Genomic DNA, 57,302 nt, shown 5'->3' on the forward strand with positions numbered 1-57,302 from the left:
TCTTTCCAAAATCCGTGTAACCCCGTTGTTTATCGCCTCCTCGCGACTCCTCTCTTCGGAATAAGAATGGCGATAACTATAGCCCAGGTTCCCAAAAAAATTAAATTTCCGGGTCTTTATGTTCCCAGTGATACTTTCCGAATGGAGCAGATAACGGCCGACTGTAGTTCCTGCGCTTACATTCGAGGCATAACCCTCTTTATTACTTTTTCGGGTAACAATGTTTATGATCCCGGCATTTCCCGCCGCATCATATTGCACGGATGGTGCTGCAATAACCTCTATCCGGTTGATCTGTTCCGCGCCCATACCCTTGAGCATATTGTTCATTTGCTGGGCTGTTAGGTACGTCATTTTGCCATCCAGCATAACATTGACTGAATTCGATCCTTTTAATAACAGATTTCCACTCTGATCTACATTAATTCCTGGCGCCCGTCGGAGCAGGTCAAAGGCACTTAAGCCACTGGCAGCTGCACTTTGTTCAATATTGTAGATCAATCTACCATTCCTCATTTCTACATTTTGTTTGACAGCGTTGACGACGACCCCCTGCAAAGCGGTTGTAGCTTTTGCGATTATTATCGGCCTTAAAACGACTGGCTTGCCACTGACTTTAAACTCGTCTGATATTCGAGGTGAAAAACCTACAAAAGTTGCCCTGATGTGATAACGGCCGGGACTTACCGACATAAATTTAAATTCCCCGGCGAGGTTGCTGGTTTTACTGACGATTAAAGAAGTGTCGGACATATTAATTAGTTGTATCGAAGCACCCAAAATCGGCTGCTGACGCTCATCGGCCACCTTGCCGATGACAGCCGTAGGGTTACTTTGGGCATGGGTATTTAAATGTAAGAACAGCAATAACGGAATAATTGCCCAGTTTTTACTGAAAGACCGGGCTAAGCGAAATATGAATAGATCTTTTAATAACATATTAGGTAGCAGAATGAATTCTCGTAATCGTTTATCTTCTTCCAGTTATTACTCTTTGCCTGACGAAAGCTTTCCGCCGATATGATAGGTCGGGGAGAAGTTAATTAAGTTTCACTTTTAGTTGACAAAACCTCTAAGAGCTTACTGGATTTTTTAGCAATACATAATCGTCACATTATCAAACGCGGAGATTTAAACGCTCATAACGGAATCTATGGGGGCGTCTCCATAAAGTTTTTCAATTGCTAAATAGGTTCAAATTAAATTTCATGATCGATCTGGTTGCTTATCGGATAGGGTGAAATGGTATTTCTAACAGGTGTCGAATAGCCGCCCTTGAAGTAATAATCTATTCTTCCCAAATTAATGCCCGCCCAGCCAACCTGATTGATCGTCGTGATTCCGCCATCTAAGTTTTTAACATCTTCCGGTTTACTCATAAATGTATGGGTATGTCCGCCAATGATCAGATCGATATTGCGGGTATTTTTCGCCAGTATCTGATCGGAAACTTTATTTTCCCTATAGGAATAACCCAGGTGAGAAAGGCATATCACCAGTTCGCAACCCAGTTCTTTTTTTAATAAAGCCGCTGTTTCGTTTGCCTTTTGCACAGGGTCGAGATACCTGGTTTCGAGGTAATTCTTCACCTCTACCAATCCGGCGAGTTCGATTCCAAGCCCAAACACGCCAACTTTAATGCCGTCTTTGCTAAAGATCTTATAGTTCTGCGTCGATTTATGCATGATAGTATCTGAAAGGTCATAATTACTAATTAGGATAGGAAAGTTTGCATTAGGCAACTGCTTGTAAAACCCTTCTATACCGTTATCAAAATCATGATTGCCCATGGTGGCAGCATCGTAAGCCATATCACTCATCAATTTCATTTCCACCTCACCTCCAAAGAGGTTAAAATAGGGTGTGCCCTGGAAAATATCACCCGCGTCCAGCAATAATAGATTCGATTCCTTTGCCCGGATATTTTTGATTAGCGCAGCCCGCCTGGCTACACCGCCCATACCCTGGTTCCGGCCGCCGTCCATTGGGAACGGCTCCACTCGACTATGAACATCATTTGTGTGCAGTATCGTTAATTTTTTAAGTTCGCCATTCGCAAACGCAGTTGCCGGTACCCCCCACAAAGCTAAAGAGGCGGCAGCGATGCCCCCTGTTCGTATAAAACCGCGGCGGTTAATTTTTTGTAATTCTTCCATCTAATTCAGCATTTATAGATTTGCCTGAAGCTGTTGTATTTTTGATGTAATTAATAAGTGCGTCCCTGACCTTCAGCCCCAGCACTTTCTTCGCCAGGGGATGGCCAAAACCTTTACTGTTATCCCCACCACTCGCGATATAGTCAGAGGTAAGGACATAGTAAGCTTTAGATGCATTGAAAGGTTGGCCGTTGATCAAAACCTCCTGCGGTCTCCCTTCCGAGATCTTCAACCGAATGCCTGCCACTGGCTGTCCGCCGCTAGCAGCAATGTAATTTATTAATGTCCCGACATCAGCTCCGCTAAGCTGTGTAACGATGAGTTCATTCTCAAATGGCATGAGTTCAAAAACATCAGAAAGGTGAATGTCTCCCTTGGGCAAATTATTGCGGAGACCACCTTTAGTGGAGGGAATACTAAAGTCTATACTTGGGTCGATCTTTTTACCCTCCGTCAATACAGCATCTGAAAAAAAGTTACCCAGCAATGTTTCCGGGAGATCGTAGCTTTTGGTCAATTCCTGCGTAGTATGACCGATCACGCCATTCATTTGTAAATCCAGCTGCTTTTTATAGGGCGCGTAGGTTTTGATGATACCGGAGTCTATCTTTAAATTACTATCGATCGGATATTCGCTCCGATTAGACCTGACCAGTGTATAATGTGACCGGCAAGCTGTCAGCGTCATTATGCCGGCGATCAACAGTAAATAACAGCGCTTTAAGATCAATTGATTTATACCCACCAAATAACTTTTCATTTTTTATGAATATCAAGTTCATCGATCAGATTGTTTCCATGGCCGAGCACGTCTATACACCAGAGCACGTAACGTATATCAACACAAATCGTCCTTTTATACTTTTTGTCAAAAGCAATGTCACCGCTCATGGCTTCCCAGTTGCCGTCAAATGCCAGTCCAATCAGCTCGCCGTTGCCATTAATTACGGGGGAACCCGAGTTGCCACCGGTAATGTCATTATTGGTGATAAAGTCAACCGGAACTGTTCCATCCACCCCATACTGTCCAAATATTTTATGTTGATAGGCGTCTAATAATGATGGGGGAAGATCAAACTCGCTGTCCTTGGCTTTGTATTTTTCGATCACACCATCCAGGGTTGTTTGGATCTTATACTCCACACCGTCTTTAGGTGCATAATCCTGCACATTACCATAACTGATTCGCATGGTAGAGTTGGCGTCAGGGTACATCAATTTGCCTTCGTTTTTTTCCAGTAATGCCTTTTCATAGAGATGATCCAGCGCTATTTTTTGTGTTTCAAAATCGCTGAGCTTGGAGCCAAAGACGTTCCTTACGTAATTCTGAGGATTAATATTGGATGCATACTGATAAGCCGGATCTTTAGCCAGGTCAGCCAACGATGGATTATTCATAAATTCCTTCAGGCGGGCGGGCTGAATAAGCCGGCTATTGGCCCATAAGTAATCGGCGTAATTACTGAATGATACTTCCGGCGTAGTTCCTTTATATTTAAGAAGAATATCTTCTAAAAATTGCGGATGCTGGCTTCGCGGAACATCTTGGTAGAAAGCCGCCAGAATTTGTGCAAATATTTTCTTATCGGCCGTTTCATTATAAGTAGCTACATACTTCGAGTTTGTTTCTTCCTGGCCTTTTCGGATTGCGGCCACTTTTTCCTGATTGTCCGCCTGGGCGCTTATGGCCGCTAATGAACGGTTTAAGAGCAGGGTGGTAATTACAAAACCGGGAGCAAGCAATCCTTCATTAATATAGGTGCGGTGGATCGCATAAGGTTCATAGGCCGTGTAGATGTCATGATATTTTTGCATCAACCCCATATATTCCGGTTTATCAGCGGCCCAGCGTGAAAATTCAGCTTCTTCGGCTTGTTTTTGGGTATCGATCCTCAAATGTTTTAATTGGTCCGTCTGCCCGATAAAATATTTCCAGTAGTTCGCGATCTGCGCATATTCTGAAGATAATTTGAGACGGGTATCCACACTCTTATTCATCTCTTCTTTCCACGCTCTCAGCCGGATATCACGTAATTTTACGATAATAGGGTTTGTTTCTTCGGTGGCCAGCCTAATGCCGTTTGAGGTCAGAAAGCGGTCAGTGCGGCCAGGATAGCCATATACCATCGCGAAATCACCGTTTTTAATGCCTTTGATCGAAATAGGTAGGAATTTTTTAGGACTGAGGGGCACATTGTCTGTTGTGTAATCTGCCGGTTTCCCATCTTTACCGGAATAGATCCTAAAGATCGAGAAGTCACCGGTATGACGGGGCCATTCCCAATTATCCGTGTCTCCGCCGAATTTTCCGATGGATTGCGGAGGGGCACCTACTAACCGTATATCCGTATATTTCTCATATATATATAAGAAATACTGATTGCCTTTGTAAAAGTCATTAACCGAGCCGTGATAGTTCGTTCCTTTTGTCGCGTTATTAATGAGCTGTTGGCTGATCTGCTGAAGTTTTGATCCCTTGTCGGCATCACTGGTATTTTTCAAAGCAGTGGTGACCTGCGGCGTAATATCTTCCATTCGGACAAGAAAATCAACAAAAAGGCCTGGTATAAGCTTTTCTTCGCTATAAGACCTTGCGTAAAATCCGTTGTCCAAAATGTCGTTCTGTGGTGTTGAATTCGCCGCAATGGCTTCATAGCCACAATGGTGATTAGTAAACAGCAAGCCGTGTCCGGAAACTACCTCAGCAGTACAGAATCCACCCCCCATAGAAACAATGGCATCTTTGATACTCGCTTTATTAATATTATAAAGATCAGCAGGCGTCAGCTTAAATCCCTGTTTTTTCATTTGGTCATAATTTTTTCCGATCAGCATCGGTATCCACATGCCTTCGTCTGCCTTTACCTGGCTGACAAAGGTCAGCAGCAGGAGGATCGCTAAGCGGAATGCTCTGCTATATTTATTGGTCATATTGCTATTTGATTGAAATGATTTCACAATTTTTTTCTGTTTAAATAAACCCGGTACTACGAGAAAGCTACTCGTCATTGAAAATTAAAATTAGCATTTAAATTATTATTAAATGCAATTTGGTTGCTTTTAATTTATTTTCTCATATTTGCCGGATAACTAAAGGGCTGGGCCGATATTTTAATTTGAGGAAAGAATGGAAAAGGGCCTGGGCGCAACGGCGCATCCGGCTGCTATTATTTATCGGACTGTGTTTGGTCATACCTATTTTGGCAACTCTTCCTTTATTTTTTGTTCAGATCGAAGCGCGAAAGGGAATTCAACTGAATGACTTTTTATTAAGTCATCTGCCGACCTTCAATCTATCGGTTTATATCTTCTTGGTTATCTGGGGAACAGGCGGACTTTTCCTGTTAAGGTCGATCAGCGATCCGAAACTGTTTATAAAATTTACCTGGAGCTACCTGATCGTTTCCATCTTTCGCGTGGGTACTATTTACCTTGTTCCCTTAGATCCGCCAAAAAACATACATGAGCTGGCCGATCCCTTGACCGGTGTGTTCTATGGACATATGATCATTAACAAAGACTTGTTTTTTAGCGGGCATACGTCTATATTATTTTTAATATTTTTATGTATGCCCGCTAAAAGGGATAAGCGCTTTGCATTTGGTGCTACCGTTCTGGTCGCGATCATGTTGTTAATACAACATGTTCATTATACGATCGACGTCCTTGCTGCGCCTTTTTTTACTTACTTCGCCTATCTATTGACAACCAAGTACCTGCAAATCAACGATCGGACGCTATAACCATGTATATTAATGCTCACCGGGCAAAAAAATCATTTCCGGGCAAAAAATTATTGGTTTAAAGCGTCCCGGTAAAACTTTTCCTCATCTGATTTTAACTTTGCATCGGTTTCTTTACTTACATAAACCATATGACCGGCTTTGTAATAATTTAAGATGATGTTTTTACGGACATCAGACTTTAATCCCATATGGTTTACCACATATTCGGCATTATAAACTGGCGTAGCCAAGTCATAATACCCACATACCACATTGACTTTCAAGTGGGGGTTTTCGGTCATCGCACTCCTCAATGTCTCTGACACATCCAGATAACTGTTGATGGCCGGTTTGTAATCCCATGGGCGAACATTAGTTACGGCTTCATAGGGAATATCATTTTTATAACCAAGATCATTTCTTACATAATTGTTAAAAGTAGAGATGAATAGCCCGTTCAGATTGGCGTCACTCGGATCATAAGAGGGGTATTCCCCGGCATCATCGATATCTTCGCCGGTAAACCTGCTGTCGTACCTGCCAACGATCTTTCCATCATTACGTAAAACCTCTTTAAAGAATCGAAAATCTGTGATCCGTTCGTTAGCTCTTCGGATATATTCTTTTGAAATACCAGTAAAGTAATTTAGGGTATCAACGACTTTATTGGTAAGCTCTGGTGATGCCGTATCGCCTTCGCCGAGAAAATAGGCATAGGTACCCATCGTAAATAATTCTGCTCTTTTTACCAGTTCTTCTGTGGACAGACTTTGCAAAGGCGCAGAAAGTTTATGATGATATTGTGCCGTTGCAGCATAGGTTGGTAAGAAAAACTGGTAAGGCATCTCATTGCCATGGTTAAAATCTATTAACTGGAAATTCAAAACGGAAGATATCAGTGTAATGCCATTCAGGTACATTCCGTATTGGCTTTGCAAATAGCCGGAAAGGCCGGCGGCCCTTGTTGTCCCGTAACTCTCACCAGCGATAAATTTGGGACTGCTCCACCGGCTGTTTTTAGTGACATACAACCTGATAAAGTCACCTACTGATGCCAGATCTTCTGTGTACCCATGAAACTGGTTAACATCCACGCCTTTCGCTGAACGGCTATAGCCTGTTGATACCGGATCGATGAAAACAAGGTCGGTAAATCCTAGCCAAGTATAAGGGTTGTCCGAATAATGGTACGGGGGAGCTGATGCGTTGCCCTTATCATCTCCAAATTGTACCCTAACTGGTCCGAAAGAACCCATATGCAGCCAGATCGAAGCTGATCCCGGGCCACCGTTAAATACGAAAGTGACCGGACGTTTGCCTTTCTCCTGGTTATCTGCTTCATAAGCTACATAGAAAATTTTAGCCAATAATTTATCGTCCTTGTCTTTCATGGGCATATAACCGGCGGTTGCCGTGTAGTGTATGATTCTTCCGTCAACGGACAGGTCATGGCGGGTTACCGAAGGATGCCCCAAAACGGTATCCCTGGGATCTGCCGTAATACTGTCTTTGACCGTTAACGAGATTCGTTGTCCTTGTGTATTTCGTCTTTGTACCTGCGCAAAGGAAGTTATTGCTACCGCTGCCAGCGGTACAACAAAGAGTAAAATTTTCTTCATCATTTTTTTTCTCAAATATAATTATTTAAAGCAACAAAGTTGCTTTAAATAATTATGATAAAATAACTGCCGAGGATTTAGTCGCCCTTCGCTGGCAAAGGATTGGCTTTGGCAAAATAAAAGATTAAAGCGCTTAAGCCCTATTTGTGCTTTAACGCATTTAAATTAGATCTTAGGATATAATTAGGAAGCTATGCAATTATTTATTGCCAATATCCCTCACCAGATAGACGAGGTGGAACTTAGCCAACTATTACACCAGTTTGGTAGCGTGGTTTCTTTAAATAGGCTGATGGGCAAGGAAAACGGATCAGTAAGGGTTATGGATTTGTTGAGATGAATGACGATGCCCAGGGAAAGGCAGACATCGAGGCGGTGCTATGTTTATGGGCGAAAGATCGCGCTTTCCGAATCAAAAGGTAAGCCGGTAGAGGAAAGACGGCAGTGCTATGGCCAGCAAGGTGTTAAAAGTAAATATACACGGTCAGATAGATATGAAAATAGCAAACAAATTGACGGGAACAGGCAGTAATATCCATTTTTCCGCTGATTCGAGCTACGGCAAATGTAAGGCCTATTTAATACCGGAACTACTGCTTGAACAATTGCAGGTTATTATTGAGAACCGCTATTTTTATTCGTTTGCAGCAAATCTAAAATGCCTTCGCAAACGTGTCATTAGGTAATCATTCATCAATTCAAAATAAATATCCTGAGCCATGGTTTCCACACTCGGAAGAATGCAGGCATGTTCTGTCACCGCATCTAGTAACACCTGGCATTCCAGATTTTCTTTCATGTGTATGAGTCCCTCCAGCATACCATCGGGTGGGCTGCTTAGGCGCAAAGCCAAAAAACTTTGATAAGGCGAGATATCCACTTCCATCTCCCGCATAAAAATTTCACCAACCTGATCGGTAACGCTACTTTCTTCCTGGCCGCCATTAATCATAAAGATACTTATGAATTCGATAAAACCTGCGAAATGTTCGGGCTTACCTCGCCATTTTAATTTCCAAAACGTGGGGTCGCCGAATTGTACGCGAATATCGGCGGGCATGCCCAAGCGTTCCCCAACATGGGCGATCGCTTCCATCCAACAAGAGCGCTGAGTCGCGTCAGTGTAATCGGCACAAACTGCCATTAATACCGGAAGCGATAAGACGGTTCCGATCTGACCCAATGTTTCACAAAATATTTGTGCTATCTCGCGTTGCGGGCTGATCGTTTCTCGTAACAAAGCCAGTACCGCCTTTTCAGCCTCCTGAGCGTTGCTGCCTTGTAACGCCATGACCGCCGTGTATTTGAAATAATCGTCTTGCATTACCTCCAGGATCGGTGAAAGGTCAGTCGTTTCCGGGAGAAAAATTTGTGCTAATATTTTTAAAATTATAACCCCGTTCTCACGGTTATGAGATAGTTGTTTAAGCAGCAGATTGATTACTAAGGGTTCGGGTTCTCTCGGCATGATCTGCATTAGTACAATGCCTGGTTGATAGAGCTCAAAACTGCTGCGATCTTTACGCAGTAGTTCACAAAGGCCAGGAATATAGCGAGCATAAGCTGATAGGTCTTCATCCATTTCAAAGCCGACAGGCTCTACGATGTTCCCACCTTTTAACATGGCTTTAATAACATCATGCATCGTGTAAATCATATCTTTCTCCTTTAGGTAAGTTATTAATAGATAAATGTATAATAGTTACTAATTAGGTAAAAGTGATTTGATGATCCGGCAAAAATACGATTACTTGTCAAAACATGCTTAGAAATTTATTTTACCAACTTTTATGACTGGTGATCAGCAACTTTGACCAATCACTAATAAAACGCTTAAATTAGCAACATCTGCCGCTATGATCCGGGAACTTTACCCAAAAACGAAGCCCATATTTCGGTTGAGATTAAAAAATTAGGTAGGGAATTATTATAGTTAACCCGGCAAAAGGTCACCTGTGGGAATCAAAACAAATAGCAGGAAAAAGGCTGCTCTCATGATTTTAAAATTAATTAGGATTTTAATTATTGTCAAATTTTTGTTAGCTGATCTCAATGATATGATTGTTCAATCGGGCCCTTCTTATCAGATCCTGTAAGACATCGGGCAAATCGCCATAGGGAATGGCTTTTAAATTAATGATGTTATTAGTTTGATCCGTGGTTGCGAGCGTGAGATGCATAAGGCCAAATAGCCGCAGCCAGAAAGGACGACTGATCACGTAATCCTTGATCCGGAACAGCTCAGTATTATCCGTTCGTTTACTCCAAATCCCGGTAGTCACCTGCAAGGTGTCCATGGTCACTATATAACGGACCGACCAAATATAGAAATAACGGTAACAAGCCACCAATGTTAACGCAAGTGCGGCTGCCATTAGGACGGACCCACCATAGCTAACGGCGAACAGCACTAAAAGGGCCAGCGATATCAGCGGCATGACTTTCAGGAGGGCATAGATCGGCGAAGGCCGGTATTCAAAAATAGTTTTCATAAAATGATTGATTAAGTTTTAAAAAAGCGGCCGGTCAATTCTTCCAGGAAGGAAAGACAGGTAGACGGCTTATAAGTCCTGATCCCGAAGCGGTATCCTGCCGAACGTTCAAAGGCACTCAGGCTGAAACTATTCTCATCAAAGTAGAATTGCTGATTACGAAATATTACTTCCAAATGTGCATTCTCCAGCAGCGTAACAGCTACAGGTACCCGACGGATACCTGTGGCTGCTTTAAGGTCGGCGATACGTCCGAGCAGGTCATTTCCAAAAATGAACGCGTATGAACGGCAGGATAAATTTTCCCGGATATAATTAATCTGCCCTGTATCCAGTCCGGAGCCTGTAGCTACAAACAAAAGATAGTCAAAATTTAGGAAGGTGTGCGTGTGAAGGGATAGAAACGCTATAGCGTCCATTGCCGAATGCCCGATAATTACCTGCCTTATATTTATCGCATCCACGTCCCCAGCGAGCCAAAGTCCGTCGCTTTGCGGTACCTTGTGAAAGCCCAAACCGTAATTTTCAGCAGCGTCCCCATAAGAAAACAAGAGATCGCCGTTAGCATCAGTTCGAAAATAGGGCTCAAAATAAGCCTGCACTTTTACCGGCACACCCAACTTGGTCAGGTAGGCATGTATCATCGGGACATTCCCGAACGGGAATAACCGCGGGAATATTCGTCTTTGGTCGTATAATCCGGGACAGCCTGCTTAGTACTCTTTTCAATACGGAGGTCTTCCAACGCCTGTTTATAACCTGGGCTCATCCTGGTGCGTTCCTTTTCATCCGGTTTTTTGCCAAATAAAGTATGCAGGCCTTTGTAAAGCAGGTAGGAAACACCGCCATCAATGATCAGGGAAGCGACCAGTGCCAGCCTGTTCGAGCGCACCCCTTGGCCATCGGTCGCTGAAAACTGGAATACGGTACCATCGGAAATCTCGACCTGTTTACCCTTTCGGTATTTTTCCTTTTGTTCCGGCGACAGGTATTCGTTATTGACCATGTCAGGCACAAGTATCTTTTCCGTGTCGGTAATAACGAACTCCCGGGTATCCGGGTCAAATTCCACCAAAATATCTTTTGGTTTACCTTCATTGTCCTTGATCATCTTCCAGATGTTCACCGCCCGTCCCTTTTGCAGTTCTTCAGCTTCTGTGTCGGTCAAGAACTCCGGATACTCAACTTCGCGGTAGATCGGGTGTACCAACAGGTCCAGCTTTCCTTCTGCATTTTGCTTTAGAGATAGTTTAGCATCAAGCTGCTCGATCTGGAAACCATCCATCGACAGGTCTTTTAAACGGAGCATTTCCGTGCGCCTACCGGAAACCAGTGCCTGTACGGCACTGGTGGTGAGTAATAATTTGCCGGCCTTGGCCAGGCCGATCCTTTCGAGTTCTTCGATAGGAAGATCTTCTTCATTAAATATTTGCTGAATCATAATGGGTTTGAATTTGAATTAACGTTTTCTTCCGCGACTGACGGTTTCCCCCTGTTCAGCCGTTTCCATGGCCATGCCCTGCTCAACCTTTTCTTCGGTCACCTGCCCGGTATCATGGTTCTGGCCGATAGACTGGGCCAACGGGTTGTTGCGGGCATTGACCAGTGAGGTATACAAACCATCCTTCGGACCAAGCTTAAATTTATTGCCGGTATTCAATTCAACCATTTGCGCGGTCTTGCCTTTCAGAATGGCCAGCACCCGGTACTCGGCATTTTTATAAGGGATCACATCACCTTTGTTCAGCGCGTTCTCATTCGTTTTGGCGGCAGCCGTATCCTGCTTGATCTCGCGCTTATTCTCGATATCCAGCACATAATCAAAGATCTTTTGAGCATCAGCCGAGGCCTTATGCAACTCAAACGGTTCGTCCTGCAAGATCTTAATCCAGGAATCGACATAGGCCGCATGCTGCCCGAAGTTATGGCCGATATTGATCTCGCTGCCGATCATAAGCGAGGCTATCTCCGCACGCAGTTCCTCGCGGGCATAGTCCTCAGAGCCGAACTTGCCTTCCATCGGGCGCTTCAGGCGGCTTTCAGCGCCGGTCCAGTGACCGATCTCATGCAAAAGCGTCGCGTAATATTTGGCGGCAGAATCGAACTGTTCCTTTTTAGGCAGCTGGATGAGATCCTTGGTCAGGTTATAGTAAGCCTCATTACCACCGTGTTTGATGGTGGCCTTGCTGGCCGCAACGATCTGCTCGGCTTTTTCAATGGGCGACCATTGCTGCTGAGCCTGTTTGGCATCGTAGGCTTCTTTCCATTCAGGAATACCTTTGATCTGTTGGCCGTTAAATACCCAGGCATTGGTAATGATGGGTTTTTCGAGCCTGACGCTATGCATTTTGGGTTTACCGTTCTCGCCGAGCACTTTTTCGCCCTTCCCATCGAGTACGGGCTGCAGTTCGGTGGTTTTGACGAAATTGATCAGCGTCGCTTTAGCGCCCTTTTCCACGGTCCATTTGTTATACGAAGCTTGTTTCAGGGTCATCCAGCGGGGGTCCTCGCGTTCCTGCATAGCTAGCCAAAGGGCGTTCATGCCGCGGTAATTGTTACCGGTGGTCGGGTTAAGCGGCGTCATAAAACCCGCGGAATGATCATCGGTCCAGGGTTTCTGAAAGGGTGAGGTGCCGGCTTTTAATGCGTCGACCAGCTTTTCAGCCACTTGCTCGTGTAATGCTTTAAATTTACTCATGGTCGTATTCTCCTTTTTCTACGGTTAAAAAATCGGGTTCAAGCAGGTCGGTGCCCTGCAGGTCATACAGGTCCGCTTCTTCTGCGGTCAGGAAGATCTCCTGCAAGCCGATGAGCTCGCGGAGTTTCCTGGTCAGTGAAATTTCTACTGTGCTATTCATGATGAAATGCGTTAATGGATTATAATGGCGGGCCTTTCTCCGTAAATAAAGCGCGGAGAAAAGCCAGCGGGTTGATAAAATGGTGGTTGTATTTGACAGCGAAGTGCAGGTGCTCGCCAGTCACCTGCCCGGTTTGACCGGTCAGCCCGAGTGCCCCAGCAGCCTCGATGGTATCGCTTGGAAGTACCCAAAATTGGGACAAGTGGCCATAAATGGTTTCAAGGTTCCCATCATGCTTAAGGATAACATGGAGTCCTAGCCCCGGATCATAACCGGCAAAGGTGACCGTTCCCGGCAGCACGGCATAAACCGTATCCTGCTTTGCGGCCAGGTCAATGCCGGCATGGAATTTCCAGTTTCCCCTCAACGGGTGAACACGGTAGCCAAAGGCGGAGTTAAGGTGCAGGCGGTTGAGCGGCAGGCTGATGTCAGCATACCCGGCGGGCTGTCCCCTGGCGAATAGTGGTGCATAGACAACTGCAAGCCATAATAAAAAGCGGCGCATGATCAGCGGCCGATCTTATGAACCGGAGCTTGTTCAATGTCTAATTCCTGCGGTGCGGTGCGCTTTAATCCAAGCTTTTCGTCTAAAGTGGTCATGGCATGTTTAAGCACGGTCTAATTGCCGAGTGCCAGCTCCATTCCTGTTTTGATCTGCTTGGAGGTACTGTGCTGCTGGAGCAGGTTGATCTGGAAAAGTGTTTTGAAATTATTCTTTTCCAGTTCTTTGAAATTTGAGATCAGTTCACGGTAAAGCTTATCCGGTTCTTTGAGCACTAGCAGCGCATTGGTCGCATAAAGTGCTTGTTCGCCTTTGCCAAAACTGACAAAGACATCATCACGCACCAAATCGGCGGAAGTGATCATCCCGATCTGGCCCTGCCGACTGGCTGGGTCGGACGGTAGTTGCGGGTGCACCAACACAAGGGTGCCAGTTAAATCATCCATATGCTAAAAATTTAAAGGTTAATTATAATTGATGGTCTACCTCATGGAAGCCTTTTGCACGGTCGCGGCAGATGGTTCCGGTGTTTCCATGGTTACCGGCGTGGCGGGCGCGAAATTTTTGATGATCGATTCCACCTCCCGGTTGATCCGCAGGAAGTTCTCCCGAAGGATCTGGTCTTTGTTGCCGCCGAAGTCGTAAAAATTGGGCAGGTCCCGGTAGCCTGCTTCCTCGCGCTCGATCTCTTTCCGATCAAGGTTGATCTTACAATTAACCGCGGAGGTTTCGAACTTACCGGTATAGGTATCCTGTACATCCTGGGCGATCAGGCCAACCATTTCGCCTGTATTCAGAGAGGCGATCTTTCCCGCCGGGATCAATGATTCGAGTTTTTCGTTTAGCGAGGTGGAGGTTTTGTTCCGGTCAATGGACAGGCTTTCTCCGATCTGCTTGTTCCGGCCGAAAAGCTTTTCCAGCCAGTCCAAAGTTTCTTTGTTGCGCACCGAACCTGAGAGTACGTTACCGGTTACTGCGGTGATCGTACTGGCCGTATCTTTCCCATATTGTTGTTGAAACTGCGGCAGTTCCTGCAAACCGAGTAAAATACTGACCTTGTTTGACCTCGCTACCGCGATCAAGTTCTCAACCTTGTGAACGTATAAAGTCGGTACCTCATCAATGATTAAAGCCGAAGGCAGGTTACCCTTGTTATTGATCAGTTTGGTAAGGCGGTTAAGTACTACGGAGTAACAGGCCGAATTGATATTCTGCGTATTCGGATCATTAGCGAGGACCACGATCCCCGGCGTTTCCATATCCGAGATCTTCAGGTTAAAATCATCGCCCGAAAATACCCAATAAGATTCTTTGGTCGCCAGGCGGGAAATAAAGATTTTTAACGTTCCGACCTGGCCCTCTAATTGATCAAAAGCCTTGGCCAGGAAAGCACTTTTAAAGGGCGACAGCAGGGAAACCAGTTCCTGCTCCGTAAAGAGCGTACGAAAAATATCTTCGTAGGATTGGTTCAAAAAAGACAAAACATGCGGCAGGCTGGAATATTTACCGCCTTCATACTTGCTAAAGAAATAAACACAGGCCGCTAAGAAGTTGATCGCCGATTGTGTAAAGAACTGGTCGCTGCCGCCTGATTTATCACCTTTTTTTAACGCTTCTACCAATCCTTCTGCGCTTTCCGACGCTTCTGCCAGGGTGGCCATATAATCACTGCGCCAGGGATTGATACGACGGCTTTTTTCCACTTGCGTAAGGTTGATCACATGAAAGCGGTGGTTCTTGCATTTGCCGTTTTGCTTGGCCAGCAAGTAATGGTAATAAGCGATCTTGCCTAAGTCCGGGTGCTTATAGTCATATACACAGGCGCAAAATTCCTTGGCGATCAGTTGCCGGATAAATGGGTTAACGACCCCAAAGCTCTTACCGGAACCTGGCGTACCGATCAGGATCGTCGCGCGCATAGGATTACAGATATTGATCCAGCCGTTCCAAACTTTTCCTTTGTAATAGAACTGCATCGGGATGTTGACCGAATAAGGCGTATCGATGCGCTTTACGGGCTGCATAAAGCTTTCCCCTTCGACGTTCCAGATATCCTTTCCCAGACCGGAGCGGATGATCTTGGAAATATTATCCATCGCGATACTGATCAGCAGCGCGCCACTGAAAGAGCAAAAGATATAAGCGAGATCATACCAACTGGTATAGGCAAAGACCAATGCCGAGGGGCGGTTATAAAACCACAAGCAGCCAAAAAATAAAAGGAAACCAAGGGCCAGGGGATAAACGATATGGTTCTTTGGGTCAAGATCCTGTTTTTTTTTAGCCAGCGTACCCACGCTGACCAGGCAGATGAGCAGCAAGGTAGCCAGCTTACTATAAACCAGGTTCTGATAAATGGGGATCAGGCTGATCTTGACGAGCGCGTGACGGACAAGTGACCACATCGGCGCGCGGATGTAAACAAAAATGGCCGCTTCTAAGGCGACCATGATATAGATCGTACATTGCAGGAAACCATGCAGTTTCTGCTGCTCACGGGTTTCTTCCATAATTTAATTTTTGAGGTGAGAAAATAGTGATGAACCGGGTTCAGCTAAGCGGAAAAATTTATCGGGGGCGATACCGTTCTATTGTGGAGATGGTATCGTGAATGGCACCGCCATGACTAAAAAGCGCGACCTTTTCCAGACCGAATTGACGGCCCGCGCCCATAAAGATGGAGTGGTAACCGAAGGTGATCACTTTACCACCTGGGTAAAGACAACGGGGCAGTTCATCTTTTAATTGCCTGAAAGGACTGCACACCAAGCCTTTATAAAGCTCCATGCTCTTTCTATAAGCATAAGGCGGATCAAGCAAGATAGTGTGAAATGGCTCTCCCTGCCAGCCCCGTAACAGTTCCAGTGCGTCCAAGTGGTAGTCGGCAGGCATCTCCGGGTCGAGATCATTGCGGGTTTCATCTAAAGCCAAAGCCGTCGGGCCCGCGAAGAGGTTCAATACGCGGCCCTCGCCATGCCGTTCCACCCAATGCCTGACGGGCGTAACAGAGAAAGTATAGCGGTGCAATGGGCACTTGAAATGTTCAAAAATTACCATAAGAAAAAGCAATTAAAAAAGAAATTTAGCGCCGGAATCCCGGCTTACGGTCTGCAAATTCGATGAGTTCAGCTATTTCGGTATGAGCCAGCACCGGCATTACTTCCGTGTTTTCAACGGGTTCTCCTGGAATAGCTATCACCGTTGCCTGTTGGGCTTCACGGATGCGACCGGCGATCTTTTGTTCCAGCAGTGTCAATTCAGCTTTCAATTCGGCCAGCTCCGCCTCCTTTTCAAAGGATTGCTGCGAACGTTCCAGTACTTTGGGCAGTTCCTGATTGATCTCCCGCAATTCGCGCTCGTATTTTTCACGCAGGTTGCCTACCCGGTCTATGGCGCTGATAAAATAGCGGGCCGCCAGTTTGGGATTATCCGTATTCGGGTGCCCGTTATTATAGCGGTATTTGATACCCGAGGCGGGACTTTCCGCATAAAGGTTGTTCTGGTAACGGTAAAGCAGCATACCGTCCTGTTCATAACCTTCCCGTTGCTGGCGAATGTAGAGGTCGAAACCATATAGTGTGCCGACCCGCTTTTCTTCGGCTTCACCCTTACCCGGTTCCCAATCACGGTATAGACCGGTCAGGTGCCGGCCTATTTCCTCCGCATCAGCTGAGGCCAGCGCTTCAAGCTGGATCGGGTTATATTTGGTACCGTCCTCATTCAGGCGCAGCACGTTTTTATAAGCCGCTTCATCCAGGATCAGTTTATCAAGGGTGGCAGTGGTCTTCAGCTTGTCGCTTTCCAGTACTTCCAACCGCTGCCGCGCCCGGCCGGCATCTTTGTTATGCGCGGCCCGGGAGCCTTCCAGGGCAGTGACCTTTTTCTCCAGCCTGGTCTTTTCCAGCAGCGAGGTGTCGCCCGACAAAACCGCGATGTATTCCGAAAAATTCATCCCGTTCTGCTCGTCCAGCGCGCCCTCATCCAATGTCCGCAGACTGTACTGGTTGTTTTTCATCTGGCTGATAAACGTTTGCTTGTTCTTCAACAAATTGAATTTGTAATTGTCGAGGGAACGTTCCATCGCATAGATATAGCGTTGCACCGTGTTGTCAAAGAACTGCTTGGCCAGCCAGTTACCGGGCCTGGCGCCACGACCCCCGCGTTGGCTAAGGTCCGAAGGACGCCAGGGGATGTCGAGATCATGGATCGCTACCACGCGTTCCTGTACATTATTACCGGTGCCCAGCTTTTCAGTGCTGCCTAACATAATTCTGATCGTGCCGCTGTTCATCAGCTCGAACATTTGCTTACGTTTCCCGTCAGGCCAGTCATGAATGAAGGAGATCTCATTTGCAGGTAGGCCAAAATCACGGATGAGTTTCTCCTTCAGGGCATCATAAACATTGAACTCATCGGGTTTGGGTGTCCCGATATCACAAAAGATCAGCTGCGTACCCCGGTGTTCCTGGCTATCATGATAGATCTCTACGACTTTACGGGCACATACATTCAGCTTGCTGTCTGGATGGTCGCCGTATTTGTCCTCATCAATCAGCCGCAAGTCAACCGCCATTTTTTTGGCGTAATTGGTAGCGATCAGCATCCGGGCACTGTCTTCATCAGCAGTCAACGGCGGGCGGCCCAGTAAGGTAGCATCTCCTGTGCGGGCGAATTCCATCAGCTTGCCGATGTATTCGATGTGGTCCGGTGTGGGCTGGATCAATACGAGTTGTTCGTTCAATTCGGGCCTGTCCAAATTCACATCTCTCGCGGTCTTATAGTCGGCGATCTCGTTGTAAAAGCGCACCAGTTCCGGCACTTTAATAAAATGTCGAAAGCGCTCTTTGGGGATGATCTCGTTCGTCACGGAGAACTCAAAGTCAGTGGTCTTCTTGGCGAATACCGCCGCCCAACCGTCAAAGTTCTCGATGCGCTGCCGACGCAGTTCATTCGGCCGCAGGTATTTAAAGATCAGGTACATTTCCGTCAGGCTGTTAGAGATCGGCGTACCGGATAAAAAGGTCGCGCAAAGGTCGCTTTGGGATCTTTGCTGTAGCGTACGGATCGCGAACAGCATGTTCAGTGCCCGCTGGCTGCCGGTAGGATTTCCCAGGCCACCTACACGGCTATGCCGGGTGGTAAACAGCAGGTTCTTGAAAATATGGGATTCGTCTACGAAAAGATGATCGAGTCCTATGCTTTCAAAATGAAGACCGTCATCTTTTTTATTTTCGATGATGTACATCAGTTCTTTGAGCCTGCTTTCCAGGTTCTCCTGCCTGATCTGTAAGCCTTTGAGCATTTTGCGGGTGATCTCCACGCCGGATGCCTCCAGTGTCGCCAGGTCGCGGACGACATTGTCCAGCTCTTCCTGTAAGATTTCCCGCTGGATTTGTGGTGATTGCGGGATCTTAAAGAATTGGTCATGGCTGACAATAATGCAATCCCAGTTGTTATTTTTCATCCGGTGAAACAACTGCTTGCGGCGGGCTGGCTCGAAATCTGCTTTGTCCGGCGCGAGTACCCGGGCATTCGGATAGGCTTTGCGGTAGGTTTCTGCGATCTGCATTACGTTGGCCTTCATGGCCAGGATGACCGGTTTATGAACAATTCCGAGGCGCTTCATCTCATGTGAGGCAACGACCATGATCAGGGTTTTGCCGTTACCGACCTCATGATCGACCAACGCGCCCTTGTCCTGGATAATGCGCCAGGCGGCATCTTTCTGCGAATCGTACAAGTCGTCGATCTTCAGCGCCTTCCGGTCAAGGCCGGGGAAGGTCAGGTGGCTGCCATCATATTCACGTAGCGCAAAACAGTTGAACGTGTCATTATACAATTTTTGCAGCTCCTTCTTTTCCGCGTCCGGCAAGTCTTTCAGCCAGCCAAGGAAACGTTCGCGGATCGTTTCGATCTTCTGGTGCGCCAGTTGGGTGGCCTCATTGTCCGGCACCCGTACCGTATCGGGTTTTTTACCTTCCTCATAGGAAAAGGTCGGCGAGGTATTTTCCATCGCGCGTTCCAGCAAGCTATGCCCGTTCATCCTGCGGCCGGATTTGGGCATGACCGAAAACTCGCCGTCAGTGATTGTATTCCCGTGGGCATAGCTGACCTTGAAAGTGTCCATGGAAGGAAAATATTCCACCTTAGTATTGACCTCGAAAAGTTTGCTCGCAAATCGCTGGTAGTAATCAATAGGGATCCAGCGCTCCCCAAGGTTAAAATCGAGTTCCTCGAAAAGGATCGGCTCCGGCTGCACCCGGCGGATAGCTGCAAGGCTGCGCGCCACCTGTAGGTTCTCCGGTTCGTCGCGTGCGATGGTCTCGGCCGCCTCCAGTTTGGCGACGACATTACCGGAAAGGTAGCGGTCGCTGGTTTCCCATTCTTTTTTTTCCGGGTTAAGCAGGATGTTTTTTTCCAGCCCCCGGATCACTTCATTCTTCGACAGGCCGGTGGCCATAGCGATATAACCAAGATCCACATAACCCTTATCGTTCAGGCAGCGCGCCAGCGCCTCAGCCGGGTCATCGGTTTTAAAGGCTTCCTGTTTGGGAAACAATGGGCCGTTAAAAATATCCGACCGCAGCCAGGCTTCGTTTTCACGGCGCTCCAGTGAGGAAAGGATAATAAAACCAAAGGCCGGATCGTTCAGTATCCGCGAACGGTTCAGTGTTTTGTTCAGCTCCCCATAAGCGGTCAAAAAATGCTGGTAATGAAAATTAAGCTTTTCGCGTAACTCCTTTTGTTCCTTTAGCGTTTCCGACTCCAATACGAACAGTTCAAAATAGGTGTCCCTCAACGGGATATAATCCCGGTAAAAAGCGCGGTCCCGTTGTTCGTCAAAAGGATAAAATGCCGCCTCGCCGTCCCTTGGCGTACCGATCAGGCCTGCTTTTTCCTGGTGCATGACTAAGGTATCCTTAGCATAGAAGGGCATCAGCCGCGTAAACGCTTTCGGCCGGTCCGGCATCAACCCGAAGCTGGCTTCCAAACTCCGGTCACCTTCATAGCGGTAATTATGTCCGAATGATTTTAAACGATGCGTCAGGGCCTTCAGGTCATTGGCCAGTACATTGCCGCTGAGCCATTTGTTTTGAAAACGGACTTGGGCGACATTACTGAATAGTTTATACAGGTAGCGGCTGCCGGATTTTGCGCGGGCCGTGAGTAATACGATCGATTCATGATCAGGACGCTCCGTAGTACGAATCGTGCTGATCAACCTTACCGTTGCAGTATCCACTACTGCCGGATCGGTTTCGGACAGGTAGGCATGGGCACGGTCGTTATTCGCTGCCGGGGCGGTTTCAAACAGGCCAAGCTGACCGGCGGCTGTGGACTTCTTCGCTTCAGGAACCGATAGGAATGTAAACAAGGAAGCACTGCCGCCTGCGGTAACTACGGCAGCTGATTGCTGTCCCTTTGCGAACTGCCAGTCGGCCTGTAAATTAGTAAAGCGGCCAGTGTCCATACGCGCATCAATGCCCTCCGCGATCTGCTCAGCGAAAGCATTGAAAAGATCCTTAAGGTCGCCATTGTGCCAGGTCACACGGGCCGGCTTGCCGTACTGGTTGGTGCCTTCGCCGACCTCATCGGCCAGGATCAGTTCGTCATGGCGTGCGGCATAGGCATTGAGGTAGTAGCTGCCATGTTCGTTCTGAAAATCCACGGTCCCGATGAGCAATTCTTCCGCTTCGGTCAGGCTTTCCTTATGGTCGTTTTTCTGAACGACCAGCAGGTGGCTCGGCGCCTCCACGCCGCCACTGTCTTTTATCAGGTTATCCGGCAGCAGCGAAAGGCTGATAAAATCCGCTGAAGTAAACACCAGTTTGCGGGCCAGTTCATTGGCCGGGCTGTTGAGAAAGGCATCTGTTGTGAGATAGGCCATCAATCCGCCATGTCCCAGTTTTTCCAGCCCCTTGGCAAAAAAATAGTTATGGATACGACTGGCAATCCCGTCGCTGGAATAAGCCGGGTCAAACACCGAAAAATTACCAAAGGGAATATTGCTGATCACCAGGTCATATTGCCCTTTTTCGGTTGCCGGGGTTTGTTCCAATCCGCAGATGTGTACCTTCGTTGGGACCGGAAAACTACTGGCCAGCGCTGTTAATATTTTCCCGGTCAAAAGGTCTTTTTCGACCGCGGTTATGCTTTCCAGGTCGGGAAAGAACTGCAGCGCTTCGGTAATAAAGATACCTGCCCCGGAGCTCGGTTCGTAAACCCTCTTTGGCCGAATGTCCTGGTCGGCAAGACCTGTATATACTGCTTCGGGCACGAGTGCCGGGGTATAAAACGCGGTCAGTACGCTGTGTCGCAGGGAATCCAATGCCTTTTTATACTCCCGTTCAGTAAGCTTTTCTTTCAGCAAGCTATGCAGCTCCATTACTTTCGGATATAACCGCAGGTCCGCTTCGGAAGCATTGCGTTTCCGCCATTCCGACTGATCGCCTTCCGGGAAAAGGATGGCCTTGATGCCGCCAAAGCCAGCGTAGTTTTTCAGGGCATCGATCTCCGCCTGTTCCAGTTTGCGCTTGCCGTCCCAGTCAAGGGCGATGCGGATCGCCTCTATATTACCGGCCAGTTTTTGTGCTGTATTAAACGCCATTTTGCGGGCCTCCTTTCAGGTATTCGTCGATGCTGCCCGTTACTTCGTAGCGCAGCAGGCGATTTTCCGGGTCTGCCGGGAAACCGTATTTTCCCAAATCTTCAGCGCAGGCAGCAGCAAGATTGATGAGTTCATATCGCAGAATGCCGGCCTCACTGAATAAAAGGTAGACTGCCGGAAATTCTTCTTCCAAAACAGCGGCTATATAATCGTAGCGTGTTTCTGGGTAATCGCCGTCAAGCAACTCGTCCTGGGTACCGGCATAAAAAAAGCTATCGAAATACACCTCCAGTCTTCTTTCATCCTGTAATCGCATATAGAGCTCCGGGTCCAGCTGCAAAAGCCGGTGATGGCGTTTTTTGATATCGGTCTCCATAGGATTTTAATTAAATGTTGATGAATGGCCCGGCTTAGCGGGAAGGGATCAGGTCAGCGTCCAGGATATCCTTATAAGGGATTTTCAAACTGATGATGCGGCCGGAAAACTGTTTTTCGCTGAGTTCAATGTTGAGTAGCTTGTTACCCGGAAAAGTGAATTTCTTAAAGACGAAAATATTCCGGTAATGCTTTTTAAAAACCGCCGATTCAAACAGGACGAATTCCGGTTTGATCTCAATGGTCTGCACGGTTGTCGCCTTGGTGACCTTTTTGTCTTCGATCTTAAAGCGCAGCTCATCGATATCGTATTTGAGCTTGCTTTTATTTTTGTAACTCAGGTCGAGGAAAATGTAATCGCCGAGCGTGTAGATGTGGTTAAGCTGGCAGCGGATATCGTAGGCCTTACTATGTTCCAGGTTCTTTTCCGGTTTTCCGGCGACCAGGTCCAGCGCATAAGCTTTGAGTTCCGGCTGGGAAAGCCCGACACCGGTGTAATCGATGGCCCGCGTTTCAGCAGGCATGATCTCAATATCGGAATGTACCGGCCCGGCAGGTTCAGCAAACACAATGCGGTACTGTGCAATAAACTTTTCGCCGACAATGGTGATGACGGCATCCTTAGGAATGGCGACGGAATCGGCCCGGCGGCGGATACGCAGGATGTTTTTAATAGGCAGATCGCCGGTTACGCTTTTCGTGGAAATATCCACGTACTGGATCGGTTCCGGCGAAATGAAATGTACAGAAAGATCGTCCGGCAGGTAAACGATGGGAAGAGCGGATTTTTCAAACCCGTTCAATGGTGCCGTTTTTTGGGCAAAGGAATGCAGGGCGGCCATGAAAATGACCGCAAACAATAATGATATTTTATGCATGATCAGTGGTTTTGTGAGGCGTTTTGTTGCGCCTGCGGGTCAATTAAATAGATGTAGGAATTGTATTTGATCTTCGCCTTGTTCTTGCGGATGGCGCTGGCAATCGCCGATGAAGTGGACTGGAACATTTTATCGAGTGTGCTCATCAGGAACTGGCTGCCGTTCTGCGCGCCACCGTCGATGGTCACGCCCTGCATCGCGTTTCCGCTCAGGTCCTTGGTAAAATCCCGGAATGCGGAGGCGGGTACATATAGCCCTGGGAGCCCGTCCTGGTCATATACCTCCAGCCTAACGGGGAGGATGTGGTCGCCCGTCAACACGGATTGTACCAAAAGTGTAACGCGCTGACCCTGGAACCCCGAAATGAGGGCATAGAGATATGTCCCTTTTTTGATCAGCACATGTCCCGCATATATATCATCGAGCAACCGCAGGCGGATCCGGGAACCGGCATAACCGGTCACATTCTCATCAATGATCGCTGTGATAAAATAGTCGTGCTTTTGCGGCATGATAGTATTGAAATCATCAGTGGATTCCTGTGCCTTATGCACATCCAGTAAAGGCTGGCTCTTCCGCAAACTCTCCGCTTTGCCAAGCGCCACTTTTTTTTGCTGCTCGGCTTTATACTGCGGGTCATTGGATTTGCTTACGCTGTCCATATAGGCCATCTGCGTTTTAAAAAGTTCCATCGGGTCTTTTTCACTGGTGGCCGGTACCAACGAGGGCGGCCTCGCCGTTTGCTGGCGGCGCTGGGCGGCCAGGTTGGACAAAGCGGATGCTAATGCCTGGTCATCATTGTTCGCCGGTCGCTTGCGGTGGTAACCGGAGCTGCCGGTATAATTGGTGGCAGGAGTTGGTGCGCGTCCCGGCGGAATGCTGCGAAACTTTTGTTTCATTTGCTGGTCGATGGAATCAAGCATGTGTTTTTCGCGTTCGCTGTACTGACTTTTTAAAGCCTTCACGTTTGCCGAATCCGTGCCGATGGCATTAACGGCCGTATAGCCGTCAGACTCTTTATAGGTATTTCGAAAGGCATCGAGTTTGTCCGATAAGGCTTTCTTTTTGACATCGGCAGATACATCGCCGATATTATCCTGGATGCCTGCTTCCTGTTTGACGTTGGTTTTCTTTTTCGCCGCGCTGCTGTGCCAGACATAAAAAAAGAGGCAGAGAAATGGCAGGATGATCAGCGGAAAAATATACTTGGGCTGTTTAAAATTGATTTTCATGGTTGTTGGGTTACGTGTTGTTGTAATTGCCCGAGCCGGTCGAGCGCTTTTTCCAGTTGGGCGCTATCGGCGGGTGTCAGTTTCGGTTTGGCAAGCAGGCTTTCCACCTCTTTTTTCAGACCGAGCGTTTGCTGTAAAGCCGAGGTGGTGGAAAGGATCTGGTCGAAGCCTTCGCTAACGGGCGATGTCACCGGAAGAGCCGCGTTGGCATTTTGAACGGGAAACGGCTTTGCTGCTTTTTCATGTCCGCGAAACACCGTAAACGACAGGACAGCCGATAGCAGCATGAGCAGGCACATCACGATCAGCGATCCCCTGGGGTTTCTTTGGACAATTTTGCCCGTCGTGGTTTCAGCTTTTTCAAAGTAGCTGCCAAACTCGTTTTTGATCTCGCGGTAGAGCGTATTGCCCGGGTCGCGGTTAGAATGTATTCTTCGGAACATTTTCGAGGTCTTTATTTTCTAAGGTTTTCCAATTGGTGATCAGTACACCGTGCGGGTTATTATCACTTCGCGGGATATCTTTCAGGTTACCCTCGGTAATCAGGGAACGGGTGATGGTGGAACTGCGCCGGTCAATCTTTAGCCTGCCATAGAACCGGAAATATTTGTGCGGCATATCCAGCACAATCGAATCGGTTTGCAGTGTCAGTACGGAACTGGAGGACAGTATCGAATTGAAATAACCCTTTTCCTTCAGATTATTCATTTGCTGGGCACCGGATTCATCGATCAGGTACATGGCTTTTTTCATTTGGTACTCGATGTATTTATCATCGGGCGTCAGCGAGAAAAAGATAGCATGAAACAGGTCCACGTGCGCCCGGTATTCTGCCGGGCGGTTGATCTCCACATCGGTTTGTTTGGCCAGGATAGGCACGGTATTATCCAGGATATATATACTTCGCCGGGCGCTGAGCACCTGCCGGTAGGCATAACTGCAGGCGATCCCGGAGATGATAACGGCTGCGATCAGGCTGCCGATGGCGACCGTGGTGGCCAGTCTTATTTTGGATTCAATATTTTTGATGATCATAATTTCAGGAATAAAAAAGGCCGCCTGAGCATATTACAGGCGGCCTGATAACAGAAAAAAAAACAGAAAGGAAAAAAAGCCGCCTGCAGAGCAGGGCAGGCGACCGGGACAACAGAAAAAAAAGAAACAGAAAAAAGAAAATGAATAATTTAAAAGAAGCTGCCGGTAGCGGCTTTTCGGGCCAGGCCGCCCATCGTGGCGGCACCGCGGCCAAAGCTGGAAGAAGCAGAGGTAATACCGGAGGTCGATACGATCCAGGTCGAAATGCTCGGCACCGTGAACATGCAAATGGCGCTGACAATAAAAGTGATGATCACCGTTCCGAAGGACAGTACGCCATTACCGGCAAAAACGGTCATTTTCTCGATGCTTGCACCGACACCATTCTCGCCAACCAGTTCCTTATATTTACTGATCTCGGAAGTCAGTGCGTATTTTTGAATCAGCGCGCTGAGGTACATCACCAGATAGCCAATGCCGGAATATAGATTGACCGAAATAAAACGGGCTATCCAGGTCGTAAAACTGTCACGAAAGGCAGGCAGGATACTTACGGCTACCGCAAAAGGCCCTAAAATGACCAGGATAGCGGAGTAAATGATCTGGATCATAAATATTATATATACCGCTATTCTAAGAATCCAGATGCCGACAAGTTCTAATAGTTGGGTGAGCAGCAGTTGCAGCCCCACGGTCAGCCGGTTCTTAAGTTCCAGCAAAGGCGAAACCACGGTTGAGATCCCTTCTTTTACGGTACTGGACACCGAATCCCAAGCACGGCCATACCAGGTGTCCGATTCTTTGGCCGCCACCTCCGTCTGCGCCTGGAAGGTATACAGGGAATTGGCGACCTGCAGCATATAATTGGCTCGCGTGAAGCGCAGGTCGTTTACATTATTCTGTTCGGTCTTGTACATATCTTCTGTTTTAGCGGCGATCAGGTCAGCCGGGAAGGCGACGACATACACAAATGCCCGCCACCAGAGAATAACCATGACCAAACCGAAGGGACGCAGCAGCGGCATGATCTCCATCTTTTTATCACCCGCCATCATTTCGTACGACTTAATAGCAAAAAAGATGATCATAAAGATGGCCGAGAGCGCTTTGGCGTCGGTGATAAACATACTGAAGCTATCCCAGAGACCGTTTTTTAGTCCTTTTAAAAGGGTCATCATGCCTTCTTCGTAGACATCGTTTCCCTGGAGGAATTGTAAGGATTTTTTATAATCCGGGCTGGGGTTCACCTGCGCGAAGCCCAGCGATACACCGAGCCCTAAAAGCAGGCACAGCGTGAGCACTAATTTTCTTTTCATAATATTGGGTTTAATATTTTCTGTTGGCGAGCACTTGCCTGGCAATTTCTATGTCGGTTTGCGGTGTCCAGTTATCGATTGCTATCTGACCACCAACCGCTTTGGCTTGCCCGACCGTCATTTTTTGATTCACGAGCGCGGTCGCGGTACGAATCGCCCAGGTAGCGGCCAATACCCGGTATTCCAACAGCATCCGGTGATAGGCCATAATTCGCGCCCCGCGATCCATATTGGTGCTGCGGGCGGCATCGAGCCTTTCTTTCAGCATATCCAGTTCGCGGGCATACCAATTATAGATACCCTCGCTGATCACGGCTTGACGGACAGCGCCTGGCAAGGCTCCAAGTATAGTGGCTTCCGAATGGTTCTCCACCGGTCTGAGCTCTTTAGAATAATATAGGTTCCAAAGGGGATCAGTCGTCGACAGCAATCCCTCCTGGTTTGCAATCTCCGAAAGCGCAGCGTTACGCAGGGTATCCGCATGCAGTTTGTAACTGTTATCGGTGCTGTTCATCGTGGCCACCAATGCCAGCCGTTGCGTTTGCGGCCCTGATGGACCTAATGGCCTTAAGTCAGTTTTTTTATAGCTGGGCATCAGTCCCCAAGTCAGCCAGTAATAAGGACTGAGTCCGAGGAAACCGCTGCCGGGCTTGAATTTGTCCTGGTCCCATTGCTTAAAGACCATGCGTTCCTCCTGGTAACGGATCGCCTCATCGTTAATAGGCATTTGTGCAAACCCATGTGCCCAGGCGCATAGGTGCAGCAGTATTAGTATTAATTGTTTTTTCATTGTTAATTTGTCAAAATTAAATTTTATGAAAGTATTAGTTACAGGATCGGGGGGCCAGTTAGGTTCCATCACTGTTAAACAACTTAGAAGTTGCGGACACGAGGTTGTCGGCCTAGATATTATATTATCAGAAACAACGGATCAGTTCGCGGACATCAGAGATAAGAACCGGATGATGGAAGTTATAAAAGGCTTTGATGCGATCATACATACCGCCGCTGTCCATGGTAAACATTATGACCTGAACTATTCCAGAGAATCCTTCATTGACATTAATATCTATGGTACACTTAATTTATTAAATGCAGCCGTGCATCACGGGGTTGGGAAGTTCCTTTACGTCAGTACAACATCGATTTATGGATCCTCCATGATTGATCCTGATCAGGCGGTATGGGTTGACGAACAATTAGCTGACTGCCCACGCGACATATATGATATCACCAAGCAAACCGCAGAACAATTGTGTAAAGACTTCTTTAATAAAGAGAAGCTGCAATGTTCAGTATATCGTGTTGGCCGCTTTTTGCCGGAAACCGTTAACCTGACTTTCAATCATCGGCTTTACCGGGGTTTAGATGAAAGAGACGGCGCAAAGGCTTTAGAATTGGCTTTAAACCAAACATTCGATCAATTTGAAATCTTCAATATCTCAAGTGGATCGCCATTTCTAAAAGAGGAATTGGTGATTTTAAGAAAATCCCCAAAAATGGTTATTTTAAAGCATTTCCCTGAAGCGGAAGAATTTTATAAAATGTTTTTTTGGAAGTTTCCCGAATGCATTGATCGCGTATATTGTTCGGAAAAAGCTAAACATTTGCTTGGATATTTCCCCAAGTATACCTTCAAGTATTTGCTAAATGAAATTTTACATGGTCAGGTCCCAAGCAAATCATAAAAGATTAATTTATCTCAGTTATATCTTTTCACTTTAAATATTTGGCATTGCGGATAATATCATCCACGAAGATTTTGTCATTATTGATAAAGACGGCAAAAGGGTTAAGCGATGCAATGATTCCGCGCTCCTTTGCCCAGAATACCGCCCGCCAGGCGCCGTAGGCCAGGCCGTCAATGATCTGCAACTCCTGCCGGACATGCGCCAGTAATTGGTCGCGAGTATTATAATCCGCCAGTACATTATCACCTTCTTTCAGCACAAAACTCGATACATCCGTGACCAGGCGGGTTGCGCGGCCCTTGATCTCATTAGCGTAGCTTTCTGTAAAAAATAGTAGATAGGGCTCTGCTTTAGCCATTTGGAGTGTCTGATTTGTATAGCTGACGATATCGGCAACAATGACCGCCATATCTTTAACCGTCAGCCCGTTTTTCAGTGCAGAGTTCACATTGGCTAGCCCGTTATAAATGAGGGTCTGGGCCAGCACAACCGAGCCTACGTTGGTATTGACGGTTTGCAGGTTGTTATCGATCTTCTTCAGGTACTGGCTGTGGGTGACCTCCGCTGAACTTTGCACCGATCCGTTTTCCACGACCGATGCGAAATGCTTCGGGTCAAAAACAATACGTTGCGTAAACCCGGTAGTAAACTGGCTGATCAGACAGACTATAATAAATAACTTTTTCATTGCTTTAGGTATTTGGCGTTGGCAATAATGTCGCTGATCAGAGATTTATCCTGGTCTATATAATCCTGGAATGGGTTCAGTGACCGGATCAATACGTTTAAGTTGGCGTATTGAATCGAACTGACCAGGTTGCCGGAAAGATCCTCGATACTGCTCAGCTCGGTGATGATAAAATCAAACAGGATCTTCCGGTCTGACATTTTCATCTGGTTCACGTCGCCAATGGACGCGCTCAAGCCGACGAGGTAATTCACCAGGCTATGCGACTTGTCTACAAACTCGATCTCTGTTTGGTAAGCTAAGGCAATGATGGCCGGGTTATTTTGGGCCAATTGGTAAAGCTGTGCCTGGTTACTTATGATGCGGTTGACCATCGGCGTCGCCTCAATTCCAATATTAGCTATATCAATGGCAGTGCCCAGCATATTGTATCGTTGCTGTAAATTGCGATAAGTATCCTTCAATTTAGCCAGCATGGTTTTATTGGTAGCTTCGTTCGCAGTCACTACCGTCTGGTTGTACCGCGCATCAGTCTGCAGTTTATTTTCCGACTTGGAATAGTCTGTCAATTGCCAAATGCCAGGTATGTTAAGCGCACTTTTTTGTGCGTGAGCGCCCGTTACACACATCAGCATGATTAGCGGGCTTAAGATGATTGCGTTTTTCATATGTTAATTATTTTTTAAAGCCATTCAAGCGCTCATCCCTGGCGGGATGATGGTTATTTTTGATGTATTTTGCTTCAGTTAAAACACTGTTAGCGATCTGTACATCCATGTTTTGCCACTCACCCCATGGGTTAAGCGAAGCCCAGATCCCGCGCATTTTTGCCCAGTACATGGCCCGCTGCATTCCGTAAGCGATCCCGCGCAGAATGCGCATTTCATTCGCGATATGGTTTAGTAACTTGCCCCGTTCGCCGGAATCCATTAAGTTGTCTTTTCCTCCTTTGAGTACAAAAGCGCTTACTTCCGTGGCTAGCATCGTGGCACGGGTTTCAAAGTCACGGGCACCCTGTTCCGCAAAGAGCAGGAGTACAGGATCTGACTTCGCCGTCGTGACAGCCTTGCCCAAATCGGTGACAATATCGAAACCGATATCGGCGATCTCTTTGATCGTGGTCAAGTTATTGATGACGCTGGCGACCTGGCTGAGCCCGGTATAGATTTTCTGCTGCATATCGTTGACAATGACCAATTGACTGGTGACCGCCAGTTGCCCGCGCTGTATGGCGGTCAGGTTATTGTTGGTTGTATTGAGCTGCCCATTGATGGTAGCGCTGTGGACAAGCATTGCTGCCGAGGTGACCGGATCTACATACAGTACCTGTGACCGCGCCACGATGACCGGTAGCAATAGGAATAAGAAAATATACTTTTTCATATCAAGAAAAATTAAATGATTGGTTTGCCGACCGTGTTGACAGCCGTTACAAATTCGGTGAGTGATTTGCCGCTTTGGCGGTAATCGGCAACAAAAGCATCGAGCCCTTCCGTGTATTTTCCATAATGCCTGGTATAGATCTCTACTGCTGATTTTTCGGGTTTTTCCGTGGTATAGACGAGATATTGCTCAATCGATACCTCGACCCCATAAACTTCACCAGTCTGCCCGCGACGGATATAAACTTCCTTGAACATGCCGCGGTTCTCCTTGTTATCGAGCTGGTTGGTGGTAAAGATCTTGCGTTGTTCCGTTTCGGTGATCGAAAGCAATTTGGCAACCTCCTTGAAGTTTTCCAACGCCTTGCTTTGGTCGAGCAGGATCACGGTATCCGAATTATTGATGATGCTGTCTTTGACGATCGGATTGCTCAGGATATCGCCCAATTCCTGGGTAACTTCGATGATCTCTCCCCAGAACTTTCGGACCGTTTTATTGAGGTATAAAAGAAATTCCGCCATGATCGGTGAGGCAAGGGCCTTCCACGCTTCTTCCAGGATCAAAGTCTTCCGGCGGTCTTTGCGGTGGCGCATTTTCTGAATGAATACGTCCATGATGATCAACGTACAGATTGGAAAGAGAACCTTATTATCTTTCACATTATCAATTTCATAGATAATGAAAGGCTCAAAAAAAAGCGACTCATCGGCCGCTTCGTTCAAGATAGTATCATATTCGCCGCCCCGGTAAAATTTCTTAAGTACATACCGGAACTCGTCCAGGTCAAAGGGAATATGATCTTCGCTTTTAATGACCGGAACCTTATAAAGCGCGAAATCATAAAAACTGTTGAAATTGAGCTCAGTAACTTCACTAGACCGGCTTTGCCCATCAGTGATCTCCGGATTGAAATAAGCATTATAATAGGAACTCACGATGTTGGAGATCACATCCCTTTCCACCGTGCTGATCGTTCCGTCGGCGCCTTTCCAAAGTAAACCGGTGAGCGTAACCAGGAAGTCTTTCTTTTCGATATTATATTCGTCGGCCTTGATCTGAAACGGGTTCATCGTGATCGGCTTTTCTTCGGTATACGTAATGTATTTGCCGTTCTTAAATTGGTTAAGCCCAGTGTAGGAGTGCCCGACATCAACGATAACGACATCCATGTTATAAAGCAGGTATTGTTCGACTAGGCTGTTGATAAAAAAGGACTTACCAGTACCGGAACCGCCTAATACAAATCGGTTCCGGTTGGAAATTCTACCCGTACGCATCATCAGGTCCGAGAGGTCGATCCCTATTGGTATTCCTTGCCTATCGGTGAAATGAACGAGGAACTTACTTGGATCATCCTTCGGCAAACTCTCTTTAAAGAACAGGCAAAGCGCAGCATCACAGGTTGTTAGGAACCAGTCGTAATTTTGGATCTCCACGCCGTTACCCGGCAGTGCCGTGCGGAAAAGCTCCAGCTGGTTGTAAGCGTTCTTGCTGACAATAATACCCAGGCTAAATAAGGCGTTCTCAATAAAATTGGCCGCCCTTTGCAGGTGCTCCTGTTTACAGGTAACCATGATATTGAAGTGGGCCTGTACTAATAATTGATTGTCGCGGGCCACGTCGCGCAACAGGTGATCGATATCTTCCACGCAGAGCTGGTTGGCCGGGTCGGGAATACCAGAATGTCTTTTCTTTTTGACTTCCAACTTATTCAGCGTCATTTGCTGCGATGGGATCTCGATCACTTGGTTGTAAATGATCGTCTCATAGCCGGGTACCTGGTGCAGAAAATTCAGCACATCCACCGGGAAACCTTTCATGGTGTCCTTGTCGTTTAGTTCTACATGCGTGCTTACTTCTGAAGGCAGATCGACATTATCCGCGTTGACCAGGGTGATACAGCGGGTGGACCGGTTACCCATTTGCAGTTCCGTATCCGTCGGCCTAATATTATTCAGTACCAGGCTGCTGCGGCTGAAGTCCATCGCAAGCACGCTGATCATCAGTTTATTCACCTGGTGCTTTTTAAGCAGGGAAGGACGGCATCTGGAAATCTCCAGGATCGATACGACTTTGGTAACGGCTTGCCGGAACTCCTGCAATACTTTGGGGTCATAAACATAGAAATGGCCTTTTTTCGGTTGTTTCGTAACGGTCAGGTAAGTGCTGATCTGTGTATATTCCCGGCCCTCGAAATGGGCATTGTATTTATCCTGCAAATAATCGTCGGCTTTCCGGTACGGATATTTCGCTTTACTGAAAATATCCTGTTTTTGTAACAGGTAGCCATCGCCTAGGATCTTAACCAGGCTGGTGAAAATGCTGTGAAACTCGTCGTAGGCTACCGGCGATGCGGCATAGCGGACAATGGGGTTAGTGATCTCGATCACTACCGAAAACTCACCTTTCGCGCCATAGAGCAGGTCGTACTCATGGTAGGTGTCGGTACCTAAATAAGGTAACTTAAATTCGTTTTTTTGCGGCATATAATTGGAGATTTTTAAGGTTTGCGCGGTGGACATAAATACCCGTCGAGCGGGATTTATTGTGCAGGCCGCCTTTTTGCCGGCTGGCGGTATAGAACAGGCCCCCGACGATGATGCCGACCAGCACGATGGCGCCAACCCACATATTGACCAGCGCCATGGTGATGGAACCTGCAACCAGCCCGAGCAACAGGGAGCCAACGCCCCAATAAATAAATTTGCCCTTGAAGCCTTTGAAAACAAGGGGCCGTTCCAGCCCCTTGTAAACAGCGAATCGCTTGGCCATGGGCTTATAGTCCAAAGAATGCCTTGATGATAAGGGAGGAAAGGACCAGGAAAAGGCAGGATCCGCCCCAACCCATCAATTCCTTGTTAATATCCTGGTCTCCGCTATTCCACTTGGAATACACGCGGATACCGCCGACGATGCCCACAATACCGCCGATCACGAGGGCGATATTGGTGACTGGGTCAACATAGGTTTTCAGGGTGCTGGTCGCGGTATTCAAACCATTAACGCCGCTTTGGGCGAAAGCCGGCACCTGCGTAATGGCCCATAGGATGGCCATCGTGAACATTTTTTTTGTTCTTTTCATTTGTTTGTTCGTTAAAAAATAAATGGAAATCGAGTTAAAAAAGAAAGCCGCCACGGCCGGAAGCGGCTTAATCTTATGATTGGAATTGGTTTAAATGCCGAAAATGGCACGGACAAAAGCGCCCATTAAAACCATAAAAAGCGCGGCATAGAACCAGGCCGCCACATCAGTGGTGATCTGCTGTTTACCCATCTGCCAGTTATGGTAGATCCTGACAGCGCCGATCAGGCCAAAAATAGCCGCCAATACTAAGGAAGCATCGATGGACGAAAAGAAGGAACCGGTCAGGTCCTGCCTGGCTTGTTGCATCTCATCCAATCCGGGCTGGGCCAATGAATTTAGTGTCATCAGGCATAACAACAGTAGCATTACCGTTTTTTGCGGGACCTTTTTCATAGCTTAGAAAGTGGTTATGGCCTTGGAATAGACGATGGCCTCAGCGCGGGCGAGATTGAATATCTCTTTTACGCGAACGCCGCCTGAGGCGATGATGTCGGGCGTTGCTGCCTTTGAGAGTTTTTGCGCCAGGTGGTTTTTAGCCGTAGTGATATCACTTTTGGGGATAGCTTCCAGTTCCATCACTTGCGTAGTTTCTGCTTCGGAGAAGGTGAGCAACTGTGCAGTTTCATCTGCGTCGCCCGTTTTGACCGGACCTTTCAGGTCCAGCAGGATTACCACCAGGTAATACATCGTGTAAAACCCGGCGATCCAGAGTAAAAATTGTAGCCAGTTCATTAGTCAAGTTTTTGGATAAATTGTTTGATAATTGTTTTGAGTTCGGGATGCAGCGTGAACAGTTCGCGTACTGCGTAGGCAACCAGCTTGGTCACATCGATCCCAGTAGCCATTTTAAAATGATTCATGGTTTGCAATGTCTTGGCACCAAAGCGGACATGCACCATGCTTTTGTGGTCGGAATTGTCATAAGTGCGCAGCAGTTCCAGGATAGGCGGTATTTTTGGCGGTGGGGCCGATTTTTCCGATACCTCGGAATCTTCAATTTTCTTTGCCTTTTGATCCTTTTCTGCTGCACCGTCCATTGGTTTGATCTTGCTGCGCAACTGGTCAGCCAGTGATTTGATTTCACTCATAAGCTATTGGGTTTAATATATTGCTCAAAAATTTTGGAGAATACGGGCACGATGACCGGGTATACCGACAATTGGGTCTGTTGGGTATTCGTCCGCTGGACATCGATACGGTCCGGTATTTTGTCGCTGATCTCACCAAAGTGGGCCAGTTGTTCATTCACCTCTAACTGCGTTTCATATTTTACATTGGCCTTGATCCGGTTAGGGATATAAATGATCGCCACATCCGGATTGATCTTGCGCAGCACAACGGAAAACAGGATGGTGGATTCATAGCTGAACTCATCATAAGCGAAAGGGCATAGCACGAGATCGGCGGCCTCGAATAATGGGATGAGACCATCGTCATCCAGTTTGCCGGGAAGATCGACCAAGATAATGTGGTTTTTGTTTTGACCCAGCACTTCAGCCATATCCGGGAAATGTTCCAGTCCCGCAGCAATGACCTGATAAGGCTCGTCGTTTTCCAGCACTTTGGCTTTTTCGTATTTCTGCGCCAGCGATTGCTGGTAGTCCATATCCATTACCGTAAGCTCGCATTTTTTCGCAAGCGCCAGATAATTGGCCAGCAGGAGCGTGAGCGTGCTTTTTCCGGCACCCCCTTTTTGGTTTCCTATAATAATGACCATGAAAATTTGATTTAAATGTGTTATCGGGTAGTCGTTCTTGCTTTCTTCTTCCGGCGGCGGTTCCTGCCATTGATGGCCTCATCATCAACATCCGGCGCGATGTACATAGGCGGTACATCAATATGATCCGTTGTTAGGATGTATTGCTGCACCTGCATGTATTCCGGTGAAGCTGTATCGGTAAGGAGATCATTTACAGGTATAGCAATTGCTACAGCAGGATCGGTTAGCAGTACAACACCGTCTTTTTGTTCCAGCGAAAGTCCCTGGTGACGCAACCCTTGCGCGACATCCGGGTAATTGCGAATGGAGGCTTTGAGTAACACCGCGTAATAAGCTTTCTCATCCGGCGTCGCCTTCCGAAACTTTGCTTCAGCGCTAGCTAATTCTCCGACACTGTACGCTTCACGGCCGGGTTTCGCAAGCAGAACCTTTAAGGGCATGATATCGCTGCCTTTCCAAACAGCCTTGCCGGCATGATCGATAATGGAATAACCATAGGGATCTTTATCCGACTGCGCATGAAATAAGAAGGTGAGGCCAAATTCAGCTGCCATGAAACGCGCAAAATCGGACGTAAAAGCACCGGTTGGCTTATCCCGGCCACCCGGTAACGGTTCGCTCATCCGGGAAAGGGTCGTTCGATAAACCGCGCTGTATTTCTCAAAAAAAGCTTTCAATCGCTTTTGGCGCTGCTGATTTTTTGCAAAAGTTTCTGCCTTTGCGATTACCTTATCTAAGGAAATTTGAAATAGCTGATGACCGAATTTGATAATTTGAAGATGCTGACCAGCTTCTTTGATCTTATAACCCTGACTTTCGAGTATCATCAGGAACTGTGCCTTTGTAGAAAACGAATAGCCCATCGCCTTTATGATTTGAACTTCGGCACTATATTTTTCATCGATGCCCATAACCTTGTTCAGGTTCTGAATGGCCCGGACATTTTCAAAGACGTTGCTGATCTTTTTTCCTTTCTTGTCCACGCGGGTGGTAACGATATGAACATGGTGATTATCGGTATCTTTATGAAAAACGACTAGGTAAGGCTGGTCACCGTAACCCATTTCTCTGAGCCAGGCTTTCGCGATCTCCGTCAGGGCCGTCTTATCATAACTCTTTCCTTTAGCGGAAATGGCGGCATGGAACTGGGGCTTTTGAACTCTGGAGTTTTGGGCGGAAAGCATTTTAAGGTAATTACGGTAATCTTCCGGCCTGAGGCTATTCAGTCCCTGTAAGGAACCGAAGTTTTTGACCAGCATGAGTTCTCCTTTATCCCGGTCGATCTTGTCGGTATTATAAATGACCCCGCTGAATGTGGCTGAAGAAGACAGGATCTTGACGATCATTATTCGTGCTGTTCAGCCACCGGTGTCTCTTCGGCTTTCGACTTATCAAAGACGGCTTGTAGAGAATCACTCAATTTCAAGGTTTCTGCTTTGATCTTGTCCAGGTACTTGACGTATTTCTTTTGCAGTTTTCTTTGACCTTGATTAAAGCCCTTTCGCCAGGCCTCGTAAGATCGGACATCCGCATAGGGAACAAAGGGGTCAAAAGGCGATTCGGCGCCGCAATAAAGTTTTTTGATGCAGCCGGAGATATATCGGTAAAAAAAATAAACAAAAAGGACCGCAATGATCTGCGGCCAAGTGATGATGATTTCCATGATAAATGGGATTTAATGGTTAATAAAAAAAGCTGATTAACGGCTGTGGCCGCGTTGCGGTTGCTGTTCCTCTGTTGGTTTGTTTTTATTTTGTGAGGCGATAAACAATAGATTTGCTGAAACGAACACAGGTAAGCCGGACTCCGTAAGTGGCTTGATAATCGCTTTCAAGTCTTTTTGTATGGGGAAGTCCTGCACGAATATAACAGGGTCAACTCCTTGTTCCCGGGCTACGGCAAATGGATCAAGTTTGATCTCGTCGGGGAGTTCTGCAACTACTACGTTTTCAGGTAGTTTGGTAAGTTTGTAATCCACCTCATGAACATTATGACAGACCGTGTCGTAAAAAAACAGATACTGATCCAACTCTGACGTTTCTATGTCACGAAGGTTAATAGCGTTCCACGGTGCAGCAGTTTCCAGTAGCTCCTTTAGCCGCCAGTCAATAGTAAAATCTGTTCCGGCAATATCGATGTGCGGCAGGTGACCATGCGCACGCTTTTCAAATAGTGCTCCCCCTTCATCCAATGATGTTTGATTTTCCATAGTTAAATATTAAAATTTAATGATCAAATCGTTTGGTACCCGGTACGATGCATTGCCACCTTATAGCCTGGTAGAATGGTAGTAACATGGCCTTATCGTTTTATAAATAGGTTGCCACAATCCTACAGAGTCACGTCATAATAAAGCTCTATAACCCTGTTTCTGGGTGGCGATATTTCTCAATTGCTACGCAGCACTATCGCTATATATTCCTATTGTTATTTCGATCTGTAGCCTTAGGGCCACGTGACAACATAGCCTGGCGGCGGTGTAGCTATATAGTTACAAGTTTATGCCTGGCTCATCATCCTCATAAGTTTTCGAAGCACCGCTTCCAAAGCGATCTGGTTGCCGAGGTAAGTTTCCATCAGCAGGCTAAAGCTTTCGATCACGATTGGCGAAAGAATACCTTTCTTTCTGAGGATATTCGCATACCGGGCGAGTTGATTGATATTATTGCCCGCATGACCCATTTCAGTGCCTATCGCATCGAGACTTCCGATCATTTGCCTGGCATTGATGATTTTCTGCGGGGCATTATGGAGGACACGGGAGCGGATCAGGTCGGCCCGGCTTAGACCCAGCTCTTTTTCAAGATCGAGTAGGTTCTGATATTCCTCATTTGTAAAACGAGCATTGACCATGATAGCCCTTTTTCCTTCAGTCATCGACGGACGCCCCTTAGATTTCTGCTTTTTCATAGAAAGGGAATGAGTTGCGAATTTCCGATACTTCCTTAAAGCCGGCCGAAGGCGCTTTAAGGCAAGTGTTTTTTGGAAGACTAAAAAATGAGCGTAGGGAATTTTTGTCTTACAAAAAAACATCTTGCAAGGGGAAAACCCAAAGTATAACTATGTAGCTGAAAGCCAACGATGATTAATTTATCGTCATTTAAAAATTATTATGCTAAGGTGTTGGAAACGCCGTCGCTTTTAAATTGCCATTGTACAGCGACAATATGGTCATTGTAATCGTTATAGCCTAAATAAGCCTCTGACCTGTCAATCGCCTGCGGTATCGCTGCCGCGAACGCAATAGAGGCAGTATGCCCGGCAAGATCACGGTCAAAGAACAAATCCACTTCGTGAAAGCTACGCGCTATTTTTTTACCCAACTCAAGCAAAGAAAGGGCGTTCAAAATAAGCACTGTGGGATTTTCATTCTCGTGGTCAATAAGCCAGCTTAGATAGTTGAAATAGCCTTCAAATATAACCAGTCTTTGATCATTTCCCGGCACTAAGGTAATCGCTTTATGTCCAAGACAACCTTTAAAGTTCCGGTTACGTACTTCCCAGGCACCCTGCTCATTTTTCCAGCCGGCTGCAAAGAAAAATTTCTTCAGTCTCTTTTCATCCTCTATATAATAATAGATTTCCTGTAGCCGTCCGTGCGCCATTTCCCAAACCCCTCTCTGTTGTAAGTAAGCAGTCAACAATGCATTATTACCTAAATCCTTGAGTTCCTCGATATGATAGTGTGGTAATTTAATGGCGTGACGACGCCGCTTAAGCTCGTTAGCGGGTTTTGGTTCACACAATGTGCCCTGACAGGTCTCGCTGATTTTCGCCAGCACCTCCGAAAAAGATAATGTTTTCCAGTAGAGTAGGCAAAAATCGATAACATTGCCGCCTTTACCCAGGCCGTGGTCGTACCAAACATTGAGATCTTCATTTACGGTAAAAGAAGATTTCGTATCGGAATCGCAGACCATACTAGAAAAATACAATTCTTTCCCCGAACGTTTCGCGGGACGAAAACCTAAACGTCCCAGCAGGTCAGCTAGGGAAACCGTGTCTTTGACCTCCCCGGCGGTTAATAATTCAGCCATAATCTTAATTGTTTAATTGTTAATTGCAAGGCAGCGGGACTGCTTGCTTATTTAAAGGATATATTTGGCCTTGATCGCATGGACAATGGTTTCTGCTTCAATGCGGTCTAGCCGCCAACTGGCGGAATGATCCCCATCTTTACGCGGTGTGAGCATACCCTCCCTGATCCAGGCCTCTATATTTTTGCGGCCATATAGGCGGTACGCCTCAGCCTTGGACAGGTAAGGTTTTAACTGACCTGTTCTGACCAGGGCGATCTGGGCACCGAGGGCAGCGGCAAGTGCCCAAAGTTGCTTTAGCTGATATGGTGAAATTTCCAATAACATAATTCTTCAGTTCTTGCCAATAAAAAAGGGGAGCAAATTGCTCCCCTTGGTTGTAAAGCCGGAATACGGCTGTTACTATAATAATTCGGGACTACTCACCTCGTATTCTACAATACGGACACGCGTCTGCCCGGGCGCTTTCGGATAGATATAATCTCACCTTCGCCCGATTTCCTGTTTGCTGACAGGATAATGCTTCATCCCCCGATGTCAAATAACGTCTGTGTAAGCACCAGCTTACTTCCTATTTGCCACCGGCAAATAGGTGATGCGGTTGCTCGAAGCGGCAATCGCTGCCAGCTTTGAGCGGTCAAACCATTTGGAGGAATCGGATTTTTTGGAGCCAAGAGGACTGATCAGCTTTTCAGCGATCCAGCGGTCTACAATGCTTCTGCCGTAAAGGCGGTAAGCTTCAGCTTTGGTGATCTGCGGTTGAATGGGTTCCTGAGCACAGGCGACATTAGTGACGCCGGTTTCTGCGGATTCTCTTAACAACACCAGTAAATCAGTTAGCTTCAGCATGGTTTCCTCCGATGATTTGCGTTCATCATGGAGGCAAAGGAAAAAAAATAAGCGGCGGAGAAACAGGGAAAGGGGGTGAAAGAAACCTTTCACCCCCTGATTTGGAATTAAATTAAATAGCTGATAATTAGCGCACTAACAAACAGTTCGGCAATTGAAAAACAAAATTAAAATCTTAAAAAAAGTCATATCTGGTGCCCGCAAAATTTTGTTCAAACGCGAAATCAGGGTTAGTAGAAACTACTGCGGAGAATAAAAAGGACATCATGGTGACTTTGTCCCGAACAATTAGTGAGGATGCAACAGAATATTAGTTAGCGGCTGGTACAGGGCACAAATAACGTTTGTAGCGGAAAAATTCGATCAGATCGGTCTTTACACTTTGATCAAGGCTGGCATAATAGGCATTAGCCAGCCCCCTAAAATCTCTTGCCGCATGGTAGAAACCGTTCCTTTCCTCACAACATACCAGGTTTTCGTCTATCATAAGCTGTATAATTCCGACTACCAGCGCAAACGACAACTGCTGGAATTCCGGATGATTATCAAAGTATGCATTTCTCGCCATACAAACAGGGAGTACTATTGAACGTAAAAATTAATGAATGTTGGCTTATTCACCAACAAAATAATATACTTTAAAGACAAAAAAATGATAGCGGTAAGAGGGTAGTAATAAATCAGGCACGAAATATTCAATTTTCAGGCCATTTGTCGAAACCCTAACTGTAAAAGTGGATCAATACGTTATAAATTTTTGAAACTTTTCCAGGAAACCCTACTACCCATTTACTACTGTTTTAGAGCCATTAGTTGTATTTACTTTGTATAGAAATCAGCAACTAACCAAATGAAGAATTCAACAACCTATGAAAAAATCATTTTTACGACCCTTATCATTTCATTATTAATGTTATTATTTATTTATACCTCGGTCAGTAAATTCCTCGACTATGATAAATTCGTATTCCAAATGCGCCTGGCACCCGTTCCCCTAATGAAAATCCTTGCCCCAGCTTTAGGCTGGCTCGTGCCAGGTATTGAAATGCTGATCGCCATCGGCCTTGCAGCCGGCTTCTTCTATCCAAACCTCAGAATCATGGCACTCTATAGTTCGGTCATCCTGCTGATCATTTTTGAAATCTATATCGGCACTATGCTACTATCCGGCTCACACCTCCCATGCACCTGCGGGGGAATCATATCCAAAATGGGATGGCAACAACATCTCTTATTCAATGCATTTTTTATAATCACCGGAATAATCTCTATCAGATTCCTGCCCAAAAAAAAACTATCCATAAACGACTTATATACACAAACCCCATATAAAGATCTTTCACGCGCGTAAAAGCAGGTTGTGCCGTTGCCTGTACTATAAATCAATGGCGAATTTGAAAACATACAAAATATTTAAAAAAATGAAAAATTCAATCAAAGTAAGCCTACTGGCTTTATTATTCACTGTGGGCATCGGCGGGGCTATTGTTCAAAAAATTCAGGCAGCACCGAAAGCAGCAGACCAACTATACAATTGGGTACATTATGACACCGATGGTGTAACCGTTATTCCCGGTACAGAGAATGGGAAATCGGTTTCTCAGGCGCAAGCAGATTTTAGCTGTAGCGGTTCAGGTAATCGTTGTGCCGAAGGTACTGCTACTGGTAAACCTAATGTTGTTATACGTTACCAATAGAAAAATAAAATAAGAGAGGTTAATTCCTCTCTTATTTTACGATATAATTTAGTTAGTCATATCATATAAGACTAATTTATTTAGGGGCCGTATTTCTTCTTTTAAATCAAATCCGTTCTTTTCAAGATAAGCAATAATGTCGGTTAGTTTAACCCCTTTATCAAAGGGAATAAGAAAATCTAAGGGATAGCTAATCCTTGTTTCATTTAAAATTGGCATAGTATCCCATTTAACAAATACTTCGTTCAGAAATTCATCAACGGTCATTTTATGGACGGCAATATCATGAAGTTCAATGTCAAATGATTTAGTTTTCTTTTTAGATATCGGAAATTCCCCCAAACCTTTCTTTCTTGTCATCACCAAACAGGGCTGATCCCGTTTTTCAATTTTGGCAACCACGTTAAAATTTCGTTCTAAATCAGCCACCATAAATTTTGAAAACAGCGTATCTGGTATTGGCTTCGGCAGTATCAGTTCATAGCAAAAAAGGTTTTTTAAAGACCATAGATTCACATTTGCCTTTTTAATCGTCTCATATTTTTCGGGAATAAAACGGACAGAATCTCTTGTGTGAAATTCTATTCGAGAATAATTTGGAAATTGTGACACATAATTCAATTGGGGAAATGCCGCTAACCAAAATAGATCTACTATACCTAAATTCCAAGCGAATGCCCTTTTCATTAAAAAATTCGGATTGACATTTCTGTCATTTAAGGACCCGCTATTGATTTCAGGATTATAGCGGGCAAATATAGCTCTGTAACTAAAATTGGTATCTGCTAAATGATAGGGTTCGTAAAAATCAAATTTCATATTGTCGTGCTTGGTAAGCAAATTGGGCTTATCATTTCCTAAAAAAGCATGTATGTTTTTATCATTTATTTCTTCTGAGCCTGTTATTGCCTGAATGATGCCATGCTTGTCAATCCAAACATTATGTGGTAATGATTTATGAGGGAAAAGCCTTGTGAACAAGGTATCACTGGTTATGATGGTAAATAAAGAAATATCGATTTCCTTATGCTTTAGGAAAAATGAGCCAATTGCCTTTTTATCTTCATAAGCAACTGATAAAACGCTCAATTTGCCATTATACTTTCTACTAAGTGTATCCAGTTCCTGTAGCTCTCTAATACAGGGTACACACCAGGTGGCTCCAAAGTCTATGATTAATAAGCCTTTTTGATATAAACTTGTAATGTTTATCGACCCACTTGTCGTTTTAAGTAAGCCGGTTAAAATCCCTGGCGGTATCGTCTCACCTATTTTTAATTCGTGAGGCTGGTTACCTGTATTTTGAGCTATTAAGTTGGTTGACGTTAAGCAAATTACTATAAACAACCAAAAATATTTATAGATCGCATATTTAATACCCATTGTTTTGTTTAAGATTAGCATCGTAAGTAATTTCATTTTGAGGAATCGGTAACAAAAGAGATTTTGATGACCAGGTGGATTTATAGGCACTTATGATGGCGTTTAATCGCCCTGTTCGTTTTATATCAAGATAACGATGCCCCCATTCGCTAAAGAATTCCGCACGCCATTCCTGGGCAATTGCGTTATAGGCCGCGCTTTGACTTATATTTGTCGATAGCGGAATCAGGTGCGCTCTCGTCCTGATCTGGTTTAGATCACTTACCGCACCTGAAACATTGCCCTGATTTGCCCTTGATTCTGCACGAATCAGATATTGCTCAGCAAGACGTAGTGCCATCAGGTATTCCGGGGTACTCGTATTTGTGGTTCGGTTACGGTATTTATATGGGTAATAAAATGTTGTCCCGCTAACAACAGTAGATTTTGTCCAATTAGCTTTTCGAAGATCGCCTGGTTCAAAGGCATTGATTAATGAAGTAGTAATCGGATATAGCGGCCTGCCGGAACTCGGTATCAAAGTTGGCCCATCTGTGATAAATCCAAATTGCGTGTAAAATTGGAAGATTGCCTCATTGCTATTAGCTTGGAAAACACCAGATGGGGCCGTAACTAAACTGTATAAGCCGGAATTGATGACCAATGTGGCGTTGGCCTCTGCATTTATCCAGTCTCTTTGATATAAATTCACCCTCGCCAGCATGGCCGTTGCTGCCAGTTTATTAACCCTTACCTTGCCATTACCAGTATAATTTAATGATAAAACCGCCTGTGCATCCTTAAGATCAGATATAATTTGACGGTAAACCGAAGCGGAATCCGATTGTGCAATACTTGCGTTCTGATCCACATTTGTATTCAAAACGAGCGGTACAGCGCCAAATGAATTAATAAGATAGAAATAAGAATAAGCCCTCAAAAATTTAGCTTCGGCAGTATAGGAAGAAACAACCGTACCTGGAAGACTCTTAGATGCCTGCAATTGTGTGATCATATCATTACAGGAATAAATAGCAAAATAGTTGTTCTTCCAAATGTTCAAAACATTGGCATCGGTTGTAGCCAGATTACTAAGTAAAAAACCATTAGAGGTTGATGTTGGGTAATTTAGTTCATCTGTATAGAGCCCCAGGTATTTATTATAATTGGGGTCGATGGTTTTATCATACAGCGCGTAAATACTTATTAAAGAAGCAGTTGTGCTGGTGGTATCGGAAAATATTTTATCCGTCGTTAATTGATTCTGTGGCGTAGCAACATCAATTAGTTTTTTGCAGCCGGATAATCCCGCTGTCAATAGGATAGTTACCAAAAACAAAATGATATAATTTTTCATGATGATATATTTAAAGGGTTAACCGGATGCCCGTAGTGAAAGTCTTTGCTGGGGGAAGGTTGGGTGTTGCACCAGATTCCGGGTCTAACAGAGCTGAATCCTTATGCCAGATGGTAAATAGGTTTTGACCTTGAAAATAAATACTCAAACTGCTCATCTTGATTTTTTCAAGCAATTTCGCTGGTAAAGTATAGGAAAGGGCAACGTTCTTAATTCTGAAATACGATGCATCAAAATAATTGGCTGATGAAGTAGTGTAATTATAATCCGGATTATTCGATGATAAAGGAACATTAGTCTGGTCACCTGGCTTCCACCTGTTTAAGATGACCGTATAATTGTTGAGTAATAGGCCGGGAGAATAAAGTAGACCACCCAACGCTTTTTGTTTTGCAAATTGTCCGAAGATGTCCAGTTGCCATCTTTTAAGTGTAAAACTATTACCAATGCCGCCGTACAAATCCGGGGTTCGTTTTCCTATTGTGTTGTAATAATAGGGATCAGAAGATGTACTGCCAGTTGGCGGGGCATAATTGGCTAATCCAGTGGCCGGATCAATTCCGGTAAACCTGATTCCATAAATTCTTGTAATATCATAACCGATCAATAGCGTTTGCGCATAACTTGAAGTTGCCAGATTGTCAAAACTCAACAAGGTATTCTTAGGCATGGTCAGGTTAAAGGTCGTTTTCCAAGTAAAGCTATTGTTTTGTATATTTTTGGACGTTATATCAAATTCCCAACCTTTATTTTGAACATCGGCAGGAAGGTTAGCCTGGTAAGTGGCAAAGCCGGTTAAATAAGGAATTTTGTAATTAACTAACTGATCATCGCTGCGGTTACGATAATAATCGATACTAAATAATAACCTATCTTTAAGGATACCTAAGTCCAAGCCAAATTCGAGCTTACGCGTAGTTTCCCAATGAAATTGGGCGTTGGCAATACGGTTCGGCTTAAGCCCGGAAAGATCTTGATAAGTATAGCCAGAGTTGCCGTAGGTTGACAGATATTGGTAATCGGCAATCTGATCATTACCGGTAAGCCCGTAACTGGCTCTTAACTTTCCAAAGCTTATGAATGGTAGATCATTTTTGACAAACTCTTCTCCGCTAAAAATCCAGGCGGCTCCGACAGACCCAAAATTTCCAAATTGATTAACTGGGCCAAAACGGGATGAACCATCTCTACGGACAGTGGCGTTTAATAAATACTTTTCGTCATAGTTATAAGTTGCCCGGCCAAAAACTGATTCATATTTGTATTGCGTGAAGCTGTTTAGTAAATTAAAAGTACCTGCAGAACTAAAATTATTCATCAAACTTTCAGAACTGAAATCACTGGCTATGATCTGGCTGCCTTTGGACAGTGTATTTTGGTAAGTTCCACCGACCAGCGCGTTTAAAGTGGATTTATTGTAATGGTAATCGTAGGTAATCTGTGGCTCTATGATATAAGAATGCGTACTATTATCACCAAAATTTGTATAGTTCGTGGTACCGGGATACAGGGAAACTGTAGGAAATAACTGTGTTTGTTTAAGCGTGATTTGATTATACCCTGCACTGGTCTTTATCGTTAATCCAGGTAAGATCTTATAGCTTAGCAATACGTTGTTTACTATATTATTTGTATTCGCTAAAGAGGTCGCCTTTGTTTCCGCTACTGGGTTGACTGAGAACCAATTGTAATTACCTGTTGCATCATACAAGGGATAATTTGGTGGGAGAAGTAAGTCTGTTGCGACATTTGATGGATTAGATAATTGGTTATTATCTATTAATAGGGAACTATTGAACTGAAGAAAAAACTTTTTATCTAAAGAGGTATGATTAAAATTAAAATGTATTCCACCGCGCTGATAAAGGTTATCACCCGTTAAGTAGGTAGTTTCAGAATGGAAATTCCCTCCGATATTAAAACTGTTACCTTCGCTGCCTCCGGAAATAGATGCCTGAACATCGGTAATGTGTCCAGTACCCCCAATCAGGTATTTAGCCCAATCGGTGGATTTTTTAGTATCCCAAACAGTTAGATCAGGTGCATAATTCGGATCGTTTGGATCATTTGAAGGTGTTAATTCATCGTTTTTAAATGCTTCATTCCTGATCTGTAAGTATTGTGCCAAGTTTAGAAGCCGGGGAAGACTGGCCGCTTTATCTATTCCTTGGCTTACATTTAAATCAATTTTTGTTTTACCTGCTTTGCCTTTTTTTGTTGTAATTAAAACAACACCATTGGAACCCCTTGAACCATAAATCGAGCTCGCATCAGCATCTTTCAGGATACTGATACTTTCGATATCATCGGGGTTCAAACTGTTAAAGGGACTTACGGTTCCATTTACAGAACCTAAACCAAGTACGCCACCCGCCGATGTAAAACTTCCGCCAATAGCGGAACCGAATGGCACGCCATCAATTATATATAAAGGGGCAGTTCCGGCGGTTATTGATCCTTTTCCTCTAATTTGGATATTGACATTACCGCCGGGAAGCCCGTTTGTTGTTTGTACAAATACGCCTGGCATTCGACCAGATAAAGCAGACAAAATATTGGTGATGGGCTGCTTCTCAATTTCAGCGGTGAGTATTGTGGAAACACTGCCTGTATTCAACCGTTTAGTCGTTTGTCCATAGCCGATCACTTGAACCTCGTTTAACGAACTTGCATCTGTTCTCAATTGGATAATAAGAGTCTCGTTTAAGTTTGAAGGGAATGGAGTAATTGCTGTTCGATAACCGACAAAGGAAATCAAAAATGATCCGCTCAGGGCATTCGTACTAATGTTAAATTTACCTTCATTATCTGAAATAGCGGTTGTGTTTTGATTGGCTATTTTAATGGTTGCACCGGGCAGTGGCAAACCTTGCTCATCTATTATTTTGCCATGCAGTTCTTGCTTTGCACTTTGGGACTTTTCCTGTGCGAACGCTTTAAAAAAAAGGCAAAGCGTGGCCAGGACTATATAGAGTATAGTTTTTTTCATGTATTCAGAGAGTTAATAAATAATTGGAAGTCGGAACCAGATAAAATACGGCAACCTGAATGAGGAAGAATTAACTAAAAACTGACCAAACGGTTGCCGTGTCCGGAAAATTACTCAGGGGCACAAATAATAAGTTGGTAAGTGAAATTTGGATAATAGTTCATCTTTTCAAAATTTTTCATTTGAAAGCAATGAACCGATATGCGTGGAGTTTAACAGTAATGGCGGACCCCACTCAAGTACGCTTTGAAGCCTGTAGGAGGCCGAAGTGCATACAAGAGTGTGCCCACCATTATCGCCAAAGATAATGAATGGGCACTTGTCTCCTGCATCTCGCACTTCTAAAATTCCTACATTTTCAAAGCAAGATTCAAAATTCAAATGCCGTATTCGCAAGATTTGCTTGCAAACCCGTCCAATCACATAATTTGTTGATTGGTAATTCAAATTTAGTGAACTAAAACATCAATAACAAATAATTTAACACTATTTTAGTGTTAATGCACATCGATATAGTGTTATAATTTATTATATCAATGAAACCGTTGGACTTTTGGCCAAACAAAAAGATACAATGGCTAAAAAACCACGTGTAAATTCTGAAAAACTAAGAAGTACGCTTATTTCAATTCAGTCAAGATTTGAGACAGGAAAGATAAAAAAGATGTCCGAAATTGGTGATATGTATCCCACGGGTCTGATTTCTGCATTAGGAATTGGCACAAATGGTTATGTTACCAAATTTAATGCACCTGAGAACTTTACCGTCAACGATCTTTTGAAATTGGCAGATATCACCGAAACAGATATTGAATTGATTTGGGCTATCGTAAAAAAGCAAGCTTTGAGTAATTACGAAAAAAGGGATATCAGTCATTTGATCGGCGCTAAAAGTGAAAATGATAAATGATAACTTTCATTTTAAAAAAGGGTGACGGCACAAGCAAGTATTTAGATTTTCGAATCTCTATATATTATTCAAGACACAAAAGATTATTCGTTAATCTTTAATCTATGATAAGCATAAGCATTGTTCTTATCAATTAAAGCCGCTATATCGTAGTAATGGTTAGCTAATTCTTTATAGTAGTCATGTTTCTTTCTCCTTTCCGCCATTTGCTTTTCATTGAACCGCCATGTTTCTATCGGCGCATTTCTTGTCACTAATTCGCTGCAAAGCTGGGCTTGTAGCACCTTTAAATAGAAATTTTTCATATTTAGACTATCCGCCCGATCGGCCATACTTTTAGCTAATAACAGTTTGTTCGTCGCTTGGCTGCTGCCAGGGTCGGGGTTCATCACAAAACTGTTGAACTGCAGATAAATCAGCGCCCGGAAAAACAGACTTGTTGTATCGTTAGGATGGATTTTTAGATTTTTATCAAGACTATCGGCAGAACCCGCAAAATCTTTTTCAACGGGTGCCAGGGTACCGCTTTTAAGAGAAATTTTTCCGTTGTAAACCATTACCCTGGGTTGTGCCCTTAGCAAAGAAATGGCAAGAAACATCAATGCAATTACACAGGCGATAAACTTATTTAATTTTTTCATAGTCGGTTTTGGTACGGTCTGAAACAAAGATTGCTTAAAAGATAGTAGTTACCAAAGGATACCCTCGTTATGTTAATTCAAAATGTGTACCCTCTGTTAACTAAACGGTGGTGAATCGATTATTTGTATATCCACGGCATTTTTATTAGCTGCTCAATTGCGTTGGCACCTTCTTGTAGATTTTATCGCACAATATTACCCATGCCTTTGAAATCCAATAAAAGCTTAGGTTCTATTTCCAGTGCTTTTGCCAATTCTCTAAGGGTAAGTATGGTGATATTGACCTTTCCACTTTCAATTTTTTGAATATCCCCATAGTCAATATTGCAGTTGAGTGCCATTTTTCTGTATGTCAGCTTCTTAGTAAGTCTTAATGATTTAAGATGATTTCCGAACAAAATTAACACTTCTTTATCTAAATCGCTGATCATCTTATGCTTCTAATGAACAGGAAAGATGAAATATTAATAGTTTAATAATGTTGGTGAATTATCCAACATTTTCTCTTAAAAAATTAGGAAATATGATATTTTGAGTTAAATTTGATTATTATTTATAAGTGCAGCAAACCCGCGGCATTTATATTGTGATAAGGTTTAGGTTGAAGTCTGCCACAGCGATTGTCGGCAGACTTTATTTTTTCACAGCCTGAAGTAATTATCTTTTTACTACGGAACACACTCTTGTTCATTATTTTAAATCATCCAGGGCAACATAATTTTTCCGATATTTGGGAATATTGAATTTTAACTGACGAAGGTTAATTAATCGCCACGCCCCAGCTGTTAGCCGTCTATAATTATTTTACCTGCCATTGAGGCCGTACACCTAAGCGACTCAATAAAACATTGTTGCTACACATGAATTACATTTTTCTTGATAGGGCCATTTTGCGCAATCCTTCTCTGAGCTTTAAGCAGTTTGATCTGTCGAACTTACCAAAGATTGCAGCAAACAATCATTTTCGCCTTGCTTTGTATTTGGCAAGTCCGCAATTTCATGATGTCCTTGACACTAAAAACTATGAGTCTTTATCTTCAAAAGAGCTCCTCACCTTAAAAAAGTATTTTAACCGAATGTGCTTCCGGCCCACACCGTTCGGCGCTTTTTCTTCGTTTACCCTGGTTCCCTGGGGCACTAATGATTTAATCCGCTTACAAGAGAAAAACAACCATAAGTTACATTTAAACTTTGACCAGCAGATCAACATTCAAATCTCAAATGATCTTACAGCGATTGAGGCAGAATCAATCGGTTATGTTATAAATCCAACCCTGTATAAAATTTCGAGAGAACTAAGGTTTGTTAAAACTAGCTATAACGAAACCGATGCTAAAGTTTCCTATAACCTGGAATCGTATCAGCATAATTTCATCATTGAAGGGCTGATAAAATTCTTAGGAAATGGATACAAGGCGGCAAAGTTGATCATTGATTTTATGAGCAATATATCAGGTAGTGACCAACCTACCGCAGAAGATTATTTTCATTTCCTGGTCAACGCACAGGTTCTTGTCCCTGATATAGGCCTAAATATTATTGGTGATGACTACCTGGACAGGTTACGTTCCTGTATTGAATTAAAACCTTTGTTTGATCGCAAGAGCTTTTTTAATATTAAAGACCAACTATCAGCTTTGCAGCATCCAACTGTTAAACGTCTTAAAAAGATTAGTGAACAAATAAAATATGATGCGGTCAACGCGGGCAAACAAAGTTTTAGAAATACTTTTTACACTGGTTTAGAAAGAGGTGTTGCAGATGGTTCCCTAAATCTGCGACATCAGCAATCCATACGTGAAGCGCTTGATGTCTTAGTGAAGTTAGTACCGGAAACTCAACCATCCTCGTTAGAGCAATTTATCAGTGAGTTTAAGCGCACTTATGACAAAGGCAAAGTCCCGCTTTTAAAGGCCCTTGACCCGGAAACTGGTATCGGTTACGGACAAACAACCCACACGGACTATGAAAGTGATCTTTTAAAAAAAGTAAAATTTAAAGAACAGAAGCCTAATCAAGATAGGATCACCTGGTCAAGAAACCAGCAATTTCTATTGCAACGATGGCTAAGTATGGCAAGCGGCTCGAATGTAATTGAACTCACAAAAGTGGATATGGCCGAAATGGCAGATGATCGAACCCTGTCAACTCCTCCGTCACTTTCAGTTATTTTTAGGGTTGCACAAGACCAAATTTTTATAGAATCAGCTGGAGGAGCTACCGCCACAGCTCTTGCGGGAAGATTTGGTTTTTGGAGCGAAGATATACGCGACGCTACCCGGCAAATAGCTGTAGCGGAACAAATAGCGAACCCTCATGTGGTGTTCGCAGATATCGGACATCTATCAGATGGTCATACGGATAATATTAATAGGAGACCGTCCATTTATTATTATGAGATTGTCACAAACGCTGTTTCCGGTCTGCCTTTCGAAAGACAAATTCCCGTGGCGGACTTATTATTATCTATTGTCAACGACCAGGTGGTGGTATTAGAGTCGGCCCGCCTTAAGAAAATTATAGTACCGAGGTTACCTTCCGCTTATAACTATAATCTTAATGACCTTGCCGTTTTCAAATTTTTGGGAGATATGCAATTTCAGGGGATACGTAGTAATTTTACATTGGATTTAGAAGTATTGTTCCCCGGAATGGAAAGTTATCCCAGGGTAATTTACGGCAACACGATATTAAGTGCAGCTAAATGGAATTTGGGCAAAAATGAACGTCAAAGGCTGAGTGCAGTGCCATTCGATTTGGCGCTAAAAGAGTTCAAGGGTTTAAGAGAGCGTTTGAAACTGCCGGATGTAATTGGATTAAGCAATGGTGACCAGCAACTGGTCTTCAATCTCAATAAGTCCGAAGAAGTCAGATTTCTACTCGACAATTTAAAAAACACAAAGCATATTACCCTTCATGAAGTCTTCCTTCCCGAAAAGGGACCGGTATACTCAGCTCCCCAACGACCCCTGATCAATCAATTTATCGCCTTATTATATCAAGATAAACAAATTTATCAAGCCATAAATAAAACGGATAAAAAAAAAAGGACGGCAACAAAAAAGGATTATATCATCGGAAGTAAATGGCTTTATCTGAAACTTTATTGCCATCCAGGAATGGCAAATGATTTGTTGTGCCGGGTAATCATGCCCATATTGAATCACTTTGGGGCGGATGTGTTGAAATCCTGGTTTTTCGTCCGTTATCGTGATTCAGCCTACCATGTCCGGCTACGCATACAAATAGAGGGGGATATTTTGAAAGAAATATTGGTCAGATTGAAAGCCAAGCTCGAAGGGAAAGTGAAATACAATCTGATAAGAGAATATCAGGCAGATACTTATCGCCGGGAGGTAGAAAGATATGGTGCGGATATTATAAAATTCATGGAAGACTTTTTTTATGCAGACAGCGCCCTGGTAATACATTATATCAAACGGTCTACTCTTAAATCCTTTCCATATCCATATCATAGCCTTGCGTTCAAGTCGGTTTTCTATCTTACGAATGCCTTTTTCCCAGATATTAACGAGCGTTTTTCTTTTTTGGAAACGATGACTGATATTTTTTACAAGGAATTTGCTGGCGATAAAACTTTAAAAATAGATCTCGATCAAAAATATCGGGAACTGAAACAGAAAATTAATCAACTTTTAAACGACCCGCGTTTTTATAGAAGGACCAATTTGGAAAGCTATCAGCAAAATTTTGATACCCAAGCGCAGGCGATAGTAATATATGCTAATAAATTTTCCTTAGAAAGAAAAAGACAACTACTAGCAGATATGATCCACATGCATTTAAACCGGATATTTATTGACCGTCAAAGAAATCAGGAATTGATCGTTTATTATTGTGTTTACAAGTATAGTTTATCGCTGAAGGCTATCGTCGCTAAATGAGTTAATATTTTCTTCGGGATCTGAGTAACAATTCATTCATTTTCGCTAAGAAGGCCTCTTTATAATAACGACCTAAATTTAATTGCGTATCATCTTCCATGGTCACCCGTGAATGTTCAACAGATTTGATTTTCGAGTTATTGATAATAAAAGACTGATGGATGCGTGAAAATTGTTCCGGAGGCAAAGATTGTTCAATTTCATTGATCGTAAGGTAAGGCATGATATCATTCCCGTGTTGAAAATGGATCTTAACATAGTTTTGAGCTCCTTCAACATACAGGATGTCTTTAATCACGACTTTAACGCTTTTCCCCCTGGTGTCTGACTTAACAAAAAAGTATTCGCTTATTTTATCTTTTTCCGGCTTTATAATAGCTTCACGTTTGCGTATTTTTTGAATGCATTTTCTGAACCGTGCATAGCTGATCGGTTTTAAAAGAAAATCGAAGGCTTCTTTTTCAAAAGCTTCAACGGCAAATTCCTGAAATGAAGTCGTAAAAACAATGGTCGTATGAAGATTTGCCAGGCCTGCAAAATCCATCCCGGATAATTCAGGCATCTCTATATCGAGGAAAGTAACGTCAGGAGGACTATCAGAAGTAACTTCATCAAGAGCCTTTACCGGGTCGGTAGAATATCCATGCAGTTCCAAACCTTCTGTACTCGTAATATATTCCACCAGTATTTCGACCGAATGGTACTGGTCGTCAACAACATAACATTTTAAACTCATAGCTGTATCATCAAATCCACCTCAAAAATTGCTTCATCCTGATTGATCTGAAGCGAGTATTTATCTTTATACGTATGATCTAAACGTTTAATTATATTTTTTATTCCGACCGAACGAGCACGTTTTCTGGTCGGCGCTTTGCTTTTCAAATTCCAGCTAGTATAATGCAGAACATGGTCCTCATCAACCTCTATATGTATCCTTGCGGGTTGCTTATTATTTTTGAGATAGCCATGTTTGAAAATATTTTCGGTCAGGGTCAGCAGAACGAGTGGTATAATAGTATTATTTTCCAAAATCCCATCTACATGAAAATCCATACTGAGTTCGTAATCAAACTGCACCTGGTTAAGTGCTATCAGATGCTCCAGTTGTGCGATCTCATCTGTAAGATTGGCTTTGCCATCAGGGCCCACGCTTTCAAATGAATATCGCATAATATCAACAAGTAAAAGGATGCATTGCGAAGCCTCCTTAGAATATTTATAATAGGTATCATGGATAAACGTGAGAATATTGTATAAAAAATGAGGATTGATTTGTTGTTGAAGATAAGCGCTTTCCGCTTCGGCCAGGTTTTTTTCAAGTCTTGCGTTTTCAATCAACGTATTCAATTGAATCTGCTGTGCCTCAAACGCTTGATCGCGAAACTTGATCATTCTCAAGATGGCCCAGTACATACTGCTAAACGCTATAAAATATACCCCCCGATAGGCATTTAGTATAACAAATTTCTGCACATAAGTAAGCTGGAAAAAAAAAGAAAAATGAACGCCTGCCAAAAAATAATCCAATATATATTTCACTATTAAATAGATCGCAAGCTCAAAAATCACGAGCCCCGGAAGTAAAATATAGGTTTTCGCTGAATCTAAAGCATATTTTAAAACAACATGTGCATGGATATAAAACAGGAGAATATTGAGTGTGTAATAACAAACATAATCTACTTTGGGAAATGAACTGCCGCCAGTTAGTTTTATAAAACTGACCTCGTAACAAATAAAGGCAAGCCATCCTAAAATATGGCTTCTGATAGTTTTTAAATTGATTTTGTTTAAATAATCCATTTTGATTGTAATAGAAATGTCATGCTCGGTTATATGTCGGGACTAACTTGTTGTCCGTGTAACAATGTTGCATCCGTCTTATTGTACTGATAATTTCGGTAAAAAGTTACCATTATGAAACACGTACAAGTAAAAAATTTTAAGAGGAAGACAAATACTATACATAGCTATAGAGGTTTGTCAAATGGTTATGACACCCAGCCCACTGTTGGCGAAACGGATCCAACCAATACCGTTATTACAATTTTAACGACCGTAAGTGGTCAAACACATTTGGCGAAACAGACTCAATAAATTAGGCCGGGTCATTATTGTAATACAACTTAATTGCGTTTAGCCATGCTAAAAGACGAGTTGAAAGTATTGCGTAAAATTGCTGAGTCAATTTTTAACATGCCGCAGAAAGATTTTTTGCGGCATGTTGACGCTAATGAGAATTTAAAAAATGATATTCATGACGAATGTCAACGCATAAAAGATGCCTGGACCAGTCTGCTGTTTAGTCAGAATAAGGACCATGTACTAAAGCGGTATGTCTGGTTCGAACAAGAAACTTTGTTAAAACTGAGCGATTACATATTTTATAATATTCAATCAGCTGATTTAATAGGCAGACTGAAAAAAAAAGATTTATTACCGGAGATATTATCAATTTTATTAAGTGATTTATTAGAATTGAAAGATTTTCTAATTCAATATTTTCATACCTATATAAATCCTAATGGAAAATTACCCGAAGCTGCTATTCCTCTTATAAAAAAACAATTAGGCGACGCGGCGGAGGAATTAAGTGCCCTATTTACAGACGCTGAGATTGATTCGGGATTGAAGGCTTGTTTATTAGATTATCTACACAATATTTTATATGACAGTTCAAATTCGCCCTTAAATTATAGAGTTTCCGAATACCAAATGCTATTTACAGAAACCTTAAAGGAAGTAATGGATTTTAGAGATAAGCGTGATCTGACCTACGCTGTCGTTGAAGCATTGTTTTATTTGAATTTTAATCATTTCGGCTTCAGCCAGTGGTACCAGGAAAAGATAGTTAGCAAAAGCAGCGCGTCAAAGCCGTTAGAAATTGGAAAGCTCGTCAAGGACGAGCTGCTAATCCTTAAAAGCTTGCCCGTGATCATCACAACGGGCTTCGATCCTTTGATTGCGCCGATAAATATCCAGCTGGAGGGTTGGCTGATTGAATATACTAAAAACGACCTTCATGACCACATCGTTGGGACTAATGGTAAATTTTTAAAAATGGAACTCAAGGTAACCGTTGCTCAACTGGTTTTTTTAATCAGATTACTATACGAAGAAGGCGTTTTTGCCATGAAAAGTATCGCCGGTGTATTACGTTTTTTCTCCAATCATTTTATGACGAAAAAGCAGGCGCATATTTCTTATGGCAGCATGAATAAGCTTTATTATAGCAGCGATCAGTTTACAGCCTATTATATAAGGGAGCTTTTATTGAATATGGTGTCAAAAATCAATAAGTTGTATTTTCCAACTTAGCAATTCGGGTTGTAAAGATGAAAATAGTTTTTAAAAATAGACCCTATGAAAACCCGTGATATAATTTTGATATGGCTTTTAAAGGTATTGGAAGCTTACAAGCCACAAAAAGCGGCTTTCTATGACTTTGAAGAAAGAATTATCGAGCGTAAATACTGCTCAAAGGATATTATTTTGTGCAAACAAGGAGATGTCACCAGAAAGGTATATTTTTTATCCAGTGGGACTGCGCTTACTTATACTTTTACAGATCAGGGTGAAAAACAATTATTAAACATTTTTCAGTCAAATGAAATTGTCGTAGGGGAAAGTTTTACGCTTCAAGGGCCGAGTGAATATTTCCTGATGGCTTGTGCAAATGCCTATTTGCTTAGTGTTACACACAGCGAGATAAAAGATATCTACCGAAAATTTCCTGAGGTAGAAGAACTCTCAATGATGGTCATTAGTGCAAAAAAAAGCAAGGAAATAAAAAGGATTCAAATGTTAAACGAATTTGGTATCAAGTTGGTGAGGGATTTTTACAAGATATATACGGAGCTTTTGGAGCCAGGCAAAGTTTTGAGAGATGCTGACAGCGCTTCCTATTTATTAATATCGGAAGGAACACTAAGAAGTCTGCGAAATAGGCTTCTCCATGATGGATCACTCAAAATCCACCATTAACCACCAATATACAACATATGGGCCAGATATTAAGGCAAATTGCATTTCCGCGAACATTTATTAGGAATCTGCATTTGCCGATTTTATTATTTGTAATAATAACCTTTCACGAAGCTAATTAAACACAAATGAAAAAGTATTGGAGTCAGTATGAATTTAATTTCCGAACAATTGCAAGTTTTTGTGTGCGATTCAATATCTCCCC

The 57,302-nt window shown here is 44.1% G+C and carries 58 protein-coding genes (2 of these 58 cut by a window edge); 10 read left to right on the top strand and 48 right to left on the bottom strand.

Going from position 1 to position 57,302, the window contains the following annotated elements:
- The 4 genes from ABIB50_RS09900 to ABIB50_RS09915 form a co-directional block, all read right to left on the bottom strand.
- Window positions 1-939: the 5' portion of an outer membrane beta-barrel protein gene (locus tag ABIB50_RS09900; RefSeq protein ID WP_429379438.1), read on the bottom strand. 1,509 nt of this gene lie to the left of the window's left edge; the window shows 939 of its 2,448 coding nt (coding positions 1-939); its start codon is at window positions 937-939; the stop codon falls past the left edge of the window.
- A 260-nt stretch (window positions 940-1,199) separates the two neighbouring features.
- On the bottom strand, window positions 1,200-2,156 hold the full coding sequence (locus ABIB50_RS09905) for a bifunctional metallophosphatase/5'-nucleotidase (protein WP_429379440.1): 957 nt from the start codon (window positions 2,154-2,156) through the stop codon (window positions 1,200-1,202).
- A complete protein-coding gene (locus ABIB50_RS09910; RefSeq protein ID WP_429379442.1) occupies window positions 2,134-2,916 on the bottom strand; it encodes a 5'-nucleotidase C-terminal domain-containing protein in 783 nt (260 codons plus the stop codon). Before ABIB50_RS09910 ends, ABIB50_RS09905 begins: the two co-directional genes overlap by 23 nt.
- On the bottom strand, window positions 2,913-5,087 hold the full coding sequence (locus ABIB50_RS09915; RefSeq protein ID WP_429379444.1) for a S46 family peptidase: 2,175 nt from the start codon (window positions 5,085-5,087) through the stop codon (window positions 2,913-2,915). The genes ABIB50_RS09910 and ABIB50_RS09915 overlap by 4 nt, the downstream gene beginning before the upstream one ends.
- A gap of 185 nt (window positions 5,088-5,272) precedes the next feature.
- Here ABIB50_RS09915 and ABIB50_RS09920 point away from each other — a divergent pair, with 185 nt between their 5' ends.
- Window positions 5,273-5,899: a phosphatase PAP2-related protein gene (locus ABIB50_RS09920; RefSeq protein WP_429379446.1), complete on the top strand. Its 627-nt coding sequence runs from the start codon at window positions 5,273-5,275 to the stop codon at window positions 5,897-5,899.
- A gap of 50 nt (window positions 5,900-5,949) precedes the next feature.
- Here the strand turns inward: ABIB50_RS09920 and ABIB50_RS09925 are convergent, their stop codons facing one another.
- On the bottom strand, window positions 5,950-7,503 hold the full coding sequence (locus ABIB50_RS09925; protein ID WP_429379448.1) for a S10 family peptidase: 1,554 nt from the start codon (window positions 7,501-7,503) through the stop codon (window positions 5,950-5,952).
- A 190-nt stretch (window positions 7,504-7,693) separates the two neighbouring features.
- Here ABIB50_RS09925 and ABIB50_RS09930 point away from each other — a divergent pair, with 190 nt between their 5' ends.
- Entirely contained in the window at window positions 7,694-7,840 is a 147-nt protein-coding gene (locus ABIB50_RS09930; RefSeq protein ID WP_429379450.1) for a hypothetical protein, read from the top strand.
- Window positions 7,841-8,134: 294 nt separating this feature from the next.
- Here ABIB50_RS09930 and ABIB50_RS09935 read toward each other — a convergent pair whose 3' ends face one another.
- The 18 genes from ABIB50_RS09935 to ABIB50_RS10020 form a co-directional block, all read right to left on the bottom strand.
- Window positions 8,135-9,157 (bottom strand): HEAT repeat domain-containing protein, encoded by a 1,023-nt coding sequence (locus tag ABIB50_RS09935; RefSeq protein ID WP_429379452.1) that lies wholly within the window; start codon window positions 9,155-9,157, stop codon window positions 8,135-8,137.
- A 382-nt stretch (window positions 9,158-9,539) separates the two neighbouring features.
- On the bottom strand, window positions 9,540-9,992 hold the full coding sequence (locus ABIB50_RS09940) for a PH domain-containing protein (RefSeq protein ID WP_429379454.1): 453 nt from the start codon (window positions 9,990-9,992) through the stop codon (window positions 9,540-9,542).
- An 11-nt stretch (window positions 9,993-10,003) separates the two neighbouring features.
- Window positions 10,004-10,636 (bottom strand): hypothetical protein, encoded by a 633-nt coding sequence (locus ABIB50_RS09945; protein ID WP_429379456.1) that lies wholly within the window; start codon window positions 10,634-10,636, stop codon window positions 10,004-10,006.
- Window positions 10,633-11,433, bottom strand: coding sequence for a DUF4099 domain-containing protein (locus tag ABIB50_RS09950; protein ID WP_429379457.1), 801 nt, complete (start codon window positions 11,431-11,433; stop codon window positions 10,633-10,635). Before ABIB50_RS09950 ends, ABIB50_RS09945 begins: the two co-directional genes overlap by 4 nt.
- An 18-nt stretch (window positions 11,434-11,451) precedes the next feature.
- Window positions 11,452-12,690, bottom strand: a complete 1,239-nt coding sequence (locus tag ABIB50_RS09955) for an ArdC family protein (RefSeq protein WP_429379459.1) — start codon at window positions 12,688-12,690, stop codon at window positions 11,452-11,454.
- A complete protein-coding gene (locus tag ABIB50_RS09960) occupies window positions 12,683-12,850 on the bottom strand; it encodes a hypothetical protein (protein ID WP_429379461.1) in 168 nt (55 codons plus the stop codon). The genes ABIB50_RS09955 and ABIB50_RS09960 overlap by 8 nt, the downstream gene beginning before the upstream one ends.
- A gap of 19 nt (window positions 12,851-12,869) precedes the next feature.
- A complete protein-coding gene (locus ABIB50_RS09965; RefSeq protein ID WP_429379463.1) occupies window positions 12,870-13,355 on the bottom strand; it encodes a M23 family metallopeptidase in 486 nt (161 codons plus the stop codon).
- A 113-nt stretch (window positions 13,356-13,468) separates the two neighbouring features.
- Entirely contained in the window at window positions 13,469-13,798 is a 330-nt protein-coding gene (locus tag ABIB50_RS09970) for a hypothetical protein (protein WP_429379464.1), read from the bottom strand.
- A 36-nt stretch (window positions 13,799-13,834) separates the two neighbouring features.
- Complete coding sequence (locus ABIB50_RS09975; protein WP_429379466.1) at window positions 13,835-15,862, bottom strand: type IV secretory system conjugative DNA transfer family protein; 2,028 nt, start codon at window positions 15,860-15,862, stop codon at window positions 13,835-13,837.
- Between the two features lie 58 nt (window positions 15,863-15,920).
- The gene (locus ABIB50_RS09980) at window positions 15,921-16,409 is read right to left on the bottom strand and encodes a hypothetical protein (protein WP_429379468.1); all 489 of its coding nucleotides are present in this window, start codon (window positions 16,407-16,409) and stop codon (window positions 15,921-15,923) included.
- A 25-nt stretch (window positions 16,410-16,434) separates the two neighbouring features.
- On the bottom strand, window positions 16,435-21,960 hold the full coding sequence (locus ABIB50_RS09985) for a helicase-related protein (RefSeq protein ID WP_429379469.1): 5,526 nt from the start codon (window positions 21,958-21,960) through the stop codon (window positions 16,435-16,437).
- Entirely contained in the window at window positions 21,950-22,336 is a 387-nt protein-coding gene (locus ABIB50_RS09990; RefSeq protein WP_429379471.1) for a hypothetical protein, read from the bottom strand. Before ABIB50_RS09990 ends, ABIB50_RS09985 begins: the two co-directional genes overlap by 11 nt.
- Window positions 22,337-22,370: 34 nt before the next feature.
- Window positions 22,371-23,213: a conjugative transposon protein TraN gene (gene traN, locus ABIB50_RS09995; RefSeq protein ID WP_429379473.1), complete on the bottom strand. Its 843-nt coding sequence runs from the start codon at window positions 23,211-23,213 to the stop codon at window positions 22,371-22,373.
- 2 nt (window positions 23,214-23,215) lie between these two features.
- Window positions 23,216-24,445 (bottom strand): conjugative transposon protein TraM, encoded by a 1,230-nt coding sequence (gene traM / locus ABIB50_RS10000; RefSeq protein WP_429379475.1) that lies wholly within the window; start codon window positions 24,443-24,445, stop codon window positions 23,216-23,218.
- Window positions 24,442-24,888 (bottom strand): hypothetical protein, encoded by a 447-nt coding sequence (locus ABIB50_RS10005; protein ID WP_429379476.1) that lies wholly within the window; start codon window positions 24,886-24,888, stop codon window positions 24,442-24,444. The genes traM and ABIB50_RS10005 overlap by 4 nt, the downstream gene beginning before the upstream one ends.
- On the bottom strand, window positions 24,866-25,480 hold the full coding sequence (gene traK / locus ABIB50_RS10010; protein WP_429379478.1) for a conjugative transposon protein TraK: 615 nt from the start codon (window positions 25,478-25,480) through the stop codon (window positions 24,866-24,868). Before traK ends, ABIB50_RS10005 begins: the two co-directional genes overlap by 23 nt.
- Window positions 25,481-25,629: 149 nt before the next feature.
- Entirely contained in the window at window positions 25,630-26,796 is a 1,167-nt protein-coding gene (locus ABIB50_RS10015) for a plasmid transfer protein (protein WP_429379480.1), read from the bottom strand.
- A gap of 10 nt (window positions 26,797-26,806) precedes the next feature.
- A complete protein-coding gene (locus tag ABIB50_RS10020) occupies window positions 26,807-27,586 on the bottom strand; it encodes a hypothetical protein (RefSeq protein ID WP_429379481.1) in 780 nt (259 codons plus the stop codon).
- 25 nt (window positions 27,587-27,611) lie between these two features.
- Here ABIB50_RS10020 and ABIB50_RS10025 point away from each other — a divergent pair, with 25 nt between their 5' ends.
- Window positions 27,612-28,484 (top strand): NAD-dependent epimerase/dehydratase family protein, encoded by an 873-nt coding sequence (locus ABIB50_RS10025; protein ID WP_429379483.1) that lies wholly within the window; start codon window positions 27,612-27,614, stop codon window positions 28,482-28,484.
- Window positions 28,485-28,512: 28 nt separating this feature from the next.
- On the opposite strand, the gene ABIB50_RS10030 is transcribed toward ABIB50_RS10025, so the two are convergent.
- From ABIB50_RS10030 to ABIB50_RS10115, 18 genes are all read right to left on the bottom strand, one after another.
- Window positions 28,513-29,175 carry a hypothetical protein gene (locus ABIB50_RS10030; RefSeq protein WP_429379485.1) on the bottom strand — a complete coding sequence of 221 codons (663 nt, stop codon included), beginning with the start codon at window positions 29,173-29,175 and terminating at the stop codon, window positions 28,513-28,515.
- Window positions 29,172-29,843 (bottom strand): hypothetical protein, encoded by a 672-nt coding sequence (locus ABIB50_RS10035; RefSeq protein WP_429379487.1) that lies wholly within the window; start codon window positions 29,841-29,843, stop codon window positions 29,172-29,174. The genes ABIB50_RS10030 and ABIB50_RS10035 overlap by 4 nt, the downstream gene beginning before the upstream one ends.
- A gap of 7 nt (window positions 29,844-29,850) precedes the next feature.
- A complete protein-coding gene (locus ABIB50_RS10040) occupies window positions 29,851-30,558 on the bottom strand; it encodes a hypothetical protein (protein WP_429379489.1) in 708 nt (235 codons plus the stop codon).
- A gap of 11 nt (window positions 30,559-30,569) precedes the next feature.
- Window positions 30,570-33,044: a TraG family conjugative transposon ATPase gene (locus tag ABIB50_RS10045; protein WP_429379491.1), complete on the bottom strand. Its 2,475-nt coding sequence runs from the start codon at window positions 33,042-33,044 to the stop codon at window positions 30,570-30,572.
- A complete protein-coding gene (locus ABIB50_RS10050; RefSeq protein ID WP_429379493.1) occupies window positions 33,022-33,330 on the bottom strand; it encodes a plasmid transfer protein in 309 nt (102 codons plus the stop codon). Before ABIB50_RS10050 ends, ABIB50_RS10045 begins: the two co-directional genes overlap by 23 nt.
- 4 nt (window positions 33,331-33,334) lie before the next feature.
- Window positions 33,335-33,640, bottom strand: a complete 306-nt coding sequence (locus ABIB50_RS10055) for a DUF4134 domain-containing protein (RefSeq protein WP_429379494.1) — start codon at window positions 33,638-33,640, stop codon at window positions 33,335-33,337.
- A 90-nt stretch (window positions 33,641-33,730) separates the two neighbouring features.
- The gene (locus ABIB50_RS10060; RefSeq protein WP_429379496.1) at window positions 33,731-34,036 is read right to left on the bottom strand and encodes a DUF4134 family protein; all 306 of its coding nucleotides are present in this window, start codon (window positions 34,034-34,036) and stop codon (window positions 33,731-33,733) included.
- A gap of 3 nt (window positions 34,037-34,039) precedes the next feature.
- A complete protein-coding gene (locus ABIB50_RS10065; protein WP_429379498.1) occupies window positions 34,040-34,375 on the bottom strand; it encodes a hypothetical protein in 336 nt (111 codons plus the stop codon).
- The gene (locus ABIB50_RS10070) at window positions 34,375-34,731 is read right to left on the bottom strand and encodes a hypothetical protein (RefSeq protein ID WP_429379500.1); all 357 of its coding nucleotides are present in this window, start codon (window positions 34,729-34,731) and stop codon (window positions 34,375-34,377) included. The genes ABIB50_RS10065 and ABIB50_RS10070 overlap by 1 nt, the downstream gene beginning before the upstream one ends.
- A complete protein-coding gene (locus ABIB50_RS10075) occupies window positions 34,728-35,360 on the bottom strand; it encodes an AAA family ATPase (RefSeq protein WP_429379501.1) in 633 nt (210 codons plus the stop codon). Before ABIB50_RS10075 ends, ABIB50_RS10070 begins: the two co-directional genes overlap by 4 nt.
- A gap of 20 nt (window positions 35,361-35,380) precedes the next feature.
- Window positions 35,381-36,709, bottom strand: a complete 1,329-nt coding sequence (locus ABIB50_RS10080; RefSeq protein ID WP_429379503.1) for a relaxase/mobilization nuclease domain-containing protein — start codon at window positions 36,707-36,709, stop codon at window positions 35,381-35,383.
- Window positions 36,709-37,026, bottom strand: a complete 318-nt coding sequence (locus ABIB50_RS10085) for a hypothetical protein (RefSeq protein ID WP_429379504.1) — start codon at window positions 37,024-37,026, stop codon at window positions 36,709-36,711. The genes ABIB50_RS10080 and ABIB50_RS10085 overlap by 1 nt, the downstream gene beginning before the upstream one ends.
- A gap of 36 nt (window positions 37,027-37,062) precedes the next feature.
- The gene (locus ABIB50_RS10090) at window positions 37,063-37,572 is read right to left on the bottom strand and encodes a hypothetical protein (protein ID WP_429379506.1); all 510 of its coding nucleotides are present in this window, start codon (window positions 37,570-37,572) and stop codon (window positions 37,063-37,065) included.
- Window positions 37,573-37,862: 290 nt separating this feature from the next.
- Window positions 37,863-38,273 (bottom strand): plasmid mobilization protein, encoded by a 411-nt coding sequence (locus ABIB50_RS10095; protein WP_429379507.1) that lies wholly within the window; start codon window positions 38,271-38,273, stop codon window positions 37,863-37,865.
- 200 nt (window positions 38,274-38,473) lie between these two features.
- Window positions 38,474-39,400, bottom strand: coding sequence for a toprim domain-containing protein (locus ABIB50_RS10100; RefSeq protein WP_429379509.1), 927 nt, complete (start codon window positions 39,398-39,400; stop codon window positions 38,474-38,476).
- A gap of 51 nt (window positions 39,401-39,451) precedes the next feature.
- On the bottom strand, window positions 39,452-39,727 hold the full coding sequence (locus ABIB50_RS10105; RefSeq protein ID WP_429379511.1) for a hypothetical protein: 276 nt from the start codon (window positions 39,725-39,727) through the stop codon (window positions 39,452-39,454).
- Between the two features lie 237 nt (window positions 39,728-39,964).
- Entirely contained in the window at window positions 39,965-40,342 is a 378-nt protein-coding gene (locus ABIB50_RS10110; protein WP_429379513.1) for a hypothetical protein, read from the bottom strand.
- 217 nt (window positions 40,343-40,559) lie between these two features.
- Window positions 40,560-40,817 carry a hypothetical protein gene (locus ABIB50_RS10115; RefSeq protein WP_429379515.1) on the bottom strand — a complete coding sequence of 86 codons (258 nt, stop codon included), beginning with the start codon at window positions 40,815-40,817 and terminating at the stop codon, window positions 40,560-40,562.
- A 282-nt stretch (window positions 40,818-41,099) separates the two neighbouring features.
- Here ABIB50_RS10115 and ABIB50_RS10120 point away from each other — a divergent pair, with 282 nt between their 5' ends.
- Together ABIB50_RS10120 and ABIB50_RS10125 are read left to right on the top strand one after the other, a co-directional pair.
- The gene (locus ABIB50_RS10120; protein WP_429379517.1) at window positions 41,100-41,600 is read left to right on the top strand and encodes a MauE/DoxX family redox-associated membrane protein; all 501 of its coding nucleotides are present in this window, start codon (window positions 41,100-41,102) and stop codon (window positions 41,598-41,600) included.
- 34 nt (window positions 41,601-41,634) lie between these two features.
- Entirely contained in the window at window positions 41,635-41,946 is a 312-nt protein-coding gene (locus ABIB50_RS10125) for a hypothetical protein (RefSeq protein ID WP_429379519.1), read from the top strand.
- Between the two features lie 48 nt (window positions 41,947-41,994).
- Here ABIB50_RS10125 and ABIB50_RS10130 read toward each other — a convergent pair whose 3' ends face one another.
- Genes ABIB50_RS10130 through ABIB50_RS10140 form a run of 3 tightly spaced genes read right to left on the bottom strand, consistent with a single transcriptional unit; the run spans window position 41,995 to window position 47,654 of the window.
- Window positions 41,995-43,329, bottom strand: coding sequence for a TlpA family protein disulfide reductase (locus ABIB50_RS10130; protein WP_429379521.1), 1,335 nt, complete (start codon window positions 43,327-43,329; stop codon window positions 41,995-41,997).
- On the bottom strand, window positions 43,319-44,665 hold the full coding sequence (locus tag ABIB50_RS10135; protein ID WP_429379523.1) for a RagB/SusD family nutrient uptake outer membrane protein: 1,347 nt from the start codon (window positions 44,663-44,665) through the stop codon (window positions 43,319-43,321). The genes ABIB50_RS10130 and ABIB50_RS10135 overlap by 11 nt, the downstream gene beginning before the upstream one ends.
- Before the next feature lie 10 nt (window positions 44,666-44,675).
- Window positions 44,676-47,654, bottom strand: a complete 2,979-nt coding sequence (locus ABIB50_RS10140) for a SusC/RagA family TonB-linked outer membrane protein (protein ID WP_429379525.1) — start codon at window positions 47,652-47,654, stop codon at window positions 44,676-44,678.
- 574 nt (window positions 47,655-48,228) lie between these two features.
- Between ABIB50_RS10140 and ABIB50_RS10145 the strand changes: the two genes are divergently transcribed.
- Entirely contained in the window at window positions 48,229-48,564 is a 336-nt protein-coding gene (locus ABIB50_RS10145) for a hypothetical protein (RefSeq protein ID WP_429379527.1), read from the top strand.
- Window positions 48,565-48,647: 83 nt separating this feature from the next.
- Here the strand turns inward: ABIB50_RS10145 and ABIB50_RS10150 are convergent, their stop codons facing one another.
- Window positions 48,648-49,205 (bottom strand): hypothetical protein, encoded by a 558-nt coding sequence (locus tag ABIB50_RS10150; RefSeq protein ID WP_429379529.1) that lies wholly within the window; start codon window positions 49,203-49,205, stop codon window positions 48,648-48,650.
- A gap of 182 nt (window positions 49,206-49,387) precedes the next feature.
- Window positions 49,388-49,636 (bottom strand): helix-turn-helix domain-containing protein, encoded by a 249-nt coding sequence (locus ABIB50_RS10155; RefSeq protein ID WP_429379531.1) that lies wholly within the window; start codon window positions 49,634-49,636, stop codon window positions 49,388-49,390.
- A 429-nt stretch (window positions 49,637-50,065) separates the two neighbouring features.
- Here ABIB50_RS10155 and ABIB50_RS10160 point away from each other — a divergent pair, with 429 nt between their 5' ends.
- On the top strand, window positions 50,066-53,110 hold the full coding sequence (locus ABIB50_RS10160; protein WP_429379533.1) for a thiopeptide-type bacteriocin biosynthesis protein: 3,045 nt from the start codon (window positions 50,066-50,068) through the stop codon (window positions 53,108-53,110).
- A 1-nt stretch (window position 53,111) separates the two neighbouring features.
- Here the strand turns inward: ABIB50_RS10160 and ABIB50_RS10165 are convergent, their stop codons facing one another.
- Both ABIB50_RS10165 and ABIB50_RS10170 read right to left on the bottom strand, forming a co-directional pair.
- The gene (locus ABIB50_RS10165; protein WP_429379534.1) at window positions 53,112-53,846 is read right to left on the bottom strand and encodes a LytR/AlgR family response regulator transcription factor; all 735 of its coding nucleotides are present in this window, start codon (window positions 53,844-53,846) and stop codon (window positions 53,112-53,114) included.
- The gene (locus tag ABIB50_RS10170; RefSeq protein ID WP_429379536.1) at window positions 53,843-54,916 is read right to left on the bottom strand and encodes a sensor histidine kinase; all 1,074 of its coding nucleotides are present in this window, start codon (window positions 54,914-54,916) and stop codon (window positions 53,843-53,845) included. Before ABIB50_RS10170 ends, ABIB50_RS10165 begins: the two co-directional genes overlap by 4 nt.
- Before the next feature lie 339 nt (window positions 54,917-55,255).
- Between ABIB50_RS10170 and ABIB50_RS10175 the strand changes: the two genes are divergently transcribed.
- The 3 genes from ABIB50_RS10175 to ABIB50_RS10185 all read left to right on the top strand — a co-directional run.
- Window positions 55,256-56,431, top strand: coding sequence for a hypothetical protein (locus ABIB50_RS10175; protein ID WP_429379538.1), 1,176 nt, complete (start codon window positions 55,256-55,258; stop codon window positions 56,429-56,431).
- Between the two features lie 45 nt (window positions 56,432-56,476).
- Complete coding sequence (locus tag ABIB50_RS10180; RefSeq protein ID WP_429379540.1) at window positions 56,477-57,097, top strand: Crp/Fnr family transcriptional regulator; 621 nt, start codon at window positions 56,477-56,479, stop codon at window positions 57,095-57,097.
- Window positions 57,098-57,247: 150 nt separating this feature from the next.
- Window positions 57,248-57,302, top strand: partial view of a hypothetical protein gene (locus tag ABIB50_RS10185; RefSeq protein ID WP_429379542.1) — the 5' portion only. It continues 1,127 nt past the right edge of the window; only the first 55 of its 1,182 coding nucleotides appear in the window; the start codon lies at window positions 57,248-57,250; the stop codon falls past the right edge of the window.

The sequence above is a fragment of the Mucilaginibacter sp. UYCu711 genome (genome assembly GCF_050433825.1).
Lineage (GTDB): Bacteria > Bacteroidota > Bacteroidia > Sphingobacteriales > Sphingobacteriaceae > Mucilaginibacter.

Coding starts and splice junctions, on each gene's coding strand:
- ABIB50_RS09980 (WP_429379468.1), bottom strand. CDS start 16,409: ATGGTAATTTTTGAACATTTCAAGTGCCCATTGCACCGCTATACTTTC.
- ABIB50_RS10065 (WP_429379498.1), bottom strand. CDS start 34,375: ATGAACTGGCTACAATTTTTACTCTGGATCGCCGGGTTTTACACGATG.
- ABIB50_RS10160 (WP_429379533.1), top strand. CDS start 50,066: ATGAATTACATTTTTCTTGATAGGGCCATTTTGCGCAATCCTTCTCTG.
- ABIB50_RS09910 (WP_429379442.1), bottom strand. CDS start 2,916: ATGAAAAGTTATTTGGTGGGTATAAATCAATTGATCTTAAAGCGCTGT.
- ABIB50_RS10070 (WP_429379500.1), bottom strand. CDS start 34,731: ATGAGTGAAATCAAATCACTGGCTGACCAGTTGCGCAGCAAGATCAAA.
- ABIB50_RS10005 (WP_429379476.1), bottom strand. CDS start 24,888: ATGTTCCGAAGAATACATTCTAACCGCGACCCGGGCAATACGCTCTAC.
- ABIB50_RS10020 (WP_429379481.1), bottom strand. CDS start 27,586: ATGAAAAAACAATTAATACTAATACTGCTGCACCTATGCGCCTGGGCA.
- ABIB50_RS09925 (WP_429379448.1), bottom strand. CDS start 7,503: ATGATGAAGAAAATTTTACTCTTTGTTGTACCGCTGGCAGCGGTAGCA.
- ABIB50_RS10060 (WP_429379496.1), bottom strand. CDS start 34,036: ATGAAAAAGGTCCCGCAAAAAACGGTAATGCTACTGTTGTTATGCCTG.
- ABIB50_RS10040 (WP_429379489.1), bottom strand. CDS start 30,558: ATGAAAAAGTATATTTTCTTATTCCTATTGCTACCGGTCATCGTGGCG.
- ABIB50_RS10135 (WP_429379523.1), bottom strand. CDS start 44,665: ATGAAAAATTATATCATTTTGTTTTTGGTAACTATCCTATTGACAGCG.
- ABIB50_RS10170 (WP_429379536.1), bottom strand. CDS start 54,916: ATGGATTATTTAAACAAAATCAATTTAAAAACTATCAGAAGCCATATT.
- ABIB50_RS10050 (WP_429379493.1), bottom strand. CDS start 33,330: ATGGCCAAGCGATTCGCTGTTTACAAGGGGCTGGAACGGCCCCTTGTT.
- ABIB50_RS09960 (WP_429379461.1), bottom strand. CDS start 12,850: ATGAATAGCACAGTAGAAATTTCACTGACCAGGAAACTCCGCGAGCTC.
- ABIB50_RS09940 (WP_429379454.1), bottom strand. CDS start 9,992: ATGAAAACTATTTTTGAATACCGGCCTTCGCCGATCTATGCCCTCCTG.
- ABIB50_RS09915 (WP_429379444.1), bottom strand. CDS start 5,087: ATGACCAATAAATATAGCAGAGCATTCCGCTTAGCGATCCTCCTGCTG.
- ABIB50_RS10175 (WP_429379538.1), top strand. CDS start 55,256: ATGCTAAAAGACGAGTTGAAAGTATTGCGTAAAATTGCTGAGTCAATT.
- ABIB50_RS10180 (WP_429379540.1), top strand. CDS start 56,477: ATGAAAACCCGTGATATAATTTTGATATGGCTTTTAAAGGTATTGGAA.
- ABIB50_RS10025 (WP_429379483.1), top strand. CDS start 27,612: ATGAAAGTATTAGTTACAGGATCGGGGGGCCAGTTAGGTTCCATCACT.
- ABIB50_RS10035 (WP_429379487.1), bottom strand. CDS start 29,843: ATGAAAAACGCAATCATCTTAAGCCCGCTAATCATGCTGATGTGTGTA.
- ABIB50_RS09990 (WP_429379471.1), bottom strand. CDS start 22,336: ATGGAGACCGATATCAAAAAACGCCATCACCGGCTTTTGCAGCTGGAC.
- ABIB50_RS10015 (WP_429379480.1), bottom strand. CDS start 26,796: ATGAAAAGAAAATTAGTGCTCACGCTGTGCCTGCTTTTAGGGCTCGGT.
- ABIB50_RS10105 (WP_429379511.1), bottom strand. CDS start 39,727: ATGTTATTGGAAATTTCACCATATCAGCTAAAGCAACTTTGGGCACTT.
- ABIB50_RS09950 (WP_429379457.1), bottom strand. CDS start 11,433: ATGATTCAGCAAATATTTAATGAAGAAGATCTTCCTATCGAAGAACTC.
- ABIB50_RS10090 (WP_429379506.1), bottom strand. CDS start 37,572: ATGGAAAATCAAACATCATTGGATGAAGGGGGAGCACTATTTGAAAAG.
- ABIB50_RS09930 (WP_429379450.1), top strand. CDS start 7,694: ATGCAATTATTTATTGCCAATATCCCTCACCAGATAGACGAGGTGGAA.
- ABIB50_RS09965 (WP_429379463.1), bottom strand. CDS start 13,355: ATGCGCCGCTTTTTATTATGGCTTGCAGTTGTCTATGCACCACTATTC.
- ABIB50_RS10165 (WP_429379534.1), bottom strand. CDS start 53,846: ATGAGTTTAAAATGTTATGTTGTTGACGACCAGTACCATTCGGTCGAA.
- ABIB50_RS10030 (WP_429379485.1), bottom strand. CDS start 29,175: ATGAAAAAGTTATTTATTATAGTCTGTCTGATCAGCCAGTTTACTACC.
- traN (WP_429379473.1), bottom strand. CDS start 23,213: ATGCATAAAATATCATTATTGTTTGCGGTCATTTTCATGGCCGCCCTG.
- ABIB50_RS09905 (WP_429379440.1), bottom strand. CDS start 2,156: ATGGAAGAATTACAAAAAATTAACCGCCGCGGTTTTATACGAACAGGG.
- ABIB50_RS10100 (WP_429379509.1), bottom strand. CDS start 39,400: ATGGCTGAATTATTAACCGCCGGGGAGGTCAAAGACACGGTTTCCCTA.
- ABIB50_RS10125 (WP_429379519.1), top strand. CDS start 41,635: ATGGCGAATTTGAAAACATACAAAATATTTAAAAAAATGAAAAATTCA.
- traM (WP_429379475.1), bottom strand. CDS start 24,445: ATGAAAATCAATTTTAAACAGCCCAAGTATATTTTTCCGCTGATCATC.
- ABIB50_RS09985 (WP_429379469.1), bottom strand. CDS start 21,960: ATGGCGTTTAATACAGCACAAAAACTGGCCGGTAATATAGAGGCGATC.
- ABIB50_RS09975 (WP_429379466.1), bottom strand. CDS start 15,862: ATGGAAGAAACCCGTGAGCAGCAGAAACTGCATGGTTTCCTGCAATGT.
- ABIB50_RS09970 (WP_429379464.1), bottom strand. CDS start 13,798: ATGGATGATTTAACTGGCACCCTTGTGTTGGTGCACCCGCAACTACCG.
- ABIB50_RS10150 (WP_429379529.1), bottom strand. CDS start 49,205: ATGAAAAAATTAAATAAGTTTATCGCCTGTGTAATTGCATTGATGTTT.
- ABIB50_RS10095 (WP_429379507.1), bottom strand. CDS start 38,273: ATGAAAAAGCAGAAATCTAAGGGGCGTCCGTCGATGACTGAAGGAAAA.
- ABIB50_RS10145 (WP_429379527.1), top strand. CDS start 48,229: ATGGCTAAAAAACCACGTGTAAATTCTGAAAAACTAAGAAGTACGCTT.
- ABIB50_RS10130 (WP_429379521.1), bottom strand. CDS start 43,329: ATGGGTATTAAATATGCGATCTATAAATATTTTTGGTTGTTTATAGTA.
- traK (WP_429379478.1), bottom strand. CDS start 25,480: ATGATCATCAAAAATATTGAATCCAAAATAAGACTGGCCACCACGGTC.
- ABIB50_RS10115 (WP_429379515.1), bottom strand. CDS start 40,817: ATGGCGAGAAATGCATACTTTGATAATCATCCGGAATTCCAGCAGTTG.
- ABIB50_RS10120 (WP_429379517.1), top strand. CDS start 41,100: ATGAAGAATTCAACAACCTATGAAAAAATCATTTTTACGACCCTTATC.
- ABIB50_RS10055 (WP_429379494.1), bottom strand. CDS start 33,640: ATGAAAAGAACAAAAAAAATGTTCACGATGGCCATCCTATGGGCCATT.
- ABIB50_RS09955 (WP_429379459.1), bottom strand. CDS start 12,690: ATGAGTAAATTTAAAGCATTACACGAGCAAGTGGCTGAAAAGCTGGTC.
- ABIB50_RS10085 (WP_429379504.1), bottom strand. CDS start 37,026: ATGGAAATCATCATCACTTGGCCGCAGATCATTGCGGTCCTTTTTGTT.
- ABIB50_RS10155 (WP_429379531.1), bottom strand. CDS start 49,636: ATGATCAGCGATTTAGATAAAGAAGTGTTAATTTTGTTCGGAAATCAT.
- ABIB50_RS10045 (WP_429379491.1), bottom strand. CDS start 33,044: ATGCCGCAAAAAAACGAATTTAAGTTACCTTATTTAGGTACCGACACC.
- ABIB50_RS09945 (WP_429379456.1), bottom strand. CDS start 10,636: ATGATACATGCCTACCTGACCAAGTTGGGTGTGCCGGTAAAAGTGCAG.
- ABIB50_RS09935 (WP_429379452.1), bottom strand. CDS start 9,157: ATGATTTACACGATGCATGATGTTATTAAAGCCATGTTAAAAGGTGGG.
- ABIB50_RS10140 (WP_429379525.1), bottom strand. CDS start 47,654: ATGAAAAAAACTATACTCTATATAGTCCTGGCCACGCTTTGCCTTTTT.
- ABIB50_RS10075 (WP_429379501.1), bottom strand. CDS start 35,360: ATGGTCATTATTATAGGAAACCAAAAAGGGGGTGCCGGAAAAAGCACG.
- ABIB50_RS10080 (WP_429379503.1), bottom strand. CDS start 36,709: ATGATCGTCAAGATCCTGTCTTCTTCAGCCACATTCAGCGGGGTCATT.